Below are 51,967 nucleotides of genomic sequence, written 5' to 3'. Positions count from 1 at the left end.
GAAATACGTTTCATGTGTCACTCCATGCCCTCAGATTGATTTTTCAGAGGGGGTGACAACTATGCTGACACTGAGGGGTGCTTTCGCCTCAGAAGCTACAACAGACGCAGGCAAAAGCATTATCAAAAAACAGGGGAACGAAAAGTGATGAAAACCGTTCTCAAATATATACTGCTTTTTAGCTACTTTACAGTTGGCTTTTTCTTCCTGGGCTTACTTATAAAAATTGTCATTGGCTTTATACATATAGGTGGTTTTTTCTTGCCATTTGAGGAGATCACTAAAAATTTCATCAAAAGTATTATTGCTGGTTCAGCTATAACAGCAGCTGCAATCATCTTTAATCTGATTGATTATTTTAAGGCCCGAAAATCTCCCCCATCCGGTCCGCAGTAAACAGCGCCCCCAGCCCTTGCAGCTGGGATTTATTACCCGCCGAACACTCCTCAGCCAGTGGCCCTTAAGGGTAACCGCCCGGTTCCTGGGTAATCCCCCCGAAAAGCCGGTGTATTTATAAGCAGAATTTTATACTCACCTGAATTCAGGGGGATTTCTATGACCCGAAAGGCAGCGAAGCTCACCGATCACGTTTTACTGACAGCCAGATCATCGCGATTCTTAAGCAGACGCAATCTGCCTTTTTCCCCGGAATTATTTGAAAATCAGAACCTCACTCAGGGCGGTGTCTGCATTACGTGGGTAGGAGCATTGTCTCTGCTGGTTTGACCGCAGGGTCTCCCCCCCGATTAGTGGGTGACTGATTTTGAAAACAGCTGGATAACAACCACGCCGCTGATAATCAGTCCGATGCCCAGAATGGCGGGTAAATCCAGCTTCTGGCGGAAAAAGAACCAGGAGATCAGTGAAACAAGGCAGATCCCGACCCCCGCCCAGACGGCATAAGCAACCCCGACATTCATCACTTTAACGACCTGAGATAACCCGATAAAAGAAATTATATAGCCACAGATCACGGCCAGCGAGGGCAGCAGACGACTGAAACCTTCAGAAGATTTGATCATTGAAGTGGCAAAGGTTTCGGCAACGATCGAAATGAAAAGAATAATCCATACTTTTAACATGACACAATCCTGTAAATGGCGTGGTGGCCGGGGGAAGTTGCCGCAGGGGCACTCTTAATCAGCCGTTATCTTCGGGCAGCGTACGACCCAGTATACAGACATTTTTCTGTTTCCCTGAAGATTACGGAAATATACCTGGGATCAGCCGGGTGAGTATGCCAGTCATCGGGCAGTGAATATTTGACCGGACAGCGGTTGTTGAGTAGAAAATGGATTTCCCGGGGGGAGGCGGTATGATCTTCAGAAGGCAGCAGTGAATCTGGTTGTGTGATATTCACGAATAAATAATCTTTTTGTGGTTATATTTATGAGCATCCGGAAAGCCGGGTAATATGACTGCTAAAGAGAGCTGACGATAAAAGTAATAATCTGTTTCAACGGCTACACTCTGAAATAATAAAACAACCTGATTAAATAATCAGGAAATTATAATGACGGGCGTTACCGTACATTCCCTTCAGCAGTTAGAAAAAATGACCGGATTGTCTGTCTTGTTACTGTCAATCAAAGGTATGCGCCGGACGTGCAGCAGTCTCAAAATATAAGGTATTTTTATGTCCCTGCTATATTCTGTATCACCGGAAGTACATTCATCACAGCTGTTACAATTTTTTATCGTCTGACAACAGGCGGCTGTATTATACTTGCCGATTATATAAAAAATACATAATTAAGTTACTCTGCCTTATGAACTTTTTGACAAAAAGTGCGTTTATTTTTTCGTTAAAAACGACACTTGCGGCTTTTCTGGCCTTTTATCTGGCACTCAGGCTGAACCTGGAAAAACCGACCTGGTCTCTTACCACCGTCTATGTGGTTTCACAGATTTACACTGCCTCTACTGTTTCAAAATCGTTTTTCAGGCTGGCCGGGACGGTACTCGGGGGGATGTTTATATTTCTGATCTACCCGGCGACCGTGATGTCCCCGGTACTGTTCAGTCTGGCGGTTTCAGCCTGGGTTGCTGTTTGTCTGTATCTGTCTTTACGGGATCGTACACCGAAAAGTTATATTTTTATGCTGGCAGGTTACAGTGCCGCGATCATGGGGTTTCCGGATGTGGCTACTCCTTCGGCGATTACTTACACTGTAATTTCCCGTATCGAAGAGGTTGCCGTTGGGATTATTATCAGCAGCCTGGTCCATGTACTGATTTTCCCGGTCAGTATGAAGTCGTTGCTGGAAAACAGTGTCAATAACTGGTATCAGCAGGGGAAAAAACTCTGTGGTTCTTTACTCAGGCAGCATTCGTCGGCCGGCTCCCCTGAGCGTGACCAGATTCTGGTTCAGATGGCTAACTATCCGCTGAGTGTGGAAGTACTGATGACCCACTGTGCCTATGAAGCCAACCAGGTTCAGCGTCTGGTAAGACTGGTATCGGCGCAATATCAGCATTTATCCTACCTGGTGCCGACACTGACCGCGATCGAAAAACGACTGAATTTACTGGCTGCTGACAATATCCGGTTGCCGGAATTTGTCCATAACAGTGTCTGCCGCTTCCTCGCCTGGCTGGATGATGCGGCCGGTGAGGACAGTGCGTCGGTAACCCGGCAACTGGCACATACGCGGAGTATGATTGAACAGCATTTCCTGGAAAACAGGATGAGTACCGAAGAAAGTCTGCTGTTTACCGGTCTGATTGATCGCTTACAAAATGTTGTCCGTATTCTGACGGCTTATCACGGCGTCGGGGTCCGCTTATCCCGGCTGAAAAAACGTCCTGAGGGTGCTGAAGCAATCCACAGGAAAAAGTATATTGATAAAGGAATGAATGCCTTGTCTGCATTCACTGCCTTTATTGCTACGTTACTGGCTTGCCTGTTCTGGATTGGCAGTGGCTGGCACAGCGGAGCAAATGCGGCAATGATCGCCGCGGTGACCTGCTCTTTCTTCGCCACCCACGACAGCCCGGTGGGTGGTATGCGTATTTTTATGAAAGGCATGGTTATCGCGATAGCCATCAGTATTTTCTATTCTTTGATGGTGCTGCCGGCAGCCGTTACTTTTGAATCAATGATTATTTGCCTGTCACCGGCACTGATATTCATGGGACTGGTGATCGCTAACCCTGCGACTAATTTTATCGGATTAATTGTTGCGACCCAGTTACCTGCATATATCGGATTGACCCATGATTTTGCACCCGATACTCTGACAACGATCAATGCAGCAATATCGACAATGGTCGGGATTATTATTTCGCTGGTTGTTACTTTAATGATACGTAATAAACGTCCCTCCTGGACTGCCAAAAGAGCTCTCAGGGCGGGGATCCGTGAATTACTACAGCTAATAATCGATATCCGTCTGCAGCAGGCCTCGCTGCTGCAACGTCAGCAGTTCATTCAGCGGATGCTGGACAGAATCAATATTATTCTGCCACGTAACAAAGCTGACCCGGCAATCAGTATGACGATAGAAAATAATCTGATTACTGAGTTGTGGCTGGGGGCTAATCTTTTTGATTTTTATGGGCGTCATTTTCAGATTATTCAGCAATACGGGATAAAAACTGAGCCTTTATTTCACGAAATTAATCTTTACCTGAAAAGGCGGTTGAAAAACATCCATGAGTTACCCGGCGGGCATTTATTACGCGAGCTTGAAAAGGTACTGTCAGTCATGGAGTTGCGGGTAAAGGAAAATAATACGCTTTATATGCCATTCTATTTTTTATTTAATATCCGGTTAGCACTGTTTCCGAGAGTACGATGGAAAATTTCTCAGGGACAAGGGTACCTGTCAGATGATATCGAATGACAGTACTTCGGAAAAAAGACATATTGAGGTAATCAAGTGAAAAAATATTTTGCGGTGCTCGGGGTATGTGGCGGATTGCTGGCTGCGCCACTGGCGGGGGCCACCGATTTAAGCTATTTATTTATGCCCGCAGCCCAGCCGGGGCCGGATCCGTCAATGCTGGTTATGATGCACGGCTACGGGGCGAATGAGCAGGATTTTAATGATTTTCCGGTGATTGTGCCGGGCAACATGCTAGTGGTTTCCTTGCGGGCACCGTTACCTGTAGCCGGTGACAGCTACCAGTGGTATCGGAATAATGTCAGTGAATCTCAGGCGGCATCTGATGTTACAGAAAGCGGCAATGCGGTGGTAAAAACTGTGCAGGCGCTACAGCATCAGTACCATATTTCACCGGCACATACGTATCTGGGGGGGTTCAGCCAGGGAGCGGTGATGACCTATGCGGTCGCTCTGACACACCCACAGTTGTTTCATGGTGCGGCAATTTTCAGTGGTCGTTTACCGGATGGGTTCAGTCCTGCTGAGGTACCGGCTGAAGCAGCGAAGCAGCTGCATGTGTTTGTTGGTCATGGTGAGGCCGATCAGCGTATTCCTCTGAAAACCGGCCAGCAGGCAGTAAAACAGCTGACAGATTTTACCCCGTCGGTGGTCTTTAAAACTTATCCGGGAATGGGGCATACGATCAGTCTTGATGAAATAAAAGATTTCAGACAGTGGTTATTCCGCCAGGAAACACCCTGATCGGTGACTATTTCCTGCCCTGTCCGGCGCATCCTTAATATTCTTCCGGGGAATATTAAGGATGATTTTCTTATATAAAATACACAGAGTAACGGCTTCTCCCCGCCGGGCGATTATGTCATTATCATGAACGTTTACATTCTGCAATAAATGACGGAGCACAGGTGAGTAAATCTTTGAAATTATTTTTCCCCGCATTATTGCTGGTGGCCGGTAGTTTACTGACGGCCTGTGATAAAACCAGCGAAGACAGTAACCATATAAGAGTCGGTGTTATTAACGGAGCAGAGCAGGATGTGGCAGAAGTCGCCAAACAGGTTGCTCTGAAAAAGTATGGCCTGCATGTTGATTTAGTCGGATTCAGTGGTTCATTATTACCAAATGATCCTACGGCTAATAAAGAGCTGGATGCAAACGTATTTCAGCACCGGCCTTTCCTGGCAGAAGATAACCAGGCGCGGGGATATCACCTGGTGGCGGTAGCTAACACCTTTGTGTTTCCGATGGCCGGATATTCACGAAAAATCCATAATGTCTCTGAACTGAAAAGCGGAGATACCATTGCTATTCCCAATGATCCGACCAACCTTGGCCGTGCATTATTGTTGTTACAGAAAGAAAAGCTGATCACTCTGCGTAGCGGCACCGGATTACTGCCGACCGCTGCGGATATTACCAGTAATCCCCTCAGACTGAATATTATGCAACTGGAAGGCGCCCAGTTACCGCGTGTTCTGGATGACCCTAAAGTCACGGTCGCTATCATCAGTACCACCTATCTCCAGCAAACCGGCCTGTCTCCGGTCAGAGATGGTATCTTTATCGAAGATAAAAACTCACCCTATGTGAATGTGATTGTGACCCGCGAAGATAATAAAGATGCACCTAATGTGAAAAAATTTATTCAGGCCTACCAGTCACCGGAAGTGGCAGCGGCGGCGAATATTATATTTAATGGCGGTGCAGTCAAAGGCTGGTAATATGTCCGGTGTTGCTGTCAGGTGACTGGCAGCAACGGGATCATGATCAACAGGTGAATAATGGCTATTGATATTACGTTCTATCGTGCTTTTTCTGCAGATATTCTGGCTGGCCGCAAGATCATCACCATTCGTGACCACAGCGAAGCGGGTTTTTTGCCGGGCCAACGGCTCAGGGCTGGGTATCAATATGATCAGCAGTATTTTGCTACCCTGCGGGTTATCCGCATTACGCCGGTGTTACAGTCACAACTGACAGGGGAACATGCCCGCCAGGAAAATATGAGCCTGCCACAGTTACACAAGGTTATCGCGACCATTTATCCGCAGACGGAACAGTTATTCGTGATTGAGTTCTGTCTGTGTGAGCCTGCAGACTGAAACACCTTCAATGCCGGTGTTCTTTCACCGGCGACGATGTGCCATATAAACCATGATAAGATCACCTTTCTCCGCGGACTGATGAACGTTTTATCGGCGAAAGGGAAATATCATCGCCTGACACCGCGTAAAAATGCCATTACTGGTGCCATATTGTTTTATATGTATATTTAACGACATAAATAACTTACCTCAGGATATATATCATCCTATCCGAAAATATAATGCACAGGAGATGCATTTTTATTTCGCAGTCTGACTTCCAGAGCAGATGATTTCATCAAATTACATTTTTTAAAAAATGTCCCCTGATATTCACGAAAACTCCTTATGCATAATCTATATCAATGCTCTATGCTAGATTTATGTCAGACTACAGAGTAATGATGATGGAACAGATATACCGGATGGCGGAGCAGTCAGAATGAATAAAAAAATAATACTTACGGTGTTATTAATGGTCGCAGTAGTATCGCTGGCGATTTTTTTCAGGGCACAAAACCAGGGGTTATTATTACAAGGAGAAGTTGATGCACCGGAAGTGATTGTTGCTTCTAAGGCAAAAGGGCGGGTTGTGCAACGGCTGGTTGAACGGGGCGATGATGTACAAGCCGGACAAGTGCTGATGAAACTGGATGCACCTGAACTGATAGCACAGTTACGGGCTGCACAGGCTGCCAGGGACCAGGCAAAAGCGCAACTTGATTTATCTCTGAGTGGTACCCGTGAAGAGAGTATTCGTAATCTGCGGGCGGCACTGGCTTCTGCTACCTCTGATTACCAGAATGCCAGGGATGAATATAACCGTCAGCAGAAAATTGCTGAAAAGGGATATATTTCGGCACAGGCCCTGGATAATGCGCGTAATGCGCGTAATACGGCATTGCAGTCAATGCAAAGTGCCCGTGCGAATCTGGATGAAGGGCTGCATGGCGATCGTCTGCAACAGCGTGATATTTATGCCGCACAGCTGGATGAAGCCGAACAACAGTTACTTGAAGTCAAAGCCCAGACCGATGATCTGGTTGTCAGGGCTCCGGTATCTGGCGAGGTCGGGCCGATACCGGCAGAAGTCGGGGAGCTGCTGAGTGCATCCAGCCCGCTGCTGACTCTGGTCCGTCTTCACCAGGCGTATTTTATTTTTAATCTGCGTGAAGATATTCTGGCTCATGTCAGGAAAGGTGACCTGATTAAACTCAGGGTACCGGCACTGAATAACCAGTTAATCGAAGCCAGAGTGCATTACATCGCACCTCTGGGGGATTTTTCGACCAAAAGTGCGACCAGGGCGACAGGAGATTTTGACCTGAAAACCTTTGAAGTGCGTTTAACGCCGGTGATGCCGGTGAAAGGATTACGACAGGGAATGAGTGCATTATGGCAGTGGCAACATTAAAACGCAGCTGGCGTTATTTCTACCGCGCATTTAATAAACAAATCCGCACTGACTCACGCAAACCAGTGATCCACTGGCTTACGTGGTGTTTTCCGTTATTACTGTTCTGGTTACTGAGCAGTAACTTTTCTGCCGGTACTTTGCTGAATCTGCCGGTCGCGGTCGTGGATAATGACCATAGTCAATTGTCCCGTGAACTGATCCGTAAACTGGATGCCGGTCCCCATGCCCGCCTCACCGAATGGCCGGGCGGATTGCCACAGGCGGAGGAAAAATTACGTACCGCAGACGATTACGGGATTTTGTATATTCCGCCTGATTTTGAAGCTGATGCCCTGGCGGGACGTCAGCCGCAAGTGGTGTTTTATTATAATGCGCTGTTTTATGCGGCCGGCCTGTATTCGACACAGGATTTTTCCGGACTAATGAGCGCTCTGAACAGTCAGTACCGGACGATTATTGCGGCTAAAATCGGTAAGCCTGTGCCCGCGCTGGCGCAGGTATCACTGACCTACCAGAGTTTGTTTAATGCCAGCGGCAGTTATATTTATTACCAGCAATTTGCGGCGACGATCCATCTGATGCAGCTGTTTGTTGTAACCTGTATGATTTATGTGCTGTCACGCAGTAAAGCACTGATCTATTCCGGTGCCTTTACCTTGTCCCTGCTGGGGAAACTGGCGCCTTACACTCTGGTGTATACGGTGGTGCTGATGGGCCAGATTGCACTACTGGTCTGGAGCTCAGATGCCACAGTGGCAGGTAATCCGTTGTATATGTTCTGTGTGGCATTCTTCTATATTATTGCCGCACAGAGCCTGGCCGTATTGCTGTTCACTTTTACACGGACCTCGATTACCGCCTATACCCTGATGGCATTAATGGTCAGTATTGCGATGACTTTTTCGGGGATTGCGGTCCCCGAATTATCGATGCCATTACCGGCACAGATTATTGCGAATCTTGAGCCTCTGACCCATGCATTATATGCCATGTTTGATTTGTTCCTCCGCCAAGTCCCGGCGAAGCCGGTTGCCTCGGTCTGTGCCCTGTTACTCGCCTATCCGTTAGTGATCAGCCTGCTGGTGAGAAAGCGGTTACCGGTCCGGTTACGTGAGCAGGAGGCGATGGTATGAGGGAATACCGGCAGACTTTTATAAAGGTGCTCAGCGGGATGCTGCAACGGCCGATGTGGGGGATGCTGCTGATCTCTCTTTGTGTTATGAGCCTGGTGTATGCTAACCGTACCGTATGGAATTTACCGGTCGCGGTGGTGGACATGGACCACAGTCCGGCCAGCCGTTTATTTATCCGTGATCTGGATGCCACCTCGAAGATTGATATGATCAACTACGCCAGCCTGGAAGGCGCAAGGCGTGATCTCGGCTGGCGCAAGGTATTTGCGGTCATTGTTATGCCGGTAGATTTAGAGAAAAAAATGCTGGCTGGCCAGAGTGTGGCTATCCCCGTATTCGGCGATGCGACCAACCGGCTGGCGAATGGCCAGATTGAGCAGGATATTATCGGGGCGTACCAGCAAATGGTCACCCATTACAACAGCGCGATTCTGATGAATAATGGTTTTACCCGGCCGGAAGCGCAGGTGCTGCTGACACCGATTCGCGCCATCACCCAGCCATTATTTAATCCCGGCATCAGTTTTGCCGCGATAGTCTTTCCGGGGCTGCTGGTGATGCTGCTGCAACACTCACTACTGATTGCCAGTGTCAGGGTCAACCTGACCATCAGCGCCAGTGGCCAACCCTCCCTGTCGGTGATCCTCGGCGCGTATTCGGCGTTGATCCCGATCTGGCTGTTTTTATCTGTGGTGTTGTTTGGCCTGTGGCCATGGGTATTAGGTTACCGGCAAACCGCGTCTATCCCGGAAATTCTACTGCTGACGTTCCCGTTTTTACTGGCGGTGATCAGCCTCGGTAACCTGCTGACTGAATGTATCCGGCGGGTGGAAATTGTCTATCTGACACTGTCATTTATTACTATGCCGGTATTTTATATTTCCGGAACCATCTGGCCGGTTCAGGCGATGCCGTGGGGGGTAAGATTTATTTCTGATCTGTTGCCTTCAACATGGGCGATAAAAGCCATTGCCGGGGTAAATCAGATGGGACTGCCATGGAAAAATGCTCTGCCTTATATCATGGTATTACTGCTGCTCTGTCTGTTGTTTAATGTTCTGGAATTTCTGATCAATATTTTTCGTAACCGCCAGCGCAGAGAGACTTTTCTGAAATACCTTGGTTATCGCGGATAAGCGGGGGGCAGTGATAAAATCCGGCGGGGAGTCTCTCCCCCGCCGTTATCGGACTCAGGTTTTTTTTCTGGCCAGCAGGTTATAACCAATCATCAGCAGATAGATTGCCACCAGCAGCGAAATAATAGTCGCAGGGGTCAGGTATTTAATCCCGTTGCCGAGAATAATCCCTACCACACCGAAGTCAGAATCTGAGAAAGTGGTATTCTCCAGTCCGACCTGACCGAGCAATGGCAATAGCATCGCCGGCAGGAAGGTAATTAATAAGCCGTTAGTAAAGGCTCCGAATACCGCGCCCCGGCGTCCGCCGGTGGAATTGCCGAAAACACCGGCGGTTGCACCGGTAAAGAAGTGCGGGACGACCCCCGGCAGGATCAGTACCCAGTTCAGCTGGCCCAGAATAACCAGTCCGGCCAGCCCGCCGGCAAAACTGGAGATAAAACCGATTAATACTGCATTAGGTGCATAAGGATAGACAATAGGGCAGTCAAGGGCTGGTTTTGCGTCAGGGACCAGCTTTTCCGAGAATCCCTGAAAGGCAGGCACAATTTCTGACAGAATCAGACGCACCCCGGCCAGAATAATATAAACGCCGGCAGCAAAGGTGATGCCCATTATCACAGAAAAGATAATGATATTCTGTCCCTGACTAAAGTTTTGCTCAACATAACTGCTGCCGGAACAAAGGCTCAGAATGATATAGACCACCATCATGGTCAGTGAGATAGAAATAGTACTGTCCCGTAAGAAACCGAGATTTTTCGGTAAGTCCATCTCTTCAGTAGACGGCGAATTTTTGCCGACCAGTCGTCCAATCAGACCTGAAAGTACGTAACCAATGGTGCCGGTATGGGCCAGTGCGACGTCATCCTCACCGGTAATTTTCCGCATAAAAGGCTGTGCCAGTGCCGGGAAAACAACCATAAACAACCCCATAATCAGTGAGCCGCAGATAACCAGCGACAGACCACTAAACCCGGTAATGCTTAAAATAACAGCCAGCATACAGGCCATATAAAATGAGACATGTCCTGACAGGTAGATATATTTAAGCCGGCTGAATCTGGCCAGGAAAATATTGGCGACCATACCAAAAGCCATAATATAGGCGGTACTTTCACCATATTTACTCATGGATAATGAAACAATGGCCTCATTATTAGGAATAACACCCTGCACATTAAATGCATGTTCAAACATTCCGCCCAGCGGTCCGAGGGTCGTCACCAGTAAGGCTGCACCACCGCTCAGTACCAGAAAACCGAGAATAGTTTTAATTGTGCCCTGGATGATCAGATCGATGCTTTTTTTCTGGGCACACAGGCCGATCAGTGCGATCAGGCCCACCAGAATAGAAGGAACTTTTAGTATATCGAGGAAAAAAGAGAGAACCGAATCCATAGTTATACCCCCCGAAGCTATACAAGTCAGATGGTCAGTGATAAATCAGCGGTGATCCCCCAGAAACAGGGTCAGTTTTTCTTCCAGTTCAGCTTTTGAAATAATACTTTTCAGTACGATGACTTTCTGACTATCGACTTTTCCGGCAATGGCTGCTGCCAGGTCCTGACCGACCACAAAAATATCGGCAAGATTATCAGAGACAGAAGCCAGGTCGATATGGCCGACATCGGCAGTGGTGCCGTTTTTTGCCAGCACAGTGTTAATATTTTTTTCCAGCATAAAACTGCTGCCGAGACCATGACCACAAACCGCAAAAATTTTCATAGTACTTCCTCTGTTTAAGTAACGTGCCCCGCAAGGTAGGGGCACTGCAAAATAAATCAGTCAGTACGGATTAATAGCGCTGAATAATTGTATCGATGGTATCCCTGTTGCCGGTAGCCAGCAGAGCAATATTCTCTTCATCATCAAGTAATTCTGCCAGGGAAGAGATAAGAGCGATATGGCTGTCAGCATCTTTGGCAGCAAGAAAGAAAATTACTTTGACCGGATCATTGTCTTCGCTGCCGAAGTTAATACCTTGCCTGATCACCAGTAGTGAGAGGCCAATACCGTTGGAACCATTTTCCGGACGGCTATGGGGCATGGCAACGCCGGGGGCCAACACATAATAAGGGCCGGTTCGCCCGTGTTCTGCGATAATCTCATCAATATATCTCTGGCTGATCACACCCTGTTTCAGTAACGGGTCAGCAGATAAGGTCACCGCCTGTTGCCAGTCAGCGACAGTGTCACAGATATGGATTCTTTCTTTGGTCAGATAGTCAGTTAACATTGCATACCCTTTTCATGATGAAAACCGCAGGGATCTGAAAAACCTCGTAAAATCAGCGTCTCACATTACATAAAGCCTGCAGACATTATTGTGATGTGTTTCACAGATTAATCAGTGGCAGAGCCAGACAGCCGCATAACCCCGCAGCTGCGAAGTTAACCGTGGCCGGCTTTGCACACATCAGCGGCTAATCAGTTCCCCTTTATATGTACTGAGTAGTGTCTGTAAATCATTAACCACAAGGGCTATTTTTTCGTTATCAGGCAATATCCGGATAATCACCAGATATTCATGCAGTAACTGCTGCAGTTTTACATAAGCCCGTTCCCGCTGAATCGCCATTTTCTGCTGAGATAAATCACTGGCTGTTTCACGGATCTGCAGGTGAAAGTCAGACAGTGTCTGCAAATAGGGAATATTTAAGGCGGTAATACGCCGGTAAATAATGATCAGATTAATCCCGAGACGGTAACGTTTTAATTTACGGCTATCAAGGGTGATCAGTAACAACAGGTCATCGTATAAGGCGCTGAGACGACTGATTTTACGTCGTTTAGGGTTAGTGGTCAGTGTCTGCAGTGAGGTAGTAAGAATATTGCGTAACAGTGCATTGGACATGGAGCTTTTACTTAAGTCCGGAATCAGCCAGATAATCAGCAGGGTCACAATGGCACCGATAATCTGTCCCAGGGCGCTATCCAGATAATGACTGAAATTGAACACTTCCGGGTTGGTAATCGGGATCAGGTTAAAAATAAACATCAGAGAAGCCGCACTGCCCAGGATTTTCCACTGTACACACAGAGAAAAGAAAAATACCAGAATACTGACTGCAATAATCAGTAATAAGAAACTCTGCTGGGTGGCAGGCAGGACAATCAGGTAATAAAAAAAGCTGACCGGCAGGATATAAATCATACCGTAGATAAAATCCATGGCGACGCGGCGCGGGTTTTCTGCCCGCATCGCCAGGGTAGCAACAATACTCGAGATAATCAGAAACCCTGTGACTGCTGTTGAGGTGGTGGTAAACCATAAACAGCAGCCGACAAAGCCGGTCAGGAAAGTACGGAAGCCGTTCACCAGAGCATGTTTTCTTTGTACCGAAGCCGCAGCATTAATCGCATAACGGCTGATTATTTCCTTCTCGATATCATGCAATGGCACTTTGGAGTGAAACCCGGTGCACAGAATACGTAATTCTTTCAGCCCTTTTATCCAGGAAGAGAGGGCATACGGGGTCTGATGTGACGCTAACTGAGGAATAAGTAAAGTAAACTGGTGGAGTTTCTGTGTCAGTGCCGGAGTGCTGTCTGGTATCTGGCTGAACAGCAGATACCAGCTGGTACTGCGTTTTTCCGGACGCTGGTGGAAATACTGCCAGGTTTCATAGGTCAGGGTACATAAATGAAACATCAGTCCGTTTATTCCCTTCAGCCGCTGCAGTAACACCGGATTATTATGGGTGGACTCCATTTTCAGTACCTGACGCATTGCATTAAACTTTTTACATTCTTCAAGCATATGCCTGAAACGCTCTTCAAATTCCTGCTCATTGGCTGCGGTAAAGCAGCAGGCCATCAGGCGAAATAATGCCATTGGACAGTCATCAATAAAGCGTTTTATTTGCGGCTTAATACTGCGGGGCATAAAGATTAAATCGGAAAATATAATACACAACAGCCCTAAAGATATTTCCAGCGAACGGTAAATTGCTATTTGCGGCGCTGCCTGAGGCGTTTGCCAGGCGGTGACCAGAATAATAAATACCGAATAGCCGGCAAGGCCGAAAGCATAAGAGATTTCCTGCTTAACAATCGTATATAGCCAGGAAAAGAAACCCGCCCACAGACAACAGGCAAACAGCATCAGTACCGGGGCACGTGACAGGCCGCAGATAATGATGACCGCCCCCAGTGAACCAATCGCGGTACCTATCAGCCGTAAAAATCCCCTGAACCTCAGTACGCCGGTCATCGGCTCTCCGCCGGAGGCGAACGCCGGAGAAGCAGCAATAATAGCGACTGTCATCATTGACCATTTTGGTGTGTCCAGCTGCAGGACAAAGCTAAGTACTAACGCCATCACCAGGGCAAAAGTCGTTTTGCAGGCAAAACGAAGCCGGAAAAGTAATGAATTATGCATTTTTTATTGAATCATTATTAAAATAATTGCAGGCAGCTAAAAAAAGCCACACCTATACAGCAGCAACCAGCGATGGTTACAAAAGAGGCGATTAAATTAACGGTGCATCAGGGACATTTCCACACAGGAATTGGGTGATGAGCCTCATCTTACGCCTTTGTGAAGGAACACAAAAGTGTGATTTACATCAAAGTAATAAAATTTATTTCGGAGTCTGGCTGTCAGGAGAGCAGTAAAGGAACGGCAGAGCGGCTGGCGATCTGCCGTCAGTTAATCAGGCGTTGCGGATCCGTTCTGCCCACTGACTGATATCTTCACCACTACCCATATCCGGCTGGATCAGGCCATTAATCATAAAGGTCGGAGATACATGAATCCCGTTCTGACGGGAATATTTGCAATGCCATTTGATCAGCTGTTGCAGTTCCGGCTTTTCAAACGGCAGCCAGATATCAACACCACTGTATTTCTCAATACGTTCGATAATCTGCCGTGGTGTGGCATCCATATTCGGCCCGCTGCAGTGGTCGGTAAACTCGAACTCTTCACGATGATCACCGACCGCTTTCAGGACTTTCAGGGCGGCACTGTTGCCCTGTGGCAGGGTAGCGGCGGCGAGGATAGCGCGGACAATCACCCCGGAAAACATATGCCATGGCTGAGACTGCAGATAAATTTTGATAGTCAGTTGATCTTCGCCCATCAGGCTGAGCAACCCGTCGAGTTTATTCAATGCCCGGACCGAAAAAGGGCAGGTCGGTTCGAGAAAAATCGCCAGTAACGCCGGGCCATGGCCCAGGGTCAGTGCTTTTTCAGAAACAGGTGTTACAGCCATGATAATCCTCATTAGTCATTGCAGACCAACAAATACCCTGAGTTCTGTATGCAGGGTATTTATCAGTACAGGAGTGATGATGTCAGAATAAAGGGCGATACCGCCGGGCGCAACTCCTGCCGGTGACGCCCGGGGCAGCCGACCGGATGATTAGCCTGCGGGATTTAACTGAGAAAAAATACCGGTCACCGGTTTCGGTACCGGATAAGCCAGGTCACCGTGTTTGCTGGTGGTAAGGCCGAGAGACAACAGTGACTCCAGCATTTTCACTGCCGCAGTCACACCATCAATAACCGGGATCCCCAGTTCACGGGTAAGTTCACTGGCCAGCCCGGCCATCCCGCCACAGCCCAGCACAATCGCCCCGCTGTTATCATATTTCATCGCCTCAATACACTGCTGACGTATTTTCTCCCCCGGCAGCGGGCTGTCCTGTTCCAGAGCCAGTACCGGCAGGTCGATAGTACGGATTGCCGCGCAATGCCCACTAAAGCCATACTGCTGTAACAGGTGGCGGGCGATAACCACTGTACGTGGCAGGGTGGTAACAATAGTGAAACGGGTGGCGACCATTGTCGCCAGATGCATTGCCGCTTCAGCAATACCTATCACCGGGCCGCTGGCCAGTTCCCTGGCCGCCAGCAGCCCCGGATCGCCGAAACAGGCAATAATGTGCCCGTCGACCCGCTGGCGCAGTCCTGCGTTCACTTGTTGCAGTACCCCGACCGCCGCAATAGCTTCATCAAAATGCCCTTCAATGGAATTGACCCCTGAATCCGGACTGACAGCCAGAATACGGGTGTCAGGAGCAGCGACCGAGCGTGCAGCGGAGGCCATATTTTCGGTCATCGACTGGCAGGTGTTAGGATTAATTAATTGTATACAATACTGACCCATAAAGACTCCGGAATATTATTCAGCAAACAGTTTTCGAAAATCGGGCAGGGGCTTTTTAGCCCCGTTAAAATCCAGGCTCTGGACGATATTGTCAAAATGCGCCTGCATCAGGGCACTGAGAACCGGCAGATCCCGGTCCCTGACGGCATCCAGTAACTGCTGATGTTCTGAATCCCGGCACCCCTGTTGCCACTGGCTTCCCCAGGCGGCAATCACCAGTGAAGATCGTAATGTCAGATTAGTAACGATTTCGCTTATTACCGGGTTACCGGCGACCGCATGTAAACGAATATGGAACATGGCTGAATGGCGGATTGCCGCAGCCGCATCCCGCTGATGGTGCGCCTGGTGTTCGAGCTGCAGGACCTCTGCCAGCTCCTGATAATCCTGTGGCTGCAGGCGTTGTGCCACATCCGGCAAATTTGCCAGTTCAATCAGGGTCCGCGTCCGGAAAATCTGTAATGATTCGCCGGCTGTCGGGTTAGCGACAAATGCACCACGGCCGGGCGTCATATTCACCATTTGCACCGTGGCGAGGCGGGTCAGCACTTTCCTGATGCCGGTCCGGCTGATACCGAACGCATCGGCCAGTGCTTCCTCCGGAAGTTTACTGCCCGGCGGTAGCTGGTGTTCCACCATCGCTTTTATTAAAGCTTCCCGGATGTGGTCTTCTTTTTCCTGCCCTTCGCGACTGTCACGGTAAGGGGTGGCGGTTAACATGCGGTTCTCCCAGATAATGTTCTTTATTAGGTATACCAATTTTTTGTTTTTTGTATACAAAAAAATGAAAGCTGGTCTGGATCCTGCAAGGTATCAGAGCGTGTGATTATTACTTCAGAATAGCTAAAGGGTCTGCAACTATGCCAAAAAATGAACCACAGAACGCCGGGCTCGTCAAACCAGGTTACAGCCCGAGGCTGACCAATGACGACTTAGCGCCGGTCAGAAAGCAACACTGGAACTGGTACAATATTTTTTCTTTCTGGATGTCAGACGTACACAGTATGGGTGGCTACGTGGTTGCCGCCAGTTTCTTTGCCCTCGGGCTGGCAGGGTGGCAGGTGCTGCTGTGTCTGCTGGCAGGAATTTGCATTGTCCAGTTTTTCGCCAACCTGGTCGCTAAACCCAGCCAGCTCAGCGGGGTGCCCTATGCGGTTGTCTGTCGTCAGGCCTTCGGTGTGTTCGGGGCAAATATACCGGCAGTGATCCGTGGCCTGATCGCATTCGCCTGGTATGGTATCCAGACATGGCTGGCATCAAATGCATTACTGCTGGTGTTACTGAAATTCTGGCCCGCGCTGGGACCGATGACGGTCCCCCGTTTCCTCGGCCTTTCGGCTCTTGGCTGGGTATGCTTCGCGATTATGTGGGTATTACAGGCTCTGGTCTTCTGGCATGGAATGAATGCCATTAAACGCTTTATTGATATTGCCGGCCCGGCGGTCTATATCGTGATGCTGGCATTAGCCATATGGATTATTTCGCAGACCGGCTTCGCCGGTATATCTCTGACCCTGGCAGAAAAGCCGTTATCTTTTGCTCAGCAGGGATGGCAGATGATTTCGGCGGTTGCGCTGGTCGTTTCCTACTTTTCCGGTCCGTTGCTGAACTTTGGTGATTTTTCCCGCTACGCTGCCAGCATGCAGGATATCCGGCGCGGTAATCGCTGGGGCTTACCGTTTAACTTTTTACTGTTTTCGGTAATTACGGTGGTTATCGTTTCCGGAACCCATTCATTGTTCGGCAGAATGATTACCGATCCTATCGAAACCGTCTCTCAGGTTGGTAGCGGCGTGGCAATGGCAGTGGCTTTACTGACAATGATTATTGCTACGATAGGGATTAATATCGTGGCGAACTTTGTTTCACCGGCTTTTGATTTCTCTAACTGTGCACCGCAGAAAATCAGTTTCCGGATGGGCGGGATGATTGCTGCCGTAGGATCTGTCATTCTTACGCCGTGGAATTTGTTCCAGTCACCGGAGTTGATTCATTATACCCTCGACGTACTCGGTTCTTTTATCGGCCCGTTGTTCGGTATTCTGTTGTGTGATTTCTATCTGGTAAATCGCAGCCAGATAAACACCGACCAGTTATTTAATGATTCACCGCAAGGCGCTTACTGGTATCGGCAGGGCTTTAATCTGAAAGCGATTTTGTCCCTGCTGCCGGCAGTGATGCTCTGCCTGCTGCTCAGCTTTATTCCGTCTTTACATTCGGTCGCCAGTTTCAGCTGGTTTATCGGCGTTGCCCTGGCTGCCGGAATCTATTACCGGGTGAGCGGGGCCGGAGTCAGGGCTCAGTCAGCAACAGATATTTCAGCCGGCGTCACTAAAGATATCTGATAATCCTGTTCGCACTGGCGGACAGACAGGGGGGATAAGCTCTTCGTGCGCGGGGCCTCATTTCCCCCGCGAAATCCTGTGGTTGCTGTGCAACCTCTCGGCTATACTCGGCGGTCTGTTCAGCATTACCATCGCAGGAGCGATATGCTTGATTCTAACGGGTTAGTAAAACAACTTTGCGACCAGGGCTGGTTTTACCAGCAAAATGTACTGGATCCCGCGCTTATTTCGGGTTTAGCCGACTTATGTCATAGCCGTACCTTCCTGCAGGCAGGAATCGGCCGTGGCGTGAAGAACATTATTAATGAATCGATCCGTTCTGACAGCATCAGCTGGATAGAAAAGTCTGAAACAGACCCGGCCATTAGCCGCTATCTGACGCTGGTGGAGCAAACCCGGCAGCTACTTAACCGTGAGTTTTTTCTTGGGTTGCAGGATTTTGAAGGGCATTTCTCCCGCTATCCTGCGGGGGCTTATTACAAACCCCACTATGACTGTTTTGCCAATGATAAACGCCGGGCGGTCACGTTTATTGTTTATATCAACCAGAACTGGCATCCGCAGGATGGCGGGGAACTCTGTCTCCATTTACCGGAAGGGGAGCGGCTGATCCAGCCAGTTGCCGGCAGTGTTTTATGCTTCCTGTCGGAGCAGATCCTGCATGAAGTTAAGCCGACCCGCAAAGAACGTATGGCACTGACTGGCTGGTTTATCCGTAATGGCGGTCAGGATTACTACTACAGCTAACCAGCCATTCCCCGGCGGGGGACGATGTTGCCGACAGTAAAAGTCCGGTGCTGCCTGCCGGTACTCAGGAGGACGCTTTTTTGCCTGCCGTCACCTGACTGCCGGCATTTTTCTCCAGCAGTAAAATATCTGCCATTGCAATCAGGCATAACACCCCGAGGGCAATAAATGACAGCCGGAAACTGACCGCCGGTAACCCGTGAAGCCACTGTGATGTCTGACCCAGGCGCCCGGCCAGGTAGATACTGAGTGCGCAGAAAGTAATGCCTGCGCCCATGGAGAGCTGGGAAGATGCGCTGAACAGTGCGTTGGCATGGCTCATTTGCGCTTTAGGTACATCACAAAACACTAAGGTATTAATCGCGGTAAACTGCAAAGAACGGAACATACCGCCGATAAACAGCACCAGCATAATCAGCCAGTGAGCTGTCTGCGGAGTAAAAAATGCACAGGCGACCATCGCCACGACATTAAGCAGACCATTCACGGTCAGGACAGTTTTAAAACCAAAGGTCCGCAGAATCCGCGTTGTCGCGGGTTTGATAGCAAGATTTCCGGCAAAGACCGCCAGTACCAGCAATCCCGAATGAAAAGCATCCATATGAAAGCCGGTCTGAAACATCAGAGGCAGCAGGAACGGAATCGCGGAAATAGCCGAGCGAAACAGGAATCCGCCGATCAGGGTGGCGCGGAAGGTCGGGATTGATAAAGCATCCATGCGGATCATCGGACAGGGCACCCGCTTCATATGCCACCAGGTGATCCGGAGTCCGGCCAGACTGATCACCGACAATCCCAGTGTCAGGGGCAGAGGGATATCCGACGATACCATTTCCATACTGCATACCACACCGATCATTGACAACGCAGACAGGATAAAACCGGTTATATCAAAGGGCCGTTGTCCGGTGTCACTGCTGTTTTTCATCAGTCGTCGGGACAGCATAAACGCTATTATCCCCAGCGGCAGATTCAGAAAAAAAATCCAGCGCCAGTCAAACCAGGTGGTAATAAACCCTCCCAATGGCGGGCCGATAATCGGAGCGACCAGCGCAGGCCAGGTTAATGTCGCAATGGCGGTGATCAACTGCTCCGGCGGGGTGTTTTTTAATACTGCCAGCCTGCCGACCGGCACCATTAATGCGCCACCGGCCCCCTGCAGAATACGCATTGCCACAAACATCGTCAGATTTTCGCTGAGGCCACATAACACCGAGGACAGGGTGAAGATGACCAGTGCCAGAGAAAATACATTCTTTGCACCGTAGCGATCGGCTATCCAGCCACTGACCGGGATCAGGACCGCCAGGGTCAGTAAATAGGCACTGATCCCCAGATTCAGCCGGACAACATCTGTGGCAAAGGTGTGTGCCATCTGTGGCAGTGCGGTTGCAATCACCGTACCGTCGAGGAACTCCATAAAAAAAGCGCCCGCCACCAGCAGAGCAACACCTGAAACAGACTTATTTGTTTTATTTATCAATACGCACATGACTGTTGCTTACCGGGCATGAGAACATAAGGAGCGATCATGATATCCAATGCCCGGAAGGGATGCATCTCATGAATGTATGTAAATATGTTTAGTAAATATTAATTAATTGTATTGGAGTTTTTGTGCAGCAAAAGAAGACCATAAATATCGGGATGGCCCTGCTGGCGATGGGGCTGGGCGGCTTCGGTATCGGCACCGGTGAGTTTGTGATTATGGGCTTATTACCGGATGTCGCGCACGGGCTCGGACATTCAGTCACCAGTACCGGTAATGCGATCACCGCATATGCATTAGGGGTGGTATTCGGAGCACCGTTAATTGCAGTACTGGGAGCACGGGCGTCCCGCCAGCATCTGCTTATTTTTCTGATGGGGTTGTTTGCCGCCGGTAATATTGCCAGTGCATTGACCCCGGGATATATGAGCTTTGTCGTGGCGCGTTTTATCAGCGGGTTACCTCACGGGGCGTATTTTGGTATTGCCTCGCTGGTATCAGCCTCGCTGGTTGCACCGGAACAGCGGGGTAAAGCGATTGGCCGGATGATGACAGGTCTGACCATTGCCACGCTGCTGGGAGTACCGCTGGCCGCCTGGGTAGGGCACCATCTTAACTGGCACTATGCCTTCCTGTTTGTCGGGCTCTGTGCACTGGTATCACTGCTGCTGGTGATCCGTTATGTGCCTTATCAGCCTGGGGATCCGTCAGCTCATCCGCTACAGGAACTGACGGCACTGAAAACCCCGCAGGTTTTGCTGGTACTGCTGACCGGTGCTGCCGGGTTTGGCGGTATGTTTGCGGTGTTCAGTTATATTACTCCGACTCTGATGCAGGTTGCCGGGCTGGCCGAATGGGCAATCCCCTGGGTGATGGCCGCTTTCGGGCTGGGAATGATTGTCGGCATGATGGCCGGCGGACGGTTATCTGACTGGAGTGTCAGGAGGGGGATCACGGTGGCTCTGTTATGGAACCTGGTGGTGATGGCTCTGTTCCCGCTGCTGGCTAAATTTGTGAGCGGTGGTGTGGTAGCAACTTTCCTGGTGGGGACAACTTCGCTACTGATCCCTTGTCTGCAAATCCGGCTGATGGATGTCGCGGGTAAGGCCCAGACGCTGGCGGCGGCTATGAATCACTCAGCATTAAATATTGCTAATGCATTAGGGGCGTTCTTCGGCGGAGTGGTGATCAATGCCGGTATGGGCTGGACAGCCACTGCCTGGGTGGGTGGTGCTTTAGGGATTGTCGGACTGTTAGCCTGGCTGAGTGCTTTAGTGACCAGTAAAGCGCAGACCTCCGTGCGCTAAGTCATCTGAGGTTTCAGACATATTCTGTCACCTTTTCTCTGTTACCTGCAGTATTCTGAAAGCCCCGCGGACTTTACAAAAAGCCGCGGGGCTTTTATACCTTTAATAGCCGTACGACGCAGTTACCGGGCAGACGATATCTGTTTGCTGCCGCTTATTCTCAGGGTAGAAATCTGCAGTTTTGTTAACTATTGCTCAAGGGGGAAATATGTCAGTCGATTCCCGCCGGGACTTTTTACGTGTGATGACGCAGATCGCGCTTAGCACACCACTTTTGTTTGCCGCCGCTGCACGTGGTGAATCTCCCTCCCGGCTCACTCCGGAACATTTCAGATTATCAGCCAATGGCTGGGTACCGAATAATCCGCACCTTCCTGTCCTGCTCTACCGGCAGGTATTGCCGCTATCCGGCGCGGTTACGCAGCACTCTGAACAGGCTTTTCAACATAACGGCTGGCCACCCCAGTGGGTGGCCGGGGTATTCGACTTCCACCATTACCACAGTACTGCCCATGAAGTCCTGGGGGTTGTCGGTGGTGAAGCCCGGCTGATGCTGGGCGGCCCGGGAGGAAAGACGGTGACGGTTAATGCCGGGGATGTGGTGTTACTGCCGGCAGGCACCGGACACTGTAACACCGGCAGCAGTGACGATTTTCTGGTGGTGGGTGCCTACCCGCCCGATCAGCACTGGGATATCTGTCGTTCTGCCCCGACCGCCGGGATGCAGCAGCGTATTGCCTCGCTGCCTTACCCGCATCAGGACCCGGTCAGTGGTCAGCCTCAGCCCCTGATGACCCTGTGGGATCCGCTCGCCTGATTTATTTGTATAACTAAGGAGGATTCCGTGACAGGAATTAAGCAGTTATTTTGCAGCGCTATATTGCTGGCTGGCAGTATGCTAACCGCCCACGCCAGTAGCTTACCGGTTGTCGGTATTATCGGTGCCGGTCAGATGGGCGGAACTCTGGCAACTCTGTGGAGCAAAGCCGGATATCCGGTGATTTTATCATCGCGGCATCCGGACCAGTTACAAAGCCAGGTCAGTGCCCTTGGTGCCCATGCCAGTGCCGCCACTCCTGAGCAGGCCGCTGAAAAAGCCAGTATTGTCGTGCTGGCCGTGCCTTATGGCGCATTGCCGTCTCTGGCGAAGGTTATCGGCCCGCAACTGAAAGGTAAAGTTGTCCTGGATGTCACCAATCCTTACCCCGGCCGCGATGGTAATATTGCGCAACAGGCCCTGAAACAGGGAGCAGGGGAATACAGTGCAGGGCTTTTCCCCGGTGCCCGTCTGGTACGCGGATTTAATTCGGTTGCTGCTTACACTCTGAGTTCACAGGCGCACCGGTCAGGGGAGTTACTGGCCATTCCGCTGGCGGGTAACGATCAGCAGGCCCTGAATGAAGTCTCTGAACTGGTAAAAAATGCCGGTTTTGATCCGGTGGTGGCTGGCGGACTGGATAAAGCGCGTCTGTTTCAGCCGGGCAGTGAATTATTCCTGAACAGTCTGACCGGTCAGCAACTCCGTCAGCAATTATCCCGCTAACCCTGCGGGCAAAAAAGGGGGCAGTCGCCCCCTTTAACCCGTTCGTCTAACGGCGGCGACTGCGCCGCAGGCGGAAGGCAACCAGCAACAGTATCACAATAATGACCGCAACACTGATGGCGGGGATCATGTACGGCTGCAGAGCGACCAGAGCCGGCGGATGACCGCCCTTACGGACCCAGGCCACATCACCTGCCTGCACGGTGACCTCAGGATTACCGTAATTATGCAGAACATAGTTACTGATATCCGCGATTTGCTGATCGGTCAGGTTATCCACATAAGTGGGGGAACTGAAGCCGGGCATCAGCACCTGATGATCTTTGGTATTGCGTTGCACACCGAACAGAATGGTCGCAATCAGGTTTTGCGGATGGATCATGCCGGTCGCGGTGTTATGGAACAGGGAAGGGTAGGCCTGATTCTTGCTGCCGGCACCGTCTGGCTGGTGACAACTGGCACAGTTACCGCTGAACAAGGCTGCACCGGAAGTCAGAGAGTCACGGGCATTATTTGCGGCCATCCCACGGACCTCATCATCCACATTGACCGATGAGGAGCCATAGCTGTACGCGGCTTTGGTTTCCCCCGCGGTGCGGATTGGCGTGGTCTGTTTCAGATAGACAGCAATCGCCTGCAGATCACTGTCCGGCAGGTATTGCAGGCTGTGCTCAACGGCTTCAGCCATACCGCCAGCAGCCTGGTTTTTACCTTCGGCCCGGCCGGTTTTCAGGTAGCTGATGATTTCATCATTGCTCCAGCCACCAATCCCGCTGATCTTATCGGAAGTAATATTCGGCGCGTACCAGCTGCCAAGCGGAGCCCCGGCCAGTGGCTGATCCGTTTTTTCATTCATCATAAAACCGCGTGGCGTGTGACAGGTGTCACAGTGAGCCAGCCCGTTAACCAGATAGTTACCGCGGTTCCACTCGGCACTTTTCTGCGGATCCGGTTGCAGGGTTTTATTATCGGCATACAGCAGGTTCCAGAACTTCATACTGAAACGGATATTGAACGGGAACGCTAACCGGGTTTCTGTATTCTGCTGTACCACCGGTTTAACGCCATGCATAAAGTAATAATACAGGGCATGAGCATCACTGTCGGTCATCATCCGGTACGAAGTATAGGGCATCGCCGGGTAGAGTTGCGCTCCGTCGGCCCGGACACCATGACGTACGGCATCAACAAACTGTGCTTCAGTGTAGTGACCAATCCCGGTGGCCGGGTCGGGGGTGATATTGGTTGAGTAAATCGCCCCCATCGGTGAGGCGATAGCATAGCCGCCACTGAAGGCAGTTTTACTGCCGGGGGCGGTGTGACAGGCCTGGCAGTCAGATGCCGTTGCGACCAGCTCACCTTGTTTTAGCAGAGACTGATCAATATCTGCCGCCCTGGCAGCCACGGATCCCAGGCTGCCGCAGACCAGAGCCAGTAACGTCAGCTTCAGGCGGAAAAATCGTTTCATGCCAGCTCCTTCATACGCAGAGAGATATCATGAGCCGCTTTCAGGCCCAGCGCCGCCATACTCAGGGTACTGTTCACCACACTGGCGGAAGGGATCGCGCCGCCACCCGGTAGCCACAGGTTTTCATGATCAAAGGTCCGGCAGTTTCCATCGACGACAGAATCTTTAGGGCTTTTCCCCATAATGGTGCCGCCCATAATATGGTTGTTAGCATTCAGGGCAGTAGTAATGTTGAACTCTTTGCCGTTGAACAGTGAACCGATATGCTGCAGCTGTTCGTGGGCAGCGGTGGCACCTTTACGGACATAATCGCCGACATCATAGTGAATATCCGGGCAGGCCAGTCCGTGGGGATCTTTACGGGTTTTACTCAGGGTCAGGCGGTTTTCCGGGTCTGGTAACGGTTCCAGACTGATGGAAAGATCGACACCATGGATAGAACGATAACGGATCTCTTCATCCAGTGCTTTACCGACCAGCCCTTTCGCCAGCGCCTGTTTGGTTGCCGGTACTACGCGGGAAATATTATTCAGGATCATTTTGTTCGCTGAATATTCACTGCGGAATTCACCGTCACGCGGGCCGACCATACAGCTGCTCTGGGCCGGACCACGCCCCAGCCAGACAGGTTCTTCCGTCAGGAAACTGCAGTGAAAACCTGAGTGATCCATCATATTACGGCCCACCATATCGGAACTGTTAGCAATTCCGGTCGGGTTAGCCTGGTTGGCGGCCTGTAACAGCAGGCGCGGGGTTTCTATGCCGTTACATGCCAGAGCAAAAGCTTTGCCGGTCGCTTTGTGAGAAGCGCCCTGATTATCCAGCCAGTGTACGGCAGTGACACGGTTATTATCATCGGTATCAATTTTATAGACCACCGATTCGGCCAGTACCACAGCACCTTTCTGCTCAGCACGTTCCACATGATGAATACCGTTATACATAGCACCAATCGGGCAAATAGGCTGGCAGTTATTATTGCCACAGCAGACCGGACGGCCTTCCCAGGGGCGGGTACTGCGGCCCTGCGGGATCGGTACCAGATTATAACCGTGCGGGTTAACCACACTGGCAAAATAAGTGTCTCCATGGGCAAAAGGCACCATATCCATCGGGTAGGGCCTGCTGCGCTCACTGGGTGACTGCATAGACGGGTCGCTGGGGCCCGCGACACCTATCGCATACTCAGCCTCACAGTACCAGGGTTCCATTTCATCATAAGAGACAGGCCAGTCACGACCGACACCGTATTTGCTTTTCATCACAAAATCGCTGGGATGGTGACGCCAGCAGGATGCCGCCCAGTGCCAGGTGGTTCCGCCGACGGTCCGTAAGTAGCCCTGCTGGAAGCTGCCGGCACTCGGACCTGTGACATTGACATAATTATTTGGCGGGAAATAGAGTGGGGCTGGCGCAAGGGGAGACTGAGGGTATAGCCCCTGAAAATCAGAGCCTGCGCGGTTAGCAAACGGCATATTTCGCCAGTTTTCTACTGCCTGTGCACGGCTGATCCGCAAGCCGGCTTCAAGGATCAGTACCGAATATCCCTGGCTGACCAGCTGGTCTGCAATCAGTCCGCCAACGATACCGGAGCCCACAATAACAATATCCGCGGATGCATCACCACCCGCAGTAAATTCTGGTTTTTTCATCATGATCTGTCTGTTTTAAGTGTTATTTACAGGTTATTAATCAGTTCAGGATCCAGCGGATCCGGTACCGGCGCTGTCCACCATAAGGGACCATTGCCGCAATAAGTGGGTACCACCAGCCCGTCACTGACCGTGTCGTACATCAGTGCCTGTTTATAGGCAACCAGGGTACCTTTGTAATCATCACCGATAGTCCCCGTATACCAGGCGGTCAGGATTTGCTGCAGGAAGTCGCCCAGTCCTGCGTCAATCGCTTTCTGCCTGAAAGCGATGGCGGAATCTCCGGGCTGACGTAGCTGTGCCAGTCGGGTGATTTTGCTGCTGAACTGATTATCACGTTTGATAAATGCACTGAGGAAGTGTGTGGCAAGCTGCGGGTTAATATGTTTATGCTCGGTAATCGCCTGCGAAACACTGATAAAGTCCTGAGTGGTATCGCCACCGTGAACCAGGCTGCTGGCAAAACTCTGCAGCGGTAAAGAGGCTGCCAGGCTGCCGGCGGTTAATATCAGCGCAGATTTTATAAATCCCCTGCGACTGGAACCGGTTCCACTGGCCGGTAAATCCGTATGACTTTGCTCAAAAATTTGCTTCATGTGAAATCCACATCTGTAAAACTATTTGTGATGGAAGTCACATCATATAATTAAAAGAAAATGATTTGTTAAATTTAATTGCCATGGTTAGCAAAAAAAAGCACTTTTTGTGCTTTTCCGGCCAGTGAAAAATATGGCGGAGAAGGTGATGTCTGGTAACAGAGGGAAGGGAACTGATGGCGTGGATAGCTCTGTGCGACGTCTGCCGGATAAACAGCGGCCATCCGTGGCCGTCAGATCGGTCAGTCCAGCTTACCACTCAGTCGCTGGTGAAGATCTTTGCTGCGTCCGTCAAGGCCGGCAATGGTCACTGTTGCATTATGGCGGCGGTAACGCTGTTCGATGGCATCCAGTACTGCCACCGTGGATGTATCCCAGAGTGTGGCGGCAGACAAGTCAATGATTACCGTCGCCGGGTCATCGGCATAACTGAAATGCTCATACAGGTCATTGCTGCTGGCGAAGAACAGGGGGCCGTGAATCTGATAACAGACTGACTGGCCATCGGCTGATACCCGGCGTTCGGCACGGATCACATGGCTCAGGCGGCGGGCAAACCACAGTATCGCCAGCACAACACCGCTGACCACGCCCAGTGCCAGATTAGCGGTTTGTACGGTAATAGCCACTGTTGCCAGCATAATCAGGGTTTCTGATAAAGGAATGCGTCTCAGGGTCGCAGGGTGAATACTGTGCCAGTTAAGGGTTTTGACTGCGACCACCATCATAATGGCTGCCAGTACGACCATCGGTATATGCGCCATCACCCGGCTCAGGACACTGACCAGTAACAGCAGGACCAGCCCGGCAGCCAGTGTTGACACCCGGCTGCGGGCTTTGCCTAACTCTACGTTGACAATTGTCTGGCCAATCATGGCACAGCCGGCCATTCCGCCGCAGAAACCCGCGATAATATTAGCGATACCTAAGCCGGTTGCTTCTTTGCGTTTTGACGAAGTGGTATCTGTCAGATCATCGACCACTTTGGCTGTCAGCAGCGTTTCTATCATACCGACCAGTGCCACACTGACCGCCGTTGGCCAGATGATCTGCAGTGTTGTCATATTCAGGGGTACCAGCAGCCGGGTAAGTGCCGGTAATCCGCCCCCGATAGCGCCTTCATCACCGACATTCGGTACGGTATAGCCCATTGTCCAGCAGATGGCTGTCACCGCGGCAATCGCGACCAGCGGAGCAGGGATGGCAGGTAACAGACGCGGCAGTAACAGCACAATCACCAGTGTCAGGGCAAAAAATCCCCAGACCACGGCAGAATGTCCAAGCACATGAGGCACCTGAGCAACAAATATCAGGATCCCGAGGGCGTTAACAAAACCGGTCATTACGGAACGGGGAATATAACGCATCATGCGTGACATGCCCGTCAGCCCGAAAATAATCTGCAATATCCCCGCCAGAACCACCGTCGGCAGAATATAGCTGATGCCGTGCAGATGCACCATCGGGCCGATCACCAGTGCCACAGAACCCGCAGCGGCACTGACCATCGCCGGACGGCCACCGATCAGTGACAGGGTCAGGCAGATCACTACCGAAGCAATCAGGCTGACCTGCGGTGATACCCCGGAAACGACGGAAAACGAAATCACTTCCGGAATCAGTGCCAGTGCGGTAACCACGCCGGCCAGGCATTCACGGGTAAGCAAAGCCGGAGAACGGAATACGGTGGTTATTCCCGGTGACTGGTGCGGCACAGGGCAGGATGAAGATAGGGTATTTTCCTGATTCATGGGGAAGATAACTCTTACGCTAAAGGGGATTAATGACCGGGGATGGCAGGGCGGCGGCGTTTGTTTGTGCAAACCCCGCGATGCTGACCCCGGGGGCTGCCGTGTCGCCTGGTGAACGACGTTACGGCAGACCACGAAAATATCAGGCTTTTTTACCGGAAAACAAAAAGCGTAGCAACGGAATACGCAGATGAATTTCGTAGAGCAGGAAAGAGATACCGAAAACAAATATCAGACCGGCAAAAAAACCGAGGCTGTTACTGGCAATATGTGGCATCACAAACAGACCGAATACCAGGGTTAACGGGTGGTGTACCAGATAAATAAACAGAGAGGAATTGACCAGATACCTGACCTTCCCTGACGGATTATTCAGGAAACGATAACCGAAACTGAAACAGATATTCAGCATGCACAGGCCCATGGCCATAGAGATTAACGCGTCCAGTTCATATAACCAGCCAGCCCCGGAACTGTATTGCTGGTTAAGGTGATAGGCGATAAACAGCAAAATAGCCCCGGCCCAGACCGGCGGGTGACGGCGAATAAACAGGGCTTTGGCCTGCGGGTTAATCCAGGCAATGGCGCCCAGCAGGAAAAAGGGTAAATAAAATAATGACTGCATAACGGCAATATTAAATAACCCGTCCATCAGCACCGCAGGTGCCTGCCAGAGTAATAAACGGCGAACCACTCCCCAGCCGATCACGCAGACCGACAGGGCAAGGAAAATACGCGGCCAGTTTATGGTCAGGGTACTTAATCGCTGCTTATGTTTATTGATCATCGCAAACAACAGCATGCCGGAGGCGGTCAGTAACAGTAATACCAGTAAAAACCATAAATGTGAGATCAGCTCCCAGACCAGAGTGTTATAACGCTGATAGAGGCTGTACTGCGACCAGTCGGTAAATTTATCCGACCAGGCTTTCAGCATAAAAAACTGCGGCAGGGTAATTAACGGGATCGCGGCCAGAAAAGGGATCCCGACTCTTTCCATCCTGACTTTCAGCCAGCGTACCGGCTGGTAACGCAGATAGAGCATATAAGAAAAATAACCGGAGATAACAAAGAAAACCTGCATCCGGAAGGAGTGGATAAACTCGTTGAATAACGTCAGCCACAATGAGTCTGTCGGGCTGTTCACTGTCCACTTCTGGCTTGAATAGATCAGTGATACATGGAAGGGGACACCGAGTAACATTAGCCCGGCACGGATGGAGTCCAGAAAATATTCTCGTTCAGGTTTTGCGGTAACCATAAAAATCACTCATAAGATAAATTAGAACTTTCCGGAAGTAACTGCTGGAAAAGTCATACTATAATTGTATCAGACAAGTGTTAACACTGGCTGGTTTCGTTAAAGATTCCGAAAAAAAAGCCTGTAGTAAGATAATCAGTACAATCTGCAGGCGTAGCTGTCAGAATCAGAAATAATCAATTACTATGGGCGCGATTTATTCAGGCACACGCACGCAAGGGGGAGATGTGCTCACGACAGAATGTAAAAAATCAGGATTGATGAAAATGCACTGGGTTGGTGCTGCGGTCCTGCTTGCAATGTATGCCAGCAACAGCTGGGCATTTGATCTGAATGATGTGGCCAGACAGGCAAAATCACTGGCTGATAAAAGTTATGAGGCACCGAAAAGTAATCTGCCTTCCCAGTTCCGGGACATGAAATTTGCGGATTATCAGAAAATTCAGTTCAGACAGGACAAAACCTATTGGGGTAAATTGCGTACCCCGTTTAAGCTCGAATTCTATCCGGAAGGCATGTACTTCGATTTGCCGGTGAAACTGAACGAAGTGACCGCCTCTTCAGTGCGTGAGATTAAGTACAGCCCTGATTATTTCAACTTTTCCAATGTTCAGGCCGATGCGGACTCGGTGAAAAACCTCGGTTTTGCCGGGTTTAAAGTTCTGTATCCGCTGAACAGTAAAAACAAACAAGACGAGATAACCAGTTTCCTCGGGGCCAGCTATTTCCGTGTGGTCGGTGCCGGACAAGTCTATGGACTGTCAGCGCGTGGCCTGGCGATTGATACCGCGTTACCGTCCGGTGAAGAGTTCCCGCGCTTTAAAGAGTTCTGGATCGAGCGACCGAAACCGCAGGATAAACAACTGGTGATCTATGCGCTGCTGGATTCGCCGCGGGCAACCGGTGCTTACCGTTTTGTACTACACCCGGGGAAAGAAACCACTGTTGATGTCCGTTCTAAAATATACCTGCGTGATACGGTCGGCAAACTGGGGATTGCCCCGCTGACCAGTATGTTCCTGTTCGGCGCGAATCAGCCATCACCGGCCATGAACTACCGTAATGAATTACACGACTCTGACGGACTGTCGATCCATAACGGTAACGGTGAATGGATCTGGCGACCGCTGAACAATCCGAAGCGTCTGGCGGTCAGTTCCTATTCACTGGAAAATCCGAAAGGGTTTGGTCTGTTACAGCGTAACCGTGACTTCAGCCATTATCAGGACCTGGATGACCGCTATGACTTACGGCCGAGTGGCTGGGTTGAGCCGCTGGGTAACTGGGGTAAAGGTCATGTTGAACTGGTAGAAATTCCGACCAATGATGAAACCAACGATAATATCGTTGCTTTCTGGTCACCGGAAAAAATGCCGGAAACGGGCAAGGCGTCAGACTTCAACTACCGTTTACATTTCACGGGTAACGAGTCTCAGCTGCACACGCCGGATGTGGCGTGGGTAAAAGATACCCTGCGTTCCGCGGGAGATGTACGACAGTCCAATCTGGTACGTCAGCCGGATGGTTCAATCGCCTTTATCGTCGATTTTACCGGTCAGGCAATGAGTAAACTGCCACAGGATACTCAGGTGTCTCCGCAAGTCAGTATCGGGGATAATGGTGACGTGGTGGAACAGAGTGTCCGTTATAATCCGGTCACTAAAGGCTGGCGTCTGATATTGCGATTGAAAGTCAAAGACCCGAAAAAAACCACCGAAATGCGCGCTGCGTTAGTGAGTGGCGACAAAACGTTGACGGAAACCTGGAGCTATCAGTTACCTGCCAATGAATAAATCTACCTTTAACCCCGAAAAATATGTCGATGCTCTGCCGCTGTCTGCGGCGGAGCAGGCACAGCTGCGTCCATCCGCAGAGACTGATTTTGCGGATTTACAGCAGCAACTTGGTCATGACAACGCCGCCAGTGATCGCGAGGATGATGCCGCACTGAAATCAGTGTCGGCCAGGATCCGGATGGCCTGGCCGGACTCCGTAGACGGAGGCCGGCAGTTTGGTAAAGATGACGCTGACCGGACGACCCTGAAAGCAACGCCGCCGCTGAAACGTGCCGGTATGTATCCCTCACCCTGGGAAACAAACCCGCTGACCCGCATGTGGGGCGCGATGCGTGGCAGGGCCAAAAAGCCGCTGCATCAGGACCAGGCCAGTGTCGATGAGCGTATTGCCGAAGAGAAATGGCGTACTGTCGGTACCATTCGCCGTTATATTCTGCTGTTACTGACAATGGTTCAGACAGTGATTGCCACCTGGTATATGAAGACTATTTTACCTTACCAGGGCTGGGGGATGATTGATTCTTCGGAATTACTCAGCCAGAGCTGGCAACAGACGGTGCTGCAGCTGTTACCTTATGTCTTACAGACCGGCATTCTGATACTGTTTGCGATTCTGTTCTGCTGGGTGTCTGCCGGATTCTGGACGGCGCTGATGGGCTTCCTGCAATTAATGATCGGTAAGGATAAATACAGTATCTCCTATTCGACCACCGGAGAGGAGCCCCTGAATCCTGAACACCGTACCGCCCTGATTATGCCAATATGTAATGAGGATGTGGAAAGGGTGTTTGCCGGTCTGCGCGCCACCTGGGAGTCGGTGGTACGTACGGGTAACAGTGATCACTTTGATGTTTATATCCTCAGTGACAGCTATGATGCTGATATTGCTGTTGCAGAGCAGAAAGCCTGGATGGAGCTGGTCCGTGATGTCGGCGGTGCCGGTAAGATCTTTTATCGCCGTCGTCGCCGTCGTGTAAAACGTAAAAGCGGTAACATCGATGATTTCTGCCGCCGCTGGGGCAGTGAATACAGTTATATGGTGGTACTGGACGCCGACAGTGTGATGAGCGGTGAATGTCTGACCGGTCTGGTACGGATGATGGAAGCGAATCCTAATGCCGGTATCATTCAGTCTGCCCCGAAAGCCTCAGGGATGGATACTCTGTATGCCCGTTGTCAGCAATTTGCGACCCGGGTCTATGGGCCATTGTTTACTGCCGGTTTACACTTCTGGCAACTCGGGGAGTCTCACTATTGGGGACATAACGCGATTATCCGTGTGAAACCTTTTATTGAGCACTGTGCTCTCGCACCGTTGCCGGGGGAGGGGTCTTTCGCCGGGTCAATTCTTTCTCATGACTTTGTTGAAGCAGCACTGATGCGCCGCGCCGGCTGGGGAGTATGGATTGCCTATGACCTGCCGGGTTCTTATGAAGAATTGCCGCCCAACCTGCTGGATGAACTTAAACGTGACCGCCGCTGGTGTCACGGTAACCTGATGAATTTCCGGCTGTTCCTGGTAAAAGGTATGCACCCGGTGCACCGCGCAGTGTTTCTGACAGGGGTGATGTCTTACCTGTCAGCGCCCTTATGGTTTATGTTCCTTGCCCTGTCGACAGCGTTGCAGGTGGTACACACGCTGGTGGAACCGCAGTATTTTCTGCAACAGCGACAGCTGTTTCCTGTCTGGCCTCAGTGGCGACCGGAACTGGCGATTGCGTTATTCTCCACCACGCTGGTGCTGCTTTTCCTGCCGAAACTGTTAAGTATTATTCTTATCTGGTTTAAAGGCTCGAAACCTTATGGTGGTCCGGTCCGGGTATTCCTGTCACTGATGCTGGAAATGTTATTCTCGGTATTACTGGCCCCGGTACGGATGTTATTCCATACGGTATTTGTGGTCAGTGCCTTCCTCGGGTTAAAAGCCGTGTGGAATTCACCACAGCGTGATGATGATGCTACGCCCTGGAAAGAAGCCTTTGCCCGCCATGGCTCGCAGATGCTGCTGGGAATTGTCTGGGCCTGGGGAATGGGGTATCTGGACCTCAACTTCCTGTGGTGGCTGGCACCGATCGTTTTCTCGCTGATCCTGTCGCCGTTTGTGTCCGTTTTCTCCAGCCGCGCAACCCTCGGGCTGAAGAGTCAGCGCGCCAGACTGTTTCTGATCCCCGAAGAGTATCAGCCACCGAAAGAGCTGGTAGATACGGATGCTTACCTGCAGCTGAACCGTGGCAGAGCACTGGAAAACGGCTTTATGCATGCGCTGTTTAATCCGTCTTTCAACGCGCTGGCCACCGCAATGGCGACCTCCAGACACAAGCGTAGCCAGTTACTGGAGCATGCCCGTGACCGGCGGGTGGATCAGGCACTCAGTGACGTACCGGAAAAACTTAACCGGGATCAGCGTTTAGAAATCATCAGTGATCCGGTGGTTCTGGCACGGGTGCATAGCCGGCTCTGGCAGTCCGGTGATAAATATCACCAGTGGCTGAGCAGTTATCAGAATCAGCCGCTTAACCCGCTGGCATTACCCCGCCACTGAACGGGCGTTACTCTGACGGCTACAAACCCCTGACTGGCTCAGGGGTTTTTTTATCCCCGCAGCAGCGGAATTAACAATAATCCGACAAAAAACAGAGAATTCCTTATCGGCACCCGCGGGGGAAACAGGCTAGACTACGCGGCACTGAAAGATAAAGGGTATCACAGAATGAGAGTCGTAATGCTGGCGGGATGTATGATGTTACTGACCGGCTGTGGCAGTATTATCAGCCGTACAGTGCCTGGTCAGGGCCACGGACACCAGTATTACCCGGGGGTGCAGTGGGATATGCGTGACGGGGGGCTGCGTTATCTGACGTTACTCGACCTGCCACTGTCTCTGATTATTGACACACTGTTACTGCCGGTGGATGCAAAACACGGAGCTTACGATTGATTCACCGGCCAGTGTTTGTTACCAGCGTTCAGCCTCGCTGTCGTCATCATTCCATTCTTCGGCGGCGGCTTCCCCTTCTTCGGTATCTGTAGGAGGGGTCAGCTGGAATTCGCCTTCATCCCATTCATGCAGTGTGTTTTCGTCCTGCCATTCCAGCGTCAGTTCCTGAGGGTCAAAATCTCCTGACCAGATAGCCTGCGCGGCATCATCATAGAGTAATGGCAGACATTCACTGGTTTCCTGATTTTCGTCGTCTGAGAATTGCGCCTGCCACATAATATCACCGTCCTGCATTACATATTTCTGTAAAGCAAACTGACTGATTTCCGGCTCGTGGTCAGCTTCCGGATGATCGGCCAGAAACTGTTCCCGTGCGGCATCGATTGCTTCAGACAGGGTGCTAAAAAGATCCATATGATAACCTCAGATTATCCGTGAGAAGAATGTAAAGCATAGATCAAAACAGACAGGGGGCAACCGGCGGAGTGAAGGATTTACGGCGTGCCGCCCGGAATGTGTATTGCCGGGCAGCAGTGGCAGATTAATACAGCGAAGGTTCACCTTCCGGCTGAGTTTTAAAGCGACGGTGTAGCCACATATACTGTTCCGGAGCCAGCAGGATAGCCTCTTCGACAATCTGATTCATACGGGTGGCAGTTGACACTTCATCAGTCAGCGGAATGGAGTCACTGGCATCCGGTAAAATCACCATTTCGTAACCACGGCCATTCGGTAACCGGCGGGGCACGAACGGGATGACGGTCGGATGACTGGTGCGCATTAGCATATAGGTACCGCGGGTGGTTGCTGCTGTTCCGACCGCGAAAAAGGGTGCAAAAACACTGGCGCGCGGGCCATAGTCATGGTCCGGCGCGTACCAGATAATCTGATTATTTTTCAGCGCGCGGATCATACCTTTAACGTCTTTACGGTCAATCATATCTTTATTGGAACGCATCCGGCCGTAGGTTTGCAGCCAGTCGAGGAGTTTATTGTCATTCGGACGATACACGCCGATACCCGGATTAAATACACCAAAAATACGGGCCCCCAGTTCCAGCGTCAGAAAATGCATCCCGATTAACAATATGCCACGGCCACTGGCCAGTGCAGTATCAATATGTTCCAGTCCGGAAACCCTGAACCACTTACGTACCCGCCATTCCGGCCAGAACCAGGCCATCCCGGTTTCCATCAGGCCCATACCGACAGATTCAAAATTATGTACCAGCAGTGCTTCGCGATCAGCCGCCGGCATCGCAGGAAAACACAGTTCCAGATTACGTCTGGCAGTGATCACCCTGCTTTTCAGAAAATGCATGGATAAACGACCAAGATTAGTCCCTATAAAATAGAGCACCGGGTAGGGCAGTAATACCAGAAGGTACAGAAAAACAATCCCCAGCCAGGTAAGCCAGTAACGCGGATGGAAAAGGCTTCGGTTAAATTCAGGCAATTGAGTCATATTATTTTATTATTTCCAGGTTTCCGTGGAACGACAGGGGAATCACTTCCCCACAATTCGGCGACTATTGTGCCATTTTTTTAGCTAAGCTAAAACGCAATATACGGGGGGGGCAGCTACCGGACAGCGGTGTATCGCGAAGATTTAGCATGATTCGCCAAAGAATCGGTAGTCCCCGTTTTTTCATGATAACAAATCAGTTATCATACGCGCCCCCGATAATGAGTATAGATGACAGGAACGAACACCATGCCAGTGTTACATAACCTTGTATCCAATAAAGAGCTGAAAGAGCGGATGCTGGCCGAAACCGAGCCACGAACAACCGTCTCTTTTTATAAATATTTTCAGATCACTGATCCTCAGGCATTCCGTGACAGTCTGTATATTCTGTTAACGTCATTACAGGTTTTTGGCCGTATTTATGTGGCACATGAAGGGATTAATGCCCAGATCAGTGTACCGGCCAGCCGTTATGAAGAGATGAAACAGGCACTGTACAGTTTTGATCCGGCCCTTAATCATCTGCGTATGAATATTGCGCTGGATGACGATGGTAAATCCTTCTGGGTATTACGCCTGAAAGTCCGTGACCGTATTGTGGCAGATGGAATTGAAGATGACAGTTTTGATGCCAGTGATGTGGGCGATTATCTGAAAGCCGACCAGGTCAATCAGATGCTGGATGATCCGGATGCGGTATTTGTCGATATGCGTAATCATTACGAATACGAAGTCGGACATTTTGATCGCGCGATGGAGATTCCGGCGGATACTTTCCGTGACCAGCTGCCGATGGCTGTCGATATGCTGGAACAGCAGAAAGATAAAAAAATTGTGATGTACTGTACCGGCGGGATCCGTTGCGAAAAGGCCAGCGCCTGGATGCGACATAACGGCTTCAGTAATGTTTACCATATTGAAGGCGGGATCATCGAATATACCCGCCGCGCCCGGGAGCAGGGGCTGCCTATCCGTTTTAAAGGTAAAAACTTCGTGTTTGATGAACGGATGGGTGAACGTATTTCCGATGATGTGCTGGCACACTGTCATCAGTGCGGCACCCCCTGTGACAGTCATGTTAATTGCATTAATGATGGCTGCCATTTATTGTTTATCCAGTGCCCGCAGTGCGCGGAAAAATATCATGGCTGCTGTAGCCCGATGTGCATGGAAGAGTCTCAGTTATCGCCGGACGAGCAACGCTTGCGCCGTGCGGGGCGGGAAACCAGTAATAAGATCTTTAATAAATCACGCGGAGTATTACGTATGACTCTGCCACAACCGGTTAAACCGGAATAATAACAATTAACGCCGGATAAAATCAGGCATATTGTTATCAGGAAACAGCCCCGTGACAGCAGGGGCTGTTTTATATATCAGACCGGAAAACGCAGTATTTCGGTTAAGTCACCCATCGGGGCAGACCCTTGTTTCGCCAGCGCTTTGTCGCGGGTCTGCAGACCCGGTAATTTCGGTAAATCATATACCCGGCTGATTAACCGCAGAATTGAACCGGTATCATACTGGGTATGTTCCACATGGCCTTTCAGGGCAAAGGGTGACACCACCAGTGCGGGTATCCGGGTGCCCGGTCCCCAGCGGTCGCCTTTCGGCGGAGCAACATGATCCCACCAGCCGCCATTCTCATCGAAAGTAATCACCACCACAGTATTATCCCACTGCGGGCTTTGCTGCAGGCGGTTAACAATATGGGCAATATGACGGTCCCCGGATTCTACATCTGAATAACCGGCATGCATATTCAGGTTACCCTGTGGCTTATAGAAAGTGACCGGTGGTAATTTTCCGGCATCGACATCTGCCAGAAATTTATTGGTCGCAGCCGTATCCCCCAGCCCGCCGTCACGCAGGTGTTTTGCCCGTCGCTCAGGGTGTTGCGGGCCGAGATCAGCAAAGTAGTTCAGGGGCTGATGATGCAGCTGGAAATCAGGGCGGGCAGGAAAAGTATCACTGTCTTTTTTACCGTCAACGGCAAACTGCCAGCCGCCTGAATACCAGGCCCAGTCAATACCTTTATCCGACAACAGGTCCCCGATATGCTGGTGTGTCTGTGCCGGCAGAGTTTTAGGTGAAGAAAGATCTGCCAGTGCCGGATTATTTTTGTCCCGGCTGCCTGATGGCCAGTACGGCGGCAGCATAGTATTTACCGCATAGCCATCGGGGGTCAGCTGGCTGGGACCGAACTGAGGGATCCCCTGTAATGCGCTGGCCGGTGAGCTGTCTTTTGGTTTCAGACGCGGATCGGTCGGGTCGTCGCTCATCAGGGTAGCGACCTGATCTTTCGCCGGTGACTGGTGGACATCCGGATAAAACGGCGGGCGGGCGCAGACCAGATACTGGTGGTTAAGGAATGAACCGCCAAAAGCGCCCTGGAAAAAGTTATCACAGAGAGTATATTCGCTGGCCAGATTCCACAGGCGCATATTATAGGCACCATCTCCGTAATGGCCCATCGTCAGGGCACCTGAATCTGCCCAGGCGACGAATTTATCGTTTTTTCCGCCGTTAATCTGCATCTGGTTCTGATAGAACACATGCCAGAGATCGCGGGTGATCACACCCTGTGGCAGAGCTTCACCATCGGGCCCCTTCAGCGCGAAGGGTTTATTAGGCAGATGCTGCATATACGGGGCATTTTCTGCGACCTGGTAACGGGTATGGTTGACGGTTTGTTCGTCAGGTACCAGTCCTTTCCAGACCGGGGGAAACTCGCTCAGTAGTGTGCCATCGCGGTCGCGCTGCTGATACTGTTGCGGGTGCAGTTCGGAAAGGGGATGTTTTACCCCAGGGAAATTGGCAAATAAATTATTAAAGCTGCGGTTTTCTGCATAGATAACAACAATATTGCGGACATGCTTTCTCAGCAATTGATCCTGCTGTTTCTCAGGCAGTTTATTTAAGGCTACAGGCTGATGAGCAGATGGCGTTTTTGCGTCTGCCAGCGGCAGTATCCCCGAACTCAGGCCGATAACCGAGGCTCCGGCGAGGAAGCGACGGCGGGCCGGGTTGTCAGGACGCGTATTTTGCGCCGAAGGCTGCTGTCCGGTAGCGTCATTCTTCTCATTTTCTGGTTTCTTCATTTGCACATAACCTTAATAGATTCATCATGGTAAAAGCAGCCAGAATCCTATAAGGCAGTTATGACAATATTATTACAACCACAGACTGGCGGAGGTACCGGCAGAAAAGAGCCTTCGTGACCGGGAAACCGGGCCAGCCCGGGGTACAGACCCGCGCAGGGTAAAATAAACAGCCCGCAGGGCCGCAGGAATGAATTGGTTTGTTACAATTACCCTGCGCCAGAGCGGCAGCAGGGTAACGCACTCAGCCAGTGAAGCGCTGCAGAGAAAAAGGTTTTACTGAGTCGGGTAACTGTCCCTGAGTAGCAAAATGGCAGGCAATTTCGCCTAACACCGGAGAAAACTTAAAGCCATGGCCGCTTAGCCCGGTGATCACCAGACAATCCGGGGTATCCGGCAGAGTATCAATAATAAAATCTTCATCCGGCGACATATCATAACTGCAGGACTCGCCATACAGACAGCCACCCACACCACTCAGACACTGGCGCAGAAAAGCGAAACACTCGCTGCCATCCCGGGCGATACTGCCAAAGGGCGGGCGGGGCTGATTCAGGGATAAGGGTTGTCCGCCGTCATGGCGTCCGGCTTTCAGAGCATTGTCCTGTGCCGGAAATCCGTAGTACTGGCTGCCGTCGTCCAGTTCGATACTGAACCCCGGGAAATGGTTGTTTTCACTATAGCGCCCGTCAGCCTGAAACCAGGAAAATACTTTGCGTATCGGGGTGACAGGTAATCCGGGCAACAGAGTCTGCACTGTGCTGCCGGAACTGACCAGCAGCTTGCGCCCGAAGTACTCACCTTCGGCAGTGGTGACTTTTTGCAGACCATCCTGCCGGCCGATGGCAGTGACGGGGCAATTAAACAGCTGGCCGCACCCCTGTTCCCTCGCCAGCCGGATCCAGTGTTCTACCGCACTTTCGGCAGAAAGATAACCGGCATCCTGTTCGTAAACGGCACAGAAGTGTTCAGGCAGGGTAATTTCAGGCCAGCGTTGCTGTACCTGCTTTGCAGTCAGGGTCTCTGTATTCAGTGACCAGCGTTGTGCACTGGTCCTGATATTTTCCATAAACCCCGAACCGCGGGGACCGGCATTTAATACACCACAGGGATGTAACAGCTTAACCCCGGCGGTTTGTTCAAATTCCTGCCACAGTGCCTTACTGCGCAGCAGCAGGGGAACATATTTTTCACCTTCGCCATAGGCATAACGGATCAGGCGGCTGGTGCCATGGTGTGCCCCCTGTTTATGGGGAGGATGGTGAGCATCAATCATCAATACATTCAGTCCTGCACGGCTGGCGTAATAACCGGCCGCTGCACCGGCAGAGCCACTGCCGGCAATTATTAAATCGTAAATCATTCCCGTTAACCCCCTGAGACAGTGCGGATAAACAGGATAACAGAGCCCTGAATGATAGCAAAAATAAAGGCACCCGGTCGGGTGCCTGCTGACGAGGGAGCAGAGACTAATGTTTTAACGGATGGAGGGGCCGGTCTTCGGCTGACTCTATTTTGGCAATACCGGCTTCCAGTATCGATATAAACTGCCGCGCCACATCAGTGGTCAGCCAGTAGGTCGGTCCTATATCCGCTTCTTCTTCTTTCTGTTGCATCGACGATAATGAATGCAGGCGGATCATCATTGCATCATAGACATCAACGGTGCTGATATCCCAGCCGACCAGTGAATGGGTCTGAATGACATCTTTCTCTCTATCCATAAAACCCCCTGATTACTCGTGAAACGACGTGTATATTGAGGTTTAGCTCCAGCCTGTGTAAAAAATTGCAAGGCAATATAATTATAACATGTATCCTGAAAACTGGCAGAAACGCAATAAAATATTGCGGGGGATGGCAGAAAAACAGCCCGCTCAAACCGGGCTGTGTCCCCTGACAGGGCTCTCGCGGCAAGAGTACAGGGTTGACCTGCACCATATTGTTGCCGGGCCGGGCCGGGTCGCAGGCGATTACTACAGGCTACGGGTCAGTAAAGCCGAATAAAAAAACCGGATGGCGACACCCGGTGGCGTATCAACGCTTAACCACCGTTTCACTGCCACCTTGTGTGGCAGTGAAACATGACTGACTGTCCACAGTAAGGGGGCTGCAGGCAGATATTACTGTATACGTATACAGTAATATCTCTGCTAAGGCAACGGCTGATCAGGGCGCTACCGTCCAGTTCAGTGTCTGGCCGGCGAGGAAGGGAACAATAACATCATCTCCGGCAGCTATCGTTTCAGGAACCGTCCATGGCTGGCGTAGCAGGGTCACTGTATCTTCGTTGACCGGTAACCCATAAAACTGCGGCCCGTTGACGGAGCAGAAAGCTTCGAGATGTTGCAGTGCATCCAGTTCTTCAAATACGGTAGCGTAGGCCGACAGTGCACTCGGGGCATTAAAGACTCCCGCACATCCGCAACTGCTTTCTTTACGGTGGCGCAGGTGTGGTGCCGTATCAGTGCCGAGGAAAAAGCGCGGATGACCACTGGCAACCACCTGACGCAACGCTTCCTGATGAATATTACGTTTCAGGATCGGCAGACAGTACAGGTGCGGGCGAATGCCGCCACTCAGCATATGGTTACGGTTAAACATCAGATGTTGCGGAGTAATCGTTGCTGCCAGGTGTTGATCACCGGCACTGACATAGTCAGCCGCATCTTTGGTGGTAATGTGTTCCAGCACCACCCGCAGGGCCGGGAACTGGCTGCGCAGCGGGATTAATACCTGTTCAATAAAACGTGCTTCACGGTCGAAAATATCCACATGTGAGTCGGTCACTTCGCCGTGGATTAACAGCGGCATCCCCAGCGACTGCATACGATCCAGCACGGAGGCAATATGTCCGATACTGGTGACCCCGTGGCTGGAGTTGGTGGTGGCATGTGCCGGATACAGCTTGGCAGCAGTGAATACTTTATTGCGAAAACCGGTTTCGATTTCGTCCGGATCCAGCGAGTCGGTCAGGTAGCAGGTCATCAGTGGCTGAAAACTATGCCCGGCAGGGCGGGCCGCCATGATACGGTCACGGTAAGCAATGGCTGCGCTGACGGTGGTTACCGGCGGGACAAGGTTTGGCATGACTATTGCGCGGCCATACACCTCGCTGGTATATGGCAGGACGGTGTTCAGCATTTCATCGTCACGTAAATGGATATGCCAGTCATCGGGACGGCGTAAAGTGATCTTATCTGGGTGAACAGTCATGCATCAGGCTCCGGCGTAAAAGAGTAAACGTTTGCGGGGGTTTTTACCGGGGACTAAGGATAAAGCCCCCGCGGCCGGATTGCACTTGTTTTTTGCGCTGATTTTTGGCAGTCAGTCGCCGGTTAGCGGGTCAGGGAAATCACCAGTTCGCCGGGTTTCACTTCCAGACCTTTGGCCAGTTTTTTTGCCAGCCCTTCGGCAGTACTGCGGTCCGCACTTAGCACATAGGCCGGATGATTCTTAAAATACTCCTGCAATGACTGGTTCAGAACCGGCATCAGGGCAGTGACAACAGAACGGAGCTTATCCGGGCTGACCTGTGAGTCGGTGATTTGCAGATCCTGCAGGTAGATAGCTGACTGTTGTGGATCAAAGACCGGCTGTGCTTTCATTTTCAGGCTCACCCGGGCGTCCTGCTGACCAAACAGTGATTGTAACTGTATATCGGCAGTGCCGGAGAGCGTCATTTTATTCGGTTCTTCCCTGCCGATAGCTGATTGTAAGTCAGTCAGGACAATATGCGCGCTGGCCAGCCCGTTAACCCCGATATCTTTCTGATAGTTATCGTGTTTTTTCAGCGCGTTGTTCACCTGTTGCTCGCTGATGGTGTATTGTGTCAGGTGGTCACAGCCTGTGAGCAGCAGGGCAGTGAATAAAAGTGACAGGCAGATAAACAATTTACGCATATATTCCTCAACTTACCGGTAAGATCCTTGCGGGCCGGGGAGTATTCTGCCTGAGTTACTGCCGGGTGTCATCCCGTGTCCCTGCCTCCTTCTCTGCCAGTTACTTCCGGCAACAGTGGCTGAAAATTACCCGTGTGCGACAACGATTTCGCGACAGTCAGCAGAAAATAAGTGTGTTTTTAATGGGATAAATAAGCCGCTGGTATTAACATAATCAGCAGTCCGTCCGGAGCAAACCGGACACGGAACAATCTGTTCATTAGTCAGGGAGTCTTTATGTTTGGATACCGTACAGCATCTTCCCGCGTGAGTCTGACGACTGACCGGATGGTGGTCCGGCTGGTGAATGATCGCGATGCATGGCGAATGGCAGACTATTATGCCGGTAACCGTGCCTACTTAATGCCGTGGGAACCTATCCGTGATCAAAGCTATTTCCAGGCGTCCGGCTGGCAGGCCCGGTTATCGGTGATGACAGAGCAGCAGCGTCAGGGGGCAGCCTATTACTTTATTCTGCTGGACCCCTCGGAACAGGAAGTAATGGGCGTGGCCAATTTCAGTAATGTGGTACGCGGCTGTTTTTATGCCTGCTATCTCGGTTATTCGCTGGGGGAAAAATGGCAGGGGCAAGGGCTGATGCAGGAAGCGTTACAGGCGGCCATTCGTTATATGCAGCGGCAACATAAGATCCACCGGATAATGGCCAATTATATGCCGCGGAATCAGCGCAGCGGAAATCTGCTGGCACGGCTGGGTTTTGAGAAAGAAGGGTATGCACGGCAATATCTGCTGATTAATGGTGTCTGGGAAGATCATGTTCTGACGGCACTGACTCGTGAGGATGGCAGTGCTGATAAGTATTGCTGAATTACGCCTTGTAACAAACACTGCTGGTGATTTTTACCAGCGCCGATAGACTATGCCCGCCTACAGAAACTGTGTGCCAATGGCCGGGGAGCAGATCACCGTTCCGGGCTATAAATGTCGAAATTGCAGGATGTCTGAACACTTATGAATTTGCTTAAATCACTGGCTGCGGTCAGTTCAATGACCTTGTTTTCCCGCGTGCTGGGTTTTGCCCGCGATGCCATTGTGGCGCGGGTATTTGGTGCCGGGATGGCGACCGATGCTTTTTTTGTGGCGTTTAAACTTCCCAATCTGTTGCGCCGTATATTTGCCGAAGGTGCATTTTCACAGGCCTTTGTGCCTATTCTGGCCGAGTATAAAAATACTCAGGGTGAAGAGGCCTCACGTATTTTTGTGTCGTATGTCGCGGGTTTACTGACACTGGTGCTGGCGGTAGTGACAATCCTGGGGATGCTGGCAGCCCCGTGGGTCATTTATATTACGGCCCCCGGTTTTGCTGATACGGCGGATAAATTTGCGTTAACCACCGCGTTACTGCGGGTAACCTTTCCATATATCTTACTGATCTCTCTGGCATCGCTGATTGGTGCGGTACTCAATACCTGGAACCGTTTTTCGGTACCGGCCTTTGCCCCGACCTTGCTGAATGTCAGCATGATCGGCTTTGCGCTGTTTGCTGCCCCCTGGTTTCACCCTCATGTGATGGCACTGGCCTGGGCGGTTGTAGTCGGCGGGGTACTGCAACTGGGTTATCAGCTGCCCCATTTACGTAAGATAGGTATGCTGGTATTACCGCGGATCAATCTGCACGATGCCGGGGTATGGCGGGTATTACGTCAGATGGGGCCGGCGATCCTCGGAGTCTCCGTCAGCCAGATCTCTCTGATTATCAATACTATTTTTGCTTCATTTCTGGTATCCGGCTCCGTGTCCTGGATGTATTACGCTGACCGGCTGATGGAATTTCCTTCGGGAGTGCTGGGGGTTGCCCTGGGGACGATTCTGTTACCGTCACTGTCCCGCAGTTTTGCCAGCGGTAATCACCAGGAATATTCCAACCTGATGGACTGGGGGCTGCGCCTGTGCCTGTTGCTGGCGATCCCCAGTTCAGTGGCAATAGGTATCCTTGCCGGGCCATTGACTTCAGCTCTGTTCCAGTATGGTAAGTTTACGGCATTTGATGCCCTGATGACTCAGCATGCGCTGGTTGCTTATGCGGTCGGGCTGGTAGGACTGATCGTGGTGAAGGTGCTGGCTCCGGGCTTCTATTCCCGGCAGGATATTAAAACACCGGTAAAAATTGCTATTTTCACCCTGTTATCGACTCAGGTGATGAATCTGGCATTTATTGGTCCCCTGAAACATGCCGGTTTATCTTTATCCATCGGGCTGGCGGCCTGTCTGAATGCCGGACTGTTATTCTGGCAATTACGCAAAAAGAAAATTTTTCATCCACAGCCGGGCTGGGCCGGTTTTCTTTCCCGACTGATTTTATCGGTGGTTATTATGGGGGCAGTCCTCTATACCCTGCTGCAATACATGCCATCGTGGGGGGAAGGCGAAATGGTGTGGCGGATCCTGCGGCTGACCGGAGTCTGTGCCGTCGGCGGGCTGGTGTACTTTGGCAGCCTCGCGATAATGGGATTCCGTGTCAAAGACTTCGCCCGGCGCAGTGTGACCTGATCAGCGGGCCACGGCCGGACTCTCAGGAAAGCAGTGATCACTGACAGGGTAACTTTTATCGGAAGTTACCCTGTCTCCGGCAGAGCCGGCATCTGCGTTTATATATCACTCAGCATAGCCATCCGGTCCGTAAAAGGGCCGCTGACTCAGGGGAGACAAGACGGATAAAGCCTGTTGTGTCCAGCGAAGTTGTTGTTGCAGCAGCAAGCCCGTATGCTGGTTGGCCTGCTGTAGCACACAAAGTTGCCGGCAAACCGCCTGCCACAAGTCGGCTAACGGTCCGCAGTCCGTATAGGGGGCCTGTAAACTGTGCTGCTGACCGGCCTCCGCCAGCCGTAAATCGAGATAACTTAAAGTATTCAGGGCCGCCTGCTTATCTTCTGTCAGGCTCTGCAGCCGGTAACTGTCAGGATGTGCTGCCATCAGTTCCTGTTGCTCTGTTTCCATCATCAGTTGCAGTGACGATAAAACCTGCTGCATGTTCTGCACGATTATCAATAACGCTTGCTGCGGATTAGTCTGCGTCATCATGCTCCACCCTCAGGCTGTCAGCGATCCCGTTAGCAATTATCCGGCTATCAGTGTGGTAATGTCCGTCGGCAATTGCCTGCCGGAGATCATTAACCTTTGACTGACGGATATCCCCCTGACTGGTGTTATGCAGTAATTGTGGTACCCGGCTCAGGTTTACCCTGGCAGCGGGGGCCGCAGTACCGGACAGTGACAGTTTGTCCTGAAGACGTATGCCGGCTGATGGCTGTTGTTCTGCCTGAGGGATAAGCCCGCTGGCCCGTGTTTTGTCGATGCTCATAAACGTGACTCCGCTGCTGGATTATTCTGTTCGCCTGACAACTCAGGCAGGATATCCGGATTATCGGCATTTGCCCCTGAAACCTTATGGCCTGCTTTGTGTTAGTTGATTTTTACGGATAACAGCCCGTGACTATCAACAGTTGCGATAATGATCTGACCATTCAGCGTTCTGACTCTGACTTCATTGCCTGCGGTTGCGTTGTTCAGTGCTGTACCGGCAGTGCCGACACTGAATCCGTTGCCATACAGGCTCACCTGTACCTGATCACCGCTTGTTACCTGCCAGGGCTGACGTAACTGTGTCCGGATAATCACTTTCCCGGGTTGCAGAGTTTGTAAGGCAATGGCAGGTAATGTCTGCGACGGTACCAGCAGCGACCGTGCTGGCAGGGTATCCAGCCTTCCGTAGCAGCGGGATAACAGTTGTTGCGTGACCAGGCCCCCACGGGGAATTTGTTGTGCTGCAACATAATAATTGCCGGTAACCTGTAATTCAGTTTGCAGAAAATTCTTTCGCGGGCCACAGCGGGCTGCCACGGTCATTTTCCCCCAGCGGCGGCTGTTACCGGGTAAACTGAATACCGGCCGGGAACAGACCGGCCAGCCCTGGCGGGGGGTAATAATGACCGCCTGCATCTGCCCGGCATATTGCGGTTCCCGTTGCCGGAAAAACTGCGTCAGCTGCTGTTGCAGGGGACTTGCCAGGCTGAACAGTGGGGTAATAAGCAGTAATAAAAACAGCATTTTTTTAGACATATTATTTCTAATTGTTTGTAATTTCAGTTAATTTTACATCTCCCCGGTGATTCTCAAACGCTAAACTGGTGACATTTTTTTCGGCTATTCTGTCGATTTCCCGCCACTGCATTCCCGTATTCTGCATGTCATACCTTCCTGACCGGAGACACTTATGTCCGACAGACTGGATACGGAACTTGGTTTTGCCCGCCAGGTGCTCAGCCTGCGTCAGCAGCGACAAACAATACTGGCCGCAAACATTGCTAATGCAGATACCCCGGGTTATCAGGCACGGGATATCGATTTTTCTTCACAGCTGAAAAAAGCAGTTTCCCGCGGGCAGCAAGGCGACCAGCCACTGGCCCTCACCCTGACCTCCGGGCGGCACATTGCTGCACAGGGTCATCCGCCCGCCGACACCCGGCTGTTGTATCGGGTGCCCGATCAGCCAGCGGCTGACGGCAACACGGTAGATATGGATCGGGAACGGGTTCAGTTTGCGGATAACAGTGTCAAATATCAGACCGATCTGACGATGCTGTCAGGCCGGATTAAACAAATGATCAGCGTATTACAGGGATAAGCGGATTGTATGAGCCTGTTCAGTATTTTTGATATTTCCGGGTCGGCACTGAGTGCCCAGTCCCAGCGGCTGAATGTCAGTGCCAGTAACCTGGCCAATGCGGATAGCCGCACAGGGCCTGACGGACAGCCATACCGTGCCAAACAGGTGATCTTCCGCACCGATGGCGGCTACCCGTCCGGTATCGGCGGGGTACATGTGGCCGGGGTGGTGAATGATCCTTCACCATTCAGGCTGGTGTATGCGCCGGGTGATCCGCTAGCCGATCAGCAAGGCTATATCCGTATGCCGAACGTCGATGTGGTGGCAGAAACGGTGAACACTATTTCTGCATCGCGCAGCTATCAGGCCAATATCGAAGTGATGAATACGGTCAAAAGCCTGATGATGAAAACACTGACCCTCGGTCAGTAACCGGAGAGAGTGTTATGAGCATAACTGTAACAGTCGGAGATATGCGCAGCAGACCCCCTTTACTGCGTGACAGTAACAGCAGCACAGATAACGGTAACAGCGCGGCTGATCTGCAAAATCAGTTTATGACGTTACTGATTGCCCAGCTGAAAAATCAGGATCCGACCAACCCGATGGATAACAGTCAGCTGACCTCCCAGCTGGCACAAATCAATACCCTCAGTGGTATAGAGCAACTTAACAGCACTCTGGGGGCGATTTCAGGACAGATCAACACCAGCCAGTCGATGGAAAATACGTTACTGATCGGTCATGGCGTGATGCTGCCAGGCAGTGCGGTACTGGCAGGTAAAGATACCTCTTCCGGAGACGGCAGTATCACAACCACACCGTTTGGCGTCGATGCGCCAGCCAGTGTCAGCGATGCAGTCGCCACCATTACTGACAGCAGTGGTAATGCTATCGCTACTCTGGACCTTGGCAGTATGGATCCCGGAGTACATACCTTCCAGTGGGATGGTAATCGTGACGATGGCAGTCCGGCAGAAGAAGGGAAGTATCAGGTCACCATCAGTGCCAGTAACGATAATGCGCCGGTGGATGTGACCAGCCTTAATTATGCCCGTGTTTACGGGGTTACCCCGGCAGGAAACGGTAATGCAGCGGTATTGAATCTGGGGGCCTATGGCACCGCGACCCTCGATCAGATACGGCAGATCCTTTAACTCAGTCAGGAGTCATTATGTCATTTTCACAGGCTGTCAGCGGTCTCAATGCCGCGTCGGCAAATCTGGATGTTATTGGTAATAATATTGCTAACTCTGCGACATCCGGTTTTAAATCGTCTGCCACGGCATTTGCCGATATGTTCGCAGCGTCACAGGTCGGGCTGGGGACTAAAGTGGCAAAAGTCATTCAGGACTTTGGTGACGGCGCGACGACCTCTACCGGCCGGGCCCTGGATGTCGCTCTGAGCGGTAACGGTTTTTTTCGCCTTACGGATCAGAACGGTAATGTTTATTATTCGCGTAACGGCCAGTTCGCGCTGGATGCCAATCGTAATCTGGTCAATACCGCCGGGCTGAATGTCAGCGGGTACCCGGCCAGTGGTATTCCGGCGGTGATCCAGACCGGTGCGAATCCTGGTCCGCTGTCGATCCCTGATACCCAGATGCAGGCCAATGCCACCAGTAAAGCAGCACTGGTGGCTAACCTTAACTCGACGGATGCTGTACCGACTGTAACGCCGTTCGATCCGACCAACGTCGACAGTTTTAATGCCAAAAGTACCGTCACAGTTTTTGACTCGCAGGGGAATCAGCATCAGCTGGATCTTTATTTTGTTAAAGACGCGGATAACCAGTGGACAGTGAATCCTCTCGATTCCTCGACCGGTCAGGCATCGGCATCTTTCGCTATGTCATTCGATGAAAATGGTATGCTGACCAGCAACCCTCAGCAAACCCTGGTGATCCAGGGCAGTAACGGGGCGGCGGCTAACCAGTCGATCACCCTGAATATGCAGAACAGTATGCAACAGAATACGGGGGCCAGTACGTTCGGCAGTCCGGTACAGGACGGGTTCGCCCCCGGTGATCTGACCGGCTATAAGGTGAATGATGATGGCACCATTACCGGGACCTATTCTAACCAGAAAACACAGTTACTCGGGCAAATTGTCTTGTCCGGATTTGCTAATCCGGAAGGCTTGCAGCCGGACGGTGATAATGTCTGGTCAGAGACCAGTGCTTCCGGTCAGCCGATGATTGGTGTGCCGGGGACCGGTAACCTCGGGTCAATGACCGCCGGAGCCCTTGAAGCCTCAAACGTCGATATGAGTAAAGAACTGGTAAATATGATTGTTGCGCAACGTAACTATCAGTCTAACGCTCAGACGATCAAAACCCAGGATCAGATCCTGAACACCCTGGTGAACCTGCGATAGCCGGAGGACTGCATTATGGATCATGCCATTTATACGGCGATGGGCGGGGCCAGCCAGACACTGGCCATGCAGGCGGTCACCACGGCGAACCTGGCCAATGTTTCCACCCCCGGTTTCAGGGCCCAGCTCAGTGCTTTTCGTGCCGTTCCGGTGAACGGGCCGTCATTGCCGACCCGCATCCTGGTGACCGCGTCTACCCCGGGGGCAGATATGTCTGCCGGGAAGCTGGATTATACGGAACGTCCGCTGGATGTCGCCACAGAGCCGGATGCCTGGCTGGCCATCCGTATGGCCGATGGCAGTGAGGCCTATACCCGCAACGGCAATATGCAACTGGATCCTCAGGGAATGCTCACTATCGCCGGGCATCCGGTGATGGGGGAGGACGGACCGATCGCCCTGCCGCAAAATGCAAAACTGACGATTGCCGCCGATGGATCTATTACCGCCTTAAATCCCGGTGATCAACCCAATGCGACGGTTCAGGTTGCCAGACTGAAGCTGGTTTCCGGCGGGCCGGCCACCCTGGTACGTTCTGATGACGGTTTTTTCCGGCCTTCGCGACAGGTGCAGCAGCAGTCAGGGCCGGTATTAGCGGAGGATCCGAATCTGCGGGTCATGCCCGGGGTACTGGAAGGCAGTAATGTGAATCCGGCAGAAGCGATGGTGTCGCTGATCGGTCAGGCAAGGCAGTTCGAAATGCAGATGAAAGAGATTAGCAGCGTTGATCAGAATGAACAGAAAGCGAATCAGCTACTGTCATTAAACAGTTAAGGGAAACGACAGCATGATACGTTCTTTATGGATTGCAAAAACCGGGCTGGATGCACAGCAGACCAATATGGATGTTATTTCCAATAACCTGGCCAATGTCAGTACTAACGGCTTCAAACGCTCCCGTGCTGTTTTTGAGGATCTTCTCTATCAAACGTTACGTCAGCCGGGAACCCAGTCTTCTGAACAGGATACTTTACCCTCAGGCCTGCAAATCGGTACCGGGGTCCGGCCGGTAACCACCGAGCGTCTGCATTCACAGGGAAACTTGTCCAAAACGGATAATGCCAAGGATATTGCGATCAACGGGCAAGGCTATTTTCAGGTACTGCTGCCCGACGGGAGTTCGGCTTATACCCGTGATGGTTCCTTTCAGGTCGATCAGAACGGACAACTGGTCAACAATGCCGGTTTCCAGGTGCAGCCGGGGATTACGATCCCGGCCAATGCCCTGAGTATTACTATCTCCCGTGACGGAGTGGTGAGTGTTACCCAGCCGGGCCAGACGCAGGCGACACAGGTGGGGCAGCTGACGCTGAATACCTTTGTAAATGATGCCGGTCTGGAGAGTAAAGGCGAAAACCTGTATCAGGAAACCCAGGCATCAGGCGCTCCCACAGAAAGTACCCCCGGGCAGAACGGGGCGGGGTTGTTGTATCAGGGCTATGTGGAAACCTCAAACGTCAATGTCGCTGAAGAACTGGTATCGATGATCCAGACACAGCGAGCCTACGAAATTAACAGTAAAGCTATCAGTACTTCTGACCAGATGTTACAGCGTCTGACTCAGCTGTAAATGTATCCGGCAGACCGGCGGATCGTTCCGGTCAGAATTGCGTCTGAAAAGGTAGTGACATGGTAGTGAAGTCTGTTCTGTACCCCACGGGGCTGGCCGCGCTGTTGCTGCTAATGGCTGGCTGTGCGCTGATCCCTCAGACCCCGCTGGTGAAAGGGAGTACCAGTGCTGAACCACCGGATACGGGGAGTCCGCTGGCCGATGGTTCAATTTTTCAGGGGGTTGCTCCCCTCAGCTACGGCTACCAGCCATTATT

Annotated in this window: 50 protein-coding genes (1 of these 50 running past the window's edge); 26 read left to right on the top strand and 24 right to left on the bottom strand. The window is 51.3% G+C overall.

All coding sequences use genetic code 11. The features are described from left to right. The first annotated feature begins 147 nt into the window (after positions 1-147). A complete protein-coding gene (locus JK216_RS11755; RefSeq protein ID WP_249213109.1) occupies positions 148-396 on the top strand; it encodes a hypothetical protein in 249 nt (82 codons plus the stop codon). Between the two features lie 350 nt (positions 397-746). Here JK216_RS11755 and JK216_RS11750 read toward each other — a convergent pair whose 3' ends face one another. Next, positions 747-1,082, bottom strand: a complete 336-nt coding sequence (locus JK216_RS11750; RefSeq protein ID WP_212706640.1) for an SMR family transporter — start codon at positions 1,080-1,082, stop codon at positions 747-749. Between the two features lie 687 nt (positions 1,083-1,769). On the opposite strand from JK216_RS11750, the gene JK216_RS11745 reads away from it, so the two are divergent. The 7 genes from JK216_RS11745 (at position 1,770) to JK216_RS11715 (ending at position 9,618) form a co-directional block, all read left to right on the top strand. After that, positions 1,770-3,845, top strand: a complete 2,076-nt coding sequence (locus tag JK216_RS11745; protein WP_212711663.1) for an FUSC family protein — start codon at positions 1,770-1,772, stop codon at positions 3,843-3,845. A gap of 36 nt (positions 3,846-3,881) precedes the next feature. Further along, on the top strand, positions 3,882-4,589 hold the full coding sequence (locus tag JK216_RS11740) for a dienelactone hydrolase family protein (protein ID WP_212710705.1): 708 nt from the start codon (positions 3,882-3,884) through the stop codon (positions 4,587-4,589). A 176-nt stretch (positions 4,590-4,765) separates the two neighbouring features. Next, positions 4,766-5,569: a lipoprotein NlpA gene (gene nlpA / locus JK216_RS11735; RefSeq protein WP_212706790.1), complete on the top strand. Its 804-nt coding sequence runs from the start codon at positions 4,766-4,768 to the stop codon at positions 5,567-5,569. Positions 5,570-5,629: 60 nt separating this feature from the next. Further along, positions 5,630-5,950 (top strand): N(4)-acetylcytidine aminohydrolase, encoded by a 321-nt coding sequence (yqfB, locus tag JK216_RS11730; RefSeq protein WP_212711662.1) that lies wholly within the window; start codon positions 5,630-5,632, stop codon positions 5,948-5,950. Positions 5,951-6,374: 424 nt separating this feature from the next. Continuing rightward, complete coding sequence (locus JK216_RS11725) at positions 6,375-7,346, top strand: efflux RND transporter periplasmic adaptor subunit (protein ID WP_212710706.1); 972 nt, start codon at positions 6,375-6,377, stop codon at positions 7,344-7,346. Further along, complete coding sequence (locus tag JK216_RS11720; RefSeq protein WP_212706635.1) at positions 7,328-8,482, top strand: ABC transporter permease; 1,155 nt, start codon at positions 7,328-7,330, stop codon at positions 8,480-8,482. The genes JK216_RS11725 and JK216_RS11720 overlap by 19 nt, the downstream gene beginning before the upstream one ends. Beyond that, entirely contained in the window at positions 8,479-9,618 is a 1,140-nt protein-coding gene (locus tag JK216_RS11715) for an ABC transporter permease (protein WP_212706634.1), read from the top strand. Before JK216_RS11720 ends, JK216_RS11715 begins: the two co-directional genes overlap by 4 nt. A 54-nt stretch (positions 9,619-9,672) precedes the next feature. Here the strand turns inward: JK216_RS11715 and JK216_RS11710 are convergent, their stop codons facing one another. The 7 genes from JK216_RS11710 to JK216_RS11680 all read right to left on the bottom strand — a co-directional run bounded on the left by JK216_RS11710 (position 9,673) and on the right by JK216_RS11680 (position 16,454). Continuing rightward, the gene (locus tag JK216_RS11710; protein ID WP_212706633.1) at positions 9,673-11,019 is read right to left on the bottom strand and encodes a PTS ascorbate transporter subunit IIC; all 1,347 of its coding nucleotides are present in this window, start codon (positions 11,017-11,019) and stop codon (positions 9,673-9,675) included. A gap of 45 nt (positions 11,020-11,064) precedes the next feature. After that, positions 11,065-11,346: a PTS sugar transporter subunit IIB gene (locus JK216_RS11705; protein WP_212706632.1), complete on the bottom strand. Its 282-nt coding sequence runs from the start codon at positions 11,344-11,346 to the stop codon at positions 11,065-11,067. A 70-nt stretch (positions 11,347-11,416) separates the two neighbouring features. Continuing rightward, positions 11,417-11,857 carry a PTS sugar transporter subunit IIA gene (locus tag JK216_RS11700; protein WP_212706631.1) on the bottom strand — a complete coding sequence of 147 codons (441 nt, stop codon included), beginning with the start codon at positions 11,855-11,857 and terminating at the stop codon, positions 11,417-11,419. Positions 11,858-12,037: 180 nt separating this feature from the next. After that, positions 12,038-14,002: an FUSC family protein gene (locus JK216_RS11695; protein WP_212706630.1), complete on the bottom strand. Its 1,965-nt coding sequence runs from the start codon at positions 14,000-14,002 to the stop codon at positions 12,038-12,040. A 274-nt stretch (positions 14,003-14,276) separates the two neighbouring features. Further along, positions 14,277-14,840, bottom strand: coding sequence for a thioredoxin (locus JK216_RS11690; RefSeq protein WP_343876831.1), 564 nt, complete (start codon positions 14,838-14,840; stop codon positions 14,277-14,279). A 147-nt stretch (positions 14,841-14,987) separates the two neighbouring features. Then, complete coding sequence (locus JK216_RS11685) at positions 14,988-15,734, bottom strand: aspartate/glutamate racemase family protein (RefSeq protein ID WP_212710708.1); 747 nt, start codon at positions 15,732-15,734, stop codon at positions 14,988-14,990. 15 nt (positions 15,735-15,749) lie between these two features. Beyond that, positions 15,750-16,454: a GntR family transcriptional regulator gene (locus tag JK216_RS11680; protein WP_212711661.1), complete on the bottom strand. Its 705-nt coding sequence runs from the start codon at positions 16,452-16,454 to the stop codon at positions 15,750-15,752. Between the two features lie 140 nt (positions 16,455-16,594). Here JK216_RS11680 and JK216_RS11675 point away from each other — a divergent pair, with 140 nt between their 5' ends. Next, positions 16,595-18,079 carry an NCS1 family nucleobase:cation symporter-1 gene (locus tag JK216_RS11675; RefSeq protein WP_212711660.1) on the top strand — a complete coding sequence of 495 codons (1,485 nt, stop codon included), beginning with the start codon at positions 16,595-16,597 and terminating at the stop codon, positions 18,077-18,079. A 144-nt stretch (positions 18,080-18,223) separates the two neighbouring features. Further along, positions 18,224-18,826 carry a 2OG-Fe(II) oxygenase gene (locus JK216_RS11670; RefSeq protein WP_212706625.1) on the top strand — a complete coding sequence of 201 codons (603 nt, stop codon included), beginning with the start codon at positions 18,224-18,226 and terminating at the stop codon, positions 18,824-18,826. Positions 18,827-18,890: 64 nt separating this feature from the next. Here JK216_RS11670 and JK216_RS11665 read toward each other — a convergent pair whose 3' ends face one another. After that, the gene (locus tag JK216_RS11665) at positions 18,891-20,318 is read right to left on the bottom strand and encodes an MFS transporter (RefSeq protein ID WP_212711659.1); all 1,428 of its coding nucleotides are present in this window, start codon (positions 20,316-20,318) and stop codon (positions 18,891-18,893) included. 125 nt (positions 20,319-20,443) lie between these two features. Here JK216_RS11665 and JK216_RS11660 point away from each other — a divergent pair, with 125 nt between their 5' ends. From JK216_RS11660 to JK216_RS11650, 3 genes are all read left to right on the top strand, one after another. After that, positions 20,444-21,622 carry an MFS transporter gene (locus JK216_RS11660; protein ID WP_343876820.1) on the top strand — a complete coding sequence of 393 codons (1,179 nt, stop codon included), beginning with the start codon at positions 20,444-20,446 and terminating at the stop codon, positions 21,620-21,622. Between the two features lie 208 nt (positions 21,623-21,830). Continuing rightward, positions 21,831-22,439 (top strand): cupin domain-containing protein, encoded by a 609-nt coding sequence (locus JK216_RS11655; protein ID WP_212710710.1) that lies wholly within the window; start codon positions 21,831-21,833, stop codon positions 22,437-22,439. Positions 22,440-22,466: 27 nt separating this feature from the next. After that, on the top strand, positions 22,467-23,165 hold the full coding sequence (locus tag JK216_RS11650; protein WP_343876818.1) for an NADPH-dependent F420 reductase: 699 nt from the start codon (positions 22,467-22,469) through the stop codon (positions 23,163-23,165). Between the two features lie 46 nt (positions 23,166-23,211). On the opposite strand, the gene JK216_RS11645 is transcribed toward JK216_RS11650, so the two are convergent. From JK216_RS11645 to mdoC, 5 genes are all read right to left on the bottom strand, one after another. Continuing rightward, positions 23,212-24,633, bottom strand: coding sequence for a cytochrome c (locus JK216_RS11645; RefSeq protein ID WP_212709523.1), 1,422 nt, complete (start codon positions 24,631-24,633; stop codon positions 23,212-23,214). Continuing rightward, on the bottom strand, positions 24,630-26,285 hold the full coding sequence (locus JK216_RS11640; protein WP_212709526.1) for a GMC family oxidoreductase: 1,656 nt from the start codon (positions 26,283-26,285) through the stop codon (positions 24,630-24,632). The genes JK216_RS11645 and JK216_RS11640 overlap by 4 nt, the downstream gene beginning before the upstream one ends. A 26-nt stretch (positions 26,286-26,311) precedes the next feature. Further along, entirely contained in the window at positions 26,312-26,881 is a 570-nt protein-coding gene (locus JK216_RS11635; RefSeq protein WP_212709522.1) for a sugar dehydrogenase complex small subunit, read from the bottom strand. Between the two features lie 242 nt (positions 26,882-27,123). After that, positions 27,124-28,632, bottom strand: a complete 1,509-nt coding sequence (locus tag JK216_RS11630; protein WP_212711658.1) for a SulP family inorganic anion transporter — start codon at positions 28,630-28,632, stop codon at positions 27,124-27,126. A 142-nt stretch (positions 28,633-28,774) separates the two neighbouring features. After that, on the bottom strand, positions 28,775-29,893 hold the full coding sequence (mdoC, locus tag JK216_RS11625) for a glucans biosynthesis protein MdoC (protein ID WP_212709520.1): 1,119 nt from the start codon (positions 29,891-29,893) through the stop codon (positions 28,775-28,777). A 257-nt stretch (positions 29,894-30,150) separates the two neighbouring features. Between mdoC and JK216_RS11620 the strand changes: the two genes are divergently transcribed. The 3 genes from JK216_RS11620 (at position 30,151) to JK216_RS11610 (ending at position 34,627) form a co-directional block, all read left to right on the top strand. Further along, complete coding sequence (locus tag JK216_RS11620) at positions 30,151-31,686, top strand: glucan biosynthesis protein G (RefSeq protein ID WP_212709525.1); 1,536 nt, start codon at positions 30,151-30,153, stop codon at positions 31,684-31,686. Continuing rightward, on the top strand, positions 31,679-34,231 hold the full coding sequence (mdoH, locus tag JK216_RS11615; RefSeq protein WP_212711657.1) for a glucans biosynthesis glucosyltransferase MdoH: 2,553 nt from the start codon (positions 31,679-31,681) through the stop codon (positions 34,229-34,231). Before JK216_RS11620 ends, mdoH begins: the two co-directional genes overlap by 8 nt. A gap of 168 nt (positions 34,232-34,399) precedes the next feature. Then, complete coding sequence (locus JK216_RS11610; protein WP_212709518.1) at positions 34,400-34,627, top strand: YceK/YidQ family lipoprotein; 228 nt, start codon at positions 34,400-34,402, stop codon at positions 34,625-34,627. A gap of 18 nt (positions 34,628-34,645) precedes the next feature. Here the strand turns inward: JK216_RS11610 and JK216_RS11605 are convergent, their stop codons facing one another. After that, complete coding sequence (locus tag JK216_RS11605; protein ID WP_212709517.1) at positions 34,646-35,041, bottom strand: MysB family protein; 396 nt, start codon at positions 35,039-35,041, stop codon at positions 34,646-34,648. A 127-nt stretch (positions 35,042-35,168) separates the two neighbouring features. Then, the gene (locus tag JK216_RS11600) at positions 35,169-36,092 is read right to left on the bottom strand and encodes a Kdo(2)-lipid IV(A) acyltransferase (protein WP_212711656.1); all 924 of its coding nucleotides are present in this window, start codon (positions 36,090-36,092) and stop codon (positions 35,169-35,171) included. Positions 36,093-36,341: 249 nt separating this feature from the next. On the opposite strand from JK216_RS11600, the gene JK216_RS11595 reads away from it, so the two are divergent. Beyond that, on the top strand, positions 36,342-37,394 hold the full coding sequence (locus tag JK216_RS11595; protein WP_212709515.1) for a rhodanese-related sulfurtransferase: 1,053 nt from the start codon (positions 36,342-36,344) through the stop codon (positions 37,392-37,394). A gap of 77 nt (positions 37,395-37,471) precedes the next feature. Here JK216_RS11595 and acpA read toward each other — a convergent pair whose 3' ends face one another. From acpA to JK216_RS11570, 5 genes are all read right to left on the bottom strand, one after another. Next, positions 37,472-39,196: an acid phosphatase gene (gene acpA / locus JK216_RS11590; protein WP_212711655.1), complete on the bottom strand. Its 1,725-nt coding sequence runs from the start codon at positions 39,194-39,196 to the stop codon at positions 37,472-37,474. Between the two features lie 244 nt (positions 39,197-39,440). Continuing rightward, entirely contained in the window at positions 39,441-40,559 is a 1,119-nt protein-coding gene (gene solA / locus JK216_RS11585; protein WP_212711654.1) for an N-methyl-L-tryptophan oxidase, read from the bottom strand. A 106-nt stretch (positions 40,560-40,665) separates the two neighbouring features. Then, a complete protein-coding gene (gene bssS, locus JK216_RS11580; protein WP_212708706.1) occupies positions 40,666-40,920 on the bottom strand; it encodes a biofilm formation regulator BssS in 255 nt (84 codons plus the stop codon). A gap of 445 nt (positions 40,921-41,365) precedes the next feature. Further along, positions 41,366-42,412 carry a dihydroorotase gene (gene pyrC, locus JK216_RS11575; RefSeq protein ID WP_212708707.1) on the bottom strand — a complete coding sequence of 349 codons (1,047 nt, stop codon included), beginning with the start codon at positions 42,410-42,412 and terminating at the stop codon, positions 41,366-41,368. Between the two features lie 122 nt (positions 42,413-42,534). Next, on the bottom strand, positions 42,535-43,098 hold the full coding sequence (locus JK216_RS11570; RefSeq protein ID WP_212708708.1) for a lipoprotein: 564 nt from the start codon (positions 43,096-43,098) through the stop codon (positions 42,535-42,537). Positions 43,099-43,374: 276 nt separating this feature from the next. Between JK216_RS11570 and rimJ the strand changes: the two genes are divergently transcribed. After that, positions 43,375-43,965, top strand: coding sequence for a ribosomal protein S5-alanine N-acetyltransferase (gene rimJ, locus JK216_RS11565; RefSeq protein WP_212708709.1), 591 nt, complete (start codon positions 43,375-43,377; stop codon positions 43,963-43,965). Positions 43,966-44,109: 144 nt separating this feature from the next. Then, on the top strand, positions 44,110-45,648 hold the full coding sequence (gene murJ / locus JK216_RS11560; RefSeq protein ID WP_212708710.1) for a murein biosynthesis integral membrane protein MurJ: 1,539 nt from the start codon (positions 44,110-44,112) through the stop codon (positions 45,646-45,648). Positions 45,649-45,753: 105 nt separating this feature from the next. Here murJ and flgN read toward each other — a convergent pair whose 3' ends face one another. From flgN to flgA, 3 genes are all read right to left on the bottom strand, one after another. After that, on the bottom strand, positions 45,754-46,179 hold the full coding sequence (flgN, locus tag JK216_RS11555; RefSeq protein WP_212708711.1) for a flagellar export chaperone FlgN: 426 nt from the start codon (positions 46,177-46,179) through the stop codon (positions 45,754-45,756). Beyond that, complete coding sequence (gene flgM / locus JK216_RS11550; RefSeq protein WP_212711653.1) at positions 46,163-46,459, bottom strand: flagellar biosynthesis anti-sigma factor FlgM; 297 nt, start codon at positions 46,457-46,459, stop codon at positions 46,163-46,165. The genes flgN and flgM overlap by 17 nt, the downstream gene beginning before the upstream one ends. A gap of 101 nt (positions 46,460-46,560) precedes the next feature. Continuing rightward, the gene (flgA, locus tag JK216_RS11545; protein WP_212710715.1) at positions 46,561-47,217 is read right to left on the bottom strand and encodes a flagellar basal body P-ring formation chaperone FlgA; all 657 of its coding nucleotides are present in this window, start codon (positions 47,215-47,217) and stop codon (positions 46,561-46,563) included. Positions 47,218-47,371: 154 nt separating this feature from the next. On the opposite strand from flgA, the gene flgB reads away from it, so the two are divergent. The 7 genes in view from flgB to JK216_RS11510 are tightly spaced (at most 59 nt apart) and all read left to right on the top strand, a layout consistent with a single transcriptional unit that may run on beyond the window. After that, entirely contained in the window at positions 47,372-47,782 is a 411-nt protein-coding gene (flgB, locus tag JK216_RS11540) for a flagellar basal body rod protein FlgB (RefSeq protein WP_212711652.1), read from the top strand. A 9-nt stretch (positions 47,783-47,791) separates the two neighbouring features. Beyond that, positions 47,792-48,196 (top strand): flagellar basal body rod protein FlgC, encoded by a 405-nt coding sequence (flgC, locus tag JK216_RS11535; protein WP_212711651.1) that lies wholly within the window; start codon positions 47,792-47,794, stop codon positions 48,194-48,196. Positions 48,197-48,210: 14 nt separating this feature from the next. Beyond that, entirely contained in the window at positions 48,211-48,921 is a 711-nt protein-coding gene (locus JK216_RS11530) for a flagellar hook assembly protein FlgD (protein WP_212711650.1), read from the top strand. Positions 48,922-48,938: 17 nt separating this feature from the next. After that, positions 48,939-50,141, top strand: coding sequence for a flagellar hook protein FlgE (flgE, locus tag JK216_RS11525; RefSeq protein ID WP_212710718.1), 1,203 nt, complete (start codon positions 48,939-48,941; stop codon positions 50,139-50,141). Between the two features lie 15 nt (positions 50,142-50,156). Further along, positions 50,157-50,915, top strand: a complete 759-nt coding sequence (locus JK216_RS11520; protein WP_212708718.1) for a flagellar basal body rod protein FlgF — start codon at positions 50,157-50,159, stop codon at positions 50,913-50,915. A 13-nt stretch (positions 50,916-50,928) separates the two neighbouring features. Continuing rightward, on the top strand, positions 50,929-51,711 hold the full coding sequence (gene flgG / locus JK216_RS11515) for a flagellar basal-body rod protein FlgG (RefSeq protein ID WP_212708719.1): 783 nt from the start codon (positions 50,929-50,931) through the stop codon (positions 51,709-51,711). 59 nt (positions 51,712-51,770) lie between these two features. After that, positions 51,771-51,967, top strand: partial view of a flagellar basal body L-ring protein FlgH gene (locus tag JK216_RS11510; protein ID WP_212711649.1) — the beginning only. 502 nt of this gene lie beyond the right edge of the window; the window shows 197 of its 699 coding nt (coding positions 1-197); the start codon lies at positions 51,771-51,773; its stop codon lies beyond the right edge, outside the window.

Origin of the sequence: Tatumella sp. JGM94 (genome assembly GCF_018257595.1) — a bacterium.
GTDB classification, from domain to species: domain Bacteria; phylum Pseudomonadota; class Gammaproteobacteria; order Enterobacterales; family Enterobacteriaceae; genus Tatumella; species Tatumella punctata.
Note: the sequence above shows the minus strand (reverse complement) of the source record. Positions and strands in the feature narration are given on the sequence as shown.

Excerpts from the sequence above, each read along its gene's own strand:
- JK216_RS11755 (WP_249213109.1), top strand. The coding sequence starts at position 148 with ATGAAAACCGTTCTCAAATATATACTGCTTTTTAGCTACTTTACAGTT.
- JK216_RS11750 (WP_212706640.1), bottom strand. The coding sequence starts at position 1,082 with ATGTTAAAAGTATGGATTATTCTTTTCATTTCGATCGTTGCCGAAACC.
- JK216_RS11745 (WP_212711663.1), top strand. The coding sequence starts at position 1,770 with ATGAACTTTTTGACAAAAAGTGCGTTTATTTTTTCGTTAAAAACGACA.
- yqfB (WP_212711662.1), top strand. The coding sequence starts at position 5,630 with ATGGCTATTGATATTACGTTCTATCGTGCTTTTTCTGCAGATATTCTG.
- JK216_RS11725 (WP_212710706.1), top strand. The coding sequence starts at position 6,375 with ATGAATAAAAAAATAATACTTACGGTGTTATTAATGGTCGCAGTAGTA.
- JK216_RS11720 (WP_212706635.1), top strand. The coding sequence starts at position 7,328 with ATGGCAGTGGCAACATTAAAACGCAGCTGGCGTTATTTCTACCGCGCA.
- JK216_RS11715 (WP_212706634.1), top strand. The coding sequence starts at position 8,479 with ATGAGGGAATACCGGCAGACTTTTATAAAGGTGCTCAGCGGGATGCTG.
- JK216_RS11710 (WP_212706633.1), bottom strand. The coding sequence starts at position 11,019 with ATGGATTCGGTTCTCTCTTTTTTCCTCGATATACTAAAAGTTCCTTCT.
- JK216_RS11705 (WP_212706632.1), bottom strand. The coding sequence starts at position 11,346 with ATGAAAATTTTTGCGGTTTGTGGTCATGGTCTCGGCAGCAGTTTTATG.
- JK216_RS11700 (WP_212706631.1), bottom strand. The coding sequence starts at position 11,857 with ATGTTAACTGACTATCTGACCAAAGAAAGAATCCATATCTGTGACACT.
- JK216_RS11695 (WP_212706630.1), bottom strand. The coding sequence starts at position 14,002 with ATGCATAATTCATTACTTTTCCGGCTTCGTTTTGCCTGCAAAACGACT.
- JK216_RS11685 (WP_212710708.1), bottom strand. The coding sequence starts at position 15,734 with ATGGGTCAGTATTGTATACAATTAATTAATCCTAACACCTGCCAGTCG.
- JK216_RS11680 (WP_212711661.1), bottom strand. The coding sequence starts at position 16,454 with ATGTTAACCGCCACCCCTTACCGTGACAGTCGCGAAGGGCAGGAAAAA.
- JK216_RS11675 (WP_212711660.1), top strand. The coding sequence starts at position 16,595 with ATGCCAAAAAATGAACCACAGAACGCCGGGCTCGTCAAACCAGGTTAC.
- JK216_RS11670 (WP_212706625.1), top strand. The coding sequence starts at position 18,224 with ATGCTTGATTCTAACGGGTTAGTAAAACAACTTTGCGACCAGGGCTGG.
- JK216_RS11665 (WP_212711659.1), bottom strand. The coding sequence starts at position 20,318 with ATGTGCGTATTGATAAATAAAACAAATAAGTCTGTTTCAGGTGTTGCT.
- JK216_RS11655 (WP_212710710.1), top strand. The coding sequence starts at position 21,831 with ATGTCAGTCGATTCCCGCCGGGACTTTTTACGTGTGATGACGCAGATC.
- JK216_RS11645 (WP_212709523.1), bottom strand. The coding sequence starts at position 24,633 with ATGAAACGATTTTTCCGCCTGAAGCTGACGTTACTGGCTCTGGTCTGC.
- JK216_RS11640 (WP_212709526.1), bottom strand. The coding sequence starts at position 26,285 with ATGAAAAAACCAGAATTTACTGCGGGTGGTGATGCATCCGCGGATATT.
- JK216_RS11635 (WP_212709522.1), bottom strand. The coding sequence starts at position 26,881 with ATGAAGCAAATTTTTGAGCAAAGTCATACGGATTTACCGGCCAGTGGA.
- JK216_RS11630 (WP_212711658.1), bottom strand. The coding sequence starts at position 28,632 with ATGAATCAGGAAAATACCCTATCTTCATCCTGCCCTGTGCCGCACCAG.
- mdoC (WP_212709520.1), bottom strand. The coding sequence starts at position 29,893 with ATGGTTACCGCAAAACCTGAACGAGAATATTTTCTGGACTCCATCCGT.
- mdoH (WP_212711657.1), top strand. The coding sequence starts at position 31,679 with ATGAATAAATCTACCTTTAACCCCGAAAAATATGTCGATGCTCTGCCG.
- JK216_RS11610 (WP_212709518.1), top strand. The coding sequence starts at position 34,400 with ATGAGAGTCGTAATGCTGGCGGGATGTATGATGTTACTGACCGGCTGT.
- JK216_RS11605 (WP_212709517.1), bottom strand. The coding sequence starts at position 35,041 with ATGGATCTTTTTAGCACCCTGTCTGAAGCAATCGATGCCGCACGGGAA.
- JK216_RS11600 (WP_212711656.1), bottom strand. The coding sequence starts at position 36,092 with ATGACTCAATTGCCTGAATTTAACCGAAGCCTTTTCCATCCGCGTTAC.
- JK216_RS11595 (WP_212709515.1), top strand. The coding sequence starts at position 36,342 with ATGCCAGTGTTACATAACCTTGTATCCAATAAAGAGCTGAAAGAGCGG.
- acpA (WP_212711655.1), bottom strand. The coding sequence starts at position 39,196 with ATGAAGAAACCAGAAAATGAGAAGAATGACGCTACCGGACAGCAGCCT.
- solA (WP_212711654.1), bottom strand. The coding sequence starts at position 40,559 with ATGATTTACGATTTAATAATTGCCGGCAGTGGCTCTGCCGGTGCAGCG.
- bssS (WP_212708706.1), bottom strand. The coding sequence starts at position 40,920 with ATGGATAGAGAGAAAGATGTCATTCAGACCCATTCACTGGTCGGCTGG.
- pyrC (WP_212708707.1), bottom strand. The coding sequence starts at position 42,412 with ATGACTGTTCACCCAGATAAGATCACTTTACGCCGTCCCGATGACTGG.
- JK216_RS11570 (WP_212708708.1), bottom strand. The coding sequence starts at position 43,098 with ATGCGTAAATTGTTTATCTGCCTGTCACTTTTATTCACTGCCCTGCTG.
- rimJ (WP_212708709.1), top strand. The coding sequence starts at position 43,375 with ATGTTTGGATACCGTACAGCATCTTCCCGCGTGAGTCTGACGACTGAC.
- murJ (WP_212708710.1), top strand. The coding sequence starts at position 44,110 with ATGAATTTGCTTAAATCACTGGCTGCGGTCAGTTCAATGACCTTGTTT.
- flgN (WP_212708711.1), bottom strand. The coding sequence starts at position 46,179 with ATGATGACGCAGACTAATCCGCAGCAAGCGTTATTGATAATCGTGCAG.
- flgM (WP_212711653.1), bottom strand. The coding sequence starts at position 46,459 with ATGAGCATCGACAAAACACGGGCCAGCGGGCTTATCCCTCAGGCAGAA.
- flgA (WP_212710715.1), bottom strand. The coding sequence starts at position 47,217 with ATGTCTAAAAAAATGCTGTTTTTATTACTGCTTATTACCCCACTGTTC.
- flgB (WP_212711652.1), top strand. The coding sequence starts at position 47,372 with ATGTCCGACAGACTGGATACGGAACTTGGTTTTGCCCGCCAGGTGCTC.
- flgC (WP_212711651.1), top strand. The coding sequence starts at position 47,792 with ATGAGCCTGTTCAGTATTTTTGATATTTCCGGGTCGGCACTGAGTGCC.
- JK216_RS11530 (WP_212711650.1), top strand. The coding sequence starts at position 48,211 with ATGAGCATAACTGTAACAGTCGGAGATATGCGCAGCAGACCCCCTTTA.
- flgE (WP_212710718.1), top strand. The coding sequence starts at position 48,939 with ATGTCATTTTCACAGGCTGTCAGCGGTCTCAATGCCGCGTCGGCAAAT.
- JK216_RS11520 (WP_212708718.1), top strand. The coding sequence starts at position 50,157 with ATGGATCATGCCATTTATACGGCGATGGGCGGGGCCAGCCAGACACTG.
- flgG (WP_212708719.1), top strand. The coding sequence starts at position 50,929 with ATGATACGTTCTTTATGGATTGCAAAAACCGGGCTGGATGCACAGCAG.